The following is a 57671-nucleotide window of genomic DNA, read 5'->3' as shown; positions in this document are numbered from 1 at the left end:
AGTCACATCATCGTCCCTCCCTTCCCCGGCGCTCCCGAAACAACCTTGTATGTAGAAGCAAAAACGGATGGTCGTCCGTTTTTTATTGTGCCATGGTTAGGTATGTATCTGATTGGCACCACCGATCTGCGACATCAAGGTGCCCTAGACTCAATTAAGGCAGACAACGAGGAAATTGATTATTTACTCACCGAAACCAATCGGATTCTGCCCACTGCCCAATTGTCCCGCCAAGATGTTAAATTTACTTACGCGGGAGTACGTCCTTTGCCCAATGCAGAGGGAAAAAAACCGGGCAGCGTCACCCGCAGCCATATTCTCTATGACCATACCCCAGAGGGTGTGAACAATCTAATTTCTCTAATTGGCGGCAAAATCACCACCTATCGCCAAGTGGGTGAAGAGATGGTGGATAAAGTATATCGCAAGCAGGGACGATCTGCCCCCCCTTGTCCTACTTACGACAAACCCTTACCGGGAGCCATTTTACCCAGTGATCCGCGCCTAGAAAAAGCACTGCAAGACTATCGCACCTCATTACCCTTGGCGACAATCCATCACCTGTTTGATATATATGGGGCTAAGGCGTTGGATATTTTAGCGCTAACGGACGAGGAACCGGAATTAGCACAAGGGATTACACCGAACTTGCCCGATATTAAAGCCCAAATTATCTATGCGGTGCAGTCGGAATTTGCGCGGACGTTGGTGGATATTGCCCGTCGCCGTACTAGCTTAGCCATGCATACCAACTATGGCTTTGATATTCTGCCCGTGCTAACCGACACCCTGTCTCAATATGGGGGCTGGAGTTCGGCACAGTGCGATCGCCAAGTTGAGGAGTATCGTGCTTATATGGAAGCCAATTGTATTCCAGATTACGTGATGGCGACTCAGAAACAAACACAAACAGTGAGTTGATAATCTTTTTAAAGGCAAAAGAATGCATCTGATTCTTTTGCCTTTGACCATTAACTTGACCTATAAATTATTGAGTTCAATACATCAAATCTATGGTGAGCAATCTGACAAATTCTCAATCCAGCTCATCCCAAGCTGATCAGAACCCACAAGCCAGTCAGGCTCATGCACAATCCACGCGCCGACCTGCACCAGAAGCCACCCTCGCCATTCTCGGCGCTGGTGCTTGGGGTCAAGCCTTGGCAACGATTGCTAGACATAAGAATCATCAGGTTCGACTTTGGTCTCGCAGCAGCACCGAATCCCTAGAAGAGGTATTGGCGGATATTGATATGCTAGTCTCTGCGATTCCCATGAAAGGGGTAGTGGCGACGGCGGCGAAGATTCAAGAAATTGGTTTACCGGATTATGTGACAATTATTACCGCCACCAAGGGATTAGACCCAGAAACGACTCGTACCCCTTCTCAAATCTGGGAAGCCGACTTTCCTAACCATCCGATTGTGGTACTTTCAGGTCCAAATCTCTCCAAAGAAATTGAGCAAAAACTCCCCGCCGCCACAGTGGTGTCGAGTACGGATATGGCAGCCGCTGAGGAAGTGCAAACGGTGTTTTCCTCCAGTCTCTTCCGAGTCTACACCAGTCCAGACCCCATTGGTACAGAACTGGGAGGAACTCTGAAAAACGTGATTGCGATCGCGGTTGGGGTTTGTGATGGTCTAAAATTGGGTACCAATGCCAAATCTGCCTTAATTACCCGTGCGTTAACTGAAATAATTCGGATCGGGACTCACTTAGGAGGACAAACAGAAACTTTCTTCGGATTATCGGGCTTGGGCGATATGCTAGCTACTTGTAGTAGTATACTCAGCCGTAATTATCGGGTCGGCTACGGTTTAGCCCAGGGGAAAAAATTGGAGCAAATTCTCGAAGAATTGCAAAGTACAGCCGAAGGGGTAAATACAGCCAACGTATTGGTTAAAATTGCTAATCGAGAGCAGATCCCCATACCCATCTGTCGGCAAGTTTATCGCCTACTCAACCATAAAATTACGCCCCAAGAAGCAGTAGAAGCATTAATGGATCGGGATTTAAAGCCAGAATTTTGCGATGATCTGTTCTAAACATATAAAGATGTTTCTATCGATCGCGAAGCGAGTAGAGCTTGCAACAGATTACCATTTTTTTAAGTAAACGTTTAATCGGGGGAGGATAACTATGATTTTTATTAATCCCAAAACGGATTTTGCCTTTAAGAAAATATTTGGTTCAGAGCAAAACCCAGAAATCCTAATTAGTTTCCTGAATTCCCTCCTCTACGGCGGACAAACCCGCATCACCGAGTTAGAAATAATTAACCCTTATCTCGCACCGAAGATTCAGGGAATTAAAGATACGTTCCTGGATGTAAAAGCCAAACTAACCGATGAGACAACGGTGATTATAGAGATGCAAGTCCTGAATTTATCAGGGTTTGAGAAGCGGATATTGTATAACGCAGCTAAAGCCTATTCCATTCAGTTGGAACCCGGAGAGGATTATACCTTATTGAATCCGGTGATAGCCTTGACGCTGACGGACTTTGAAATGTTTGAGGATTTGCCCCAGGTGATTTCTAACTTTGTTATCAAAGAAAAGAAGGTGTTAACGGATTACCCGATTAATGACTTGGAGTTAGTATTTGTCGAATTACCTAAATTTACCAAAGAGTTAGATGAATTAGAAACCCTAGCGGATAAATGGATATACTTTATCAAACGTGCCAGAGGATTAGAGGCGATACCGGAAACAATGGCACAAGTTCCCGAAATCCGCAAGGCGTTTGAAGTAGCCAATCAAGCGAATATGACTCGTGAAGAGTTAGAAGCGCTAGAACAGAGGGAAATGTATATTCATGACCAACGGAATGCGATTAAACTGGCGTTGAGACGGGGCATTGAACAGGGAATGGAAAAGGGTATTCAGGTGGGAAGAGAACAGGGGATTCAGGAAGGAAGAGAACAGGGGATTCAGGCATCTAAAGTAGAGATAGCTAGGAAAATGTTAGGGATTGTAGATGAAAATACGATTAGTCAAATCACTGGCTTGAGTTTAGAAGAGGTGCGACGGTTGAGGTAAAACCTGTTATTCCTGAATGCGAGCGCCTGTTGATTCATGGTATACTTTTCATCATGGGAAAATGTGCCTGCCTATAGACTCGATACATAAGCTTGCAGACAAGAACATAGAAAGAGCGATCGCACCAAAAACTCGGTTGGCACAAAGGAATGCGATCGCGTGTTTTTTAGGTCTACTTTTAATCGGGGAAAAACGAGGATGATTTTCATTAATCCCAAAACGGATTTTGCCTTTAAAAAGATATTTGGCTCTGAGCAAAACCCAGAAATCCTAATTAGTTTCCTGAATTCCCTCCTCTACGGTGGACATCCCTGCATCACTGAGTTAAAAATTATTAACCCTTATCTAGCGCCGAAGATTCAGGGAATTAAAGATACTTTCCTGGATGTTAAAGCTAAACTAACCGATGAGACAACGGTGATTATAGAGATGCAAGTCCTGAATTTATCGGGGTTTGAGAAGCGGATATTGTATAACGCCGCTAAAGCCTATTCGATTCAATTGCAACCCGGAGAGGATTATACTCTATTGAATCCGGTTATAGCGTTGACGCTGACGGACTTTGAAATGTTTGAGGATTTGCCTCAGGTGATTTCTAATTTTATTCTCAAAGAAAAGAAGGTGTTAACGGATTACCCGATTAATGACTTGGAGTTAGTGTTTGTTGAATTACCAAAATTTACCAAAGAGTTAGACGAATTAGAAACCTTAGCCGATAAATGGATATACTTTATCAAAAGTGCTAGAGGATTAGAGTCGATACCGGAAGCAATGGCACAAGTTCCCGAAATCCGCAAGGCGTTTGAAGTAGCGAATCAAGCGAATCTGACTCGTGAAGAGTTAGAAGCGCTAGAACAGAGGGAAATGTATATTCATGACCAACGGAATGCGATTAAACTGGCATTGAGACAGGGAATGGAACAGGGAATTCAGCTTGGAAGAGAACAGGGGATTCAGGCATCTAAAGTAGAAATAGCTAGGAAAATGTTAGGGGTTGTCGATGAAGATACGATTAGTCAAATCACTGGCTTGAGTTTAGAAGAGGTGCGACGGTTGAGGTAGAAATTGTTATTAGTGAATGCGATCGCGTGCTGGTTTATGGTATACTTTTCATCATGGGAAAATGTGCCTACCTATAAACTCGATACATAAGCTTGCAGACGAGGACACAAAAAGAGCGATCGCACGTCCTGGTTTGGTACATCTAATCGGTTATAGGAGAGAGTGCGATCGCATCGACGCGATAAAATGATAGAGGTGGATTGCTCAAGGGTGACGTTAAATGAAACAAGTCGAACAGATTCAATCGGAAATTGAAGCGCTCTCCCAGGAGGATTTCCGGCGATTGAGAGAGTGGTTTGCTCAAAAAGATTGGGAAATTTGGGATAAGCAAATTGAGGCGGATAGTACTAATGGTAAACTGGACTTTTTGCTGGAAGAGGCAATGACAGCCAAGTCTCAAGGAAAACTAGGAAACTTGTAAGTGCATCGAACAACCCCGAAATTCTGGCAACGTTTTTACGCCTTACCAGAGACAGTTCAGCGTCAGGCAAGAAAAAGCTATGATTTACTTAAAGCTAATCCTAGTCATCCATCTTTAAATTTCAAAAAGGTGGGAAAGTATTGGTCAGCAAGGATTGGATTAAGTTATAGAGCCTTAGCCGTAGAAGATGGTTCTGACTTTATTTGGGTATGGATAGGAGATCATGATGAGTACGACAGACTGATTCATCGTAATTAGGTATTCGGGTTGTAGCTTTAAGGTGGAAGCGTGATCGCCTGTTGGTTTATGGTATACTTTTCATCGTGGGAAAATGTGCTTGCCTATAGATCTCATCAACCGTAAACCGTAGTGCCATGACCCAGCTAAAATTGTGCAATAGATTTTACTGTTAGAATGGGCGCACGCCGTGCGCCCCTACAATTCTAATTCACCATTTTAGGTGGGTCAGCCCAGTAGGGGGGCTCTTGCGGTATTCAATTGAGAGAACAAATCATTTAATTACCTATCCGCTGTAACCCACCAAGTTATCGTTTCTAACCAGTGAACAAAAGATTCGGGCTTTTTCGAGTACATTAAAGGATTTCCCCTAACAATAGTGCAGCGACTCGCCCCTACATTCTCTACATTCTCAAATGCACCTGACGGATGCAGCAAGCCCATGCGATCGCTCTTTCGTTGATACAGATAATTTGTGATAACACAAGTGACACAGATTGAATCACATTCTGTCGTTGACTCACGATTATAGCCTTACCAAGGCAGGTTAGGACATTTTTCCTGTTGCCTGTTGCCTGTTGCCTGTTGCCTTTTGGGATAAACTTATGGGGGGCTAGGGGGGATGGGGGTTAGGGGGGATGGAGAGGGGCTTCTGGAGAGGGGTTGAACTTAAGTTGACACCAATGAATTGGATCGTGCCCCTACCATAAATGGCTTGTGTGCTTAATGACTCAAGACGAATAAAATACAATGAAATTAGTTGTTGCTCCCTGACCCACTCATGCTAGAGTACAAGCCATCCGATTGCTTACCCTGTGCTGAAGAGCTGCCTGATTCTGACGATACACCAGTGGACAATGAACTTCAAGATTTGATTCCCTCATTACTTAAAGCTGTTATGGCGCTGTTGTGGGAGAAGCGCTGGGATTGGTTTTTTGGAGTAGATATGGCGATATATTATCACGCCAAAGAACCGGCAATTGTACCCGATGGGTTTTTGAGTCTGGGAGTACAACGGTTTATTGAGGAAGACTTGCGCCTGTCTTATGTGGTGTGGGAAGAACAAGTTGTACCCATGTTGGTGCTGGAGGTAGTATCCCATAAGCGTCGCGGGGAATATAGCAGTAAGAAAGAAATTTATCGGGACATGGGGGTACTCTATTATTTGGTGTACAATCCTCTGCGACGTCGTAAAGCGCCATTGGAAGTGTATAAATTAGTGGATGGGGAGTATAAGTTACAGTTTGGTAATCCGGTGTGGTTAGCAGAAATAGGATTAGGGATAGGAAGAGAAAGGGGAACCTATCAGGGAATAAATCGAGAGTGGTTGTACTGGTACGATGAGCAAGGACGAAGAATCTTGACGCCAGAGGAGCAGATTGACAAGGAAAGGCAAAGAGTTCAATTGTTAGAAGAGCGGCTGCGATCGCTTGGAGTTGATCCAGACTCTTTGTGATAACACAAGTGACACCGATTGAATCACACTCTGCTGTAGACTCACGATTAAGTAACACAGATTGACACAAAAAGAGGTTTCACGCGATCGCACCCAATACACAATGATCGCCTGTTGGTTTATGGTATACTTTTCACCATGGGGAAATGTGCTTGCCTATAGATCTCATCAACCGTAAAACGTAAGGGGGCTCTTGCGGTATTCAATTGAGAGAACAAATCATTTAATTACCTATCCGCTGTAACCCACCAAGTTATCGTTTCTAACCTACATTCCCGACATTCAAGGAATGCACCTGACGGATGTAGCAAGCCCATGCGATCGCTCTTTCGTTGATCCAGACTCTTTGTTCTAACACAGATAACACAGATTGAGTCGCACTTTGCCGCTAACTCACGATTAAATGACACAGATTGACACAGAAAACCGAATAATTCCTACCTTAATCTAATAATCCTGTCATCCTTTGCCCATTGAGAACTAACGCTTCAGTGTAATCAGTGCTACTAAAATCTCCAATCCACCCCTATCGTTTCTATAAATCCGTGTAATCAGTGTTACGATTGCAACCCTAACTCCTGTTGAATTTTGTTGATTTGTTGTTTTGCCTTGGCGTAGTTGGCGTTAAAGGAGAGGGCTAGTTGAAAGGCGGCTAAGGCGTCTTGATTCTGTTTCAGTTCCAAGTAAGCACAGCCTAACTCGTAGGCGGGATAGGTTGTGATATAGTTAACCTCAAAGGGTTGACCGTGGGTGTAGCTGGCTTCTTTACCCAGCCGCAGGCAGGTTTGAAAGTAGGCAATTGCTCCTAGGGGGAATCCTAATGCTTTTAGGGTTAAACCGGCGAGAAAGTTTAGGGGGGGATAATTCGGACACCACTCTAGTCCTCGCGGGCAAAGTAATCTGACGGTTTCGTAGTCGGTTTGATCGAGTGAGTTCATGCCTAATGTAAATAATATAACCGGAACAAACCCCAAGTCGTCTGGGGGAGTCCCCTCGATTAAGTTGGGTAACAAGCGGTCAAAGACTTCAGCATAGCAGTTTTGGGCTTTTTCGGGTTGTTGGGTATCCGCATACATTCCTGCAAGGCAAAATAAGAGTTTGAGGCTAAGACCTTCCTGTTGGCGAATGCGTTCTAAGATGGGTATGTTACGGTTGAGATCTTTGTAGTGGACGTTTTCTTTGCTGTATCCATGATGTAGGACTTTTAAACTGTCTAGGTGACTAATCTGTGTTAATTTTTTATCTGGATTCAAATATCTCAGGAGTTCGTGAAATCGACCGACATAGCGTAAGTCAGGAAGATTGCGGAATAAGCTCAACCGATGCAGGGGGGTCATTGTGGTCTGATCATCTACTTCTATGTAGGTTAATGAATAGGCAATGGTTTCTGGGTTTTTGGTCATTTCTTCCTTGAAGTTGTCCGATTCAACCACTAATTCATCATCGGCATCCAGCATGAGAATCCAATCTCCAGAGGCTTGGGAAATCGCATAGTTACGGGCGGCGGCGAAGTCATCACACCATTCAAAATAGGAGACTATTGCGCCATATTCAGTTGCGAGTTCAGGTGTTCGGTCATTAGATCCTGTATCGACGACGATTATCTCATCGACATAGGGTTTAGCGCTGGATAAACAGCGAGGTAAGTTGTCTATTTCATTTTTGACAATCATGCAGAGGGATAGTTGAGGCAAGGATTTCAAATATTTGCTCATCTCAATTATCGTTAGAATTAGCAGATTTGATTAGCTATCTAAGGTTTGGGAATCATCAAAGTCAGCTTGTTTTTGTTCATCTACAATTTTTCAGCATTTCCAGATGTTCTTGAGCAGGGGTATACTCTGGATCGAAAGAGAGGGTGAGTTTAAAGGACTCTATCGCTTGGTTAAACTGTTTTAATTGAAGATAAGTCAGACCCAAGTCATAGGCTGACCACACCGTAATGAAACGGCGATCAAAGGGTTCGCGCTTATCGTAACTCCTATCTTGACCCATTTGGAGACATTTCTCAAAGTAAGCAGTTGCTCCCAGGGGAAATCCTAACTCTCTGAGCAAAATACCCGTGAGATGATTCAAAGGCGGATAATTTGGAAACCACTCTAAGCCTTTCTGACAGATGAGTAGGGTCGTTTCGTAGTCTTGGTGTGCGTGTAAAAAATTCGCACCTATGGTAAACAGCAAAGCCCGGAGGTGAACTGTGTCTTCCGGTAAGGTTCCGGTGATTAAGTTGGCACTTAAGCGCTCAAAGGCTTCTGTCCAGCACTCTTGAGCTTTTTCGAGTTGGTCAGTACGGAGATAGGCATCAGCCAGAGTTCCCAGCAGCAATAAACTCAGTGTTTCTTGCTGTCGAACACGTTCGAGTAGGGGAATGTCGCGAGTTAAATTTTTTTCCAGCAGTTGCTCATTGCTATAGCCGTAATGCAGAATCTTAATTCCAGGTAATGTTTTGATGGCACTGTCACGGATGAGCTGGTGCTGATATTTAAGCTGTTCGTGATACCGCCCTTCAAACCTCAAGTCTGGTACATTGCGAAAGAGTCTGAGGGTAGGTAGGGCGGTTATGGGTTGATGGATATCCGTTAAAAATAACCAGTATGCTAGCACATCTGGAGCTAGGGTGAGTTGGTTGCGCCAATCTTGGGCTTCAACGACTAACTCTTCATCACCATCGAGCATGAGAATCCAATCCCCAGCAGCTTGGGTAATCGCGTAGTTACGAGCGGTAGCAAAGTCGTCACACCAGGTAAAATGTTTAACCTGCGCTCCGTACTGGTGAGCTACTTCAACCGTCTTGTCCTCAGAGCCAGTATCGACGACAATGATTTCATCGACATAAGGTTGAATGCTGGATAGACATCGAGGCAGGTTGTGCTGTTCGTTTTTAACAATTGTGCAAAATGATACAATCATTTCGGGTAAAGACTCCCAGGTACTAAACATCTAGCGGGGCGGTTGAAACCGCAGCTACACAGACCAAACCCGCCTTCGCGGGTTAAAAAACCCCTAATTTTGCGGTTAGTCCGCGTAGGCGGACTTTGTTTGTATAGCTGCGATTAAAATCGCCAAGGCTTAAGTTAACTAAATTAATTTTTTCTTGAGAGAGGCTACATAAATCATTTTACATGACTCCACCAGAAGTTAGTATTAAAGAGTATATCAATGGATAATCAAAACCCTGATTTATTAGAAAAAATTCGTCAGCAATTTGAAGATAGTCCTTATCCCATCAATCCTCTAGATCATTCTCCAAAAATTGATTACTTATGGCTGTATATCCAAAATTTAATCACTCCCTATTATCTGAGAAATCAAAGAGTCATTGAAACACCAGGAAAAATTATTTTAGACGCAGGCTGTGGCACAGGATACTCATCCTTAGTCTTGGCTGAAGCGAATCCGGGCGCACAGATTATTGGCATTGACTTATCTGAAAAATCAGTGGCAATTGCCCAACAGAGATTACAGGTTCATGGATTTGATAAGGCTGAGTTCTATCCTATATCCATAGAAGAATTACCAAAACTCGGCAAAGAATTTGATTACATAAACTGCGATGAAGTTCTTTATCTCTTGCCTAACCCTGTGAGCGCCTTGCAGATAATGCGGTCAATTTTAAAACCTGAGGGAATCATTCGCAGCAATCTTCATAGCTCCGTTAATCGCTTCCCCTATTTTCGTGCCCAGGAATTATTTAAAATGATGGGTTTGATGGATGATACTCCCCAAGACATGGCGATGGAACTGGTTTGTGAGACAATGAAAGCCTTAAAAGACCAAGTGCTGCTCAAGAGGCAAACCTGGGATGCGTCGTTTGAAGAGAACAGAAATAATATCTTAACCAATTATTTGCTTCAGGGGGATAAAGGCTTTACTATTCCGGAAATGTTCTCTATCTTAGAGGCGTCTGGGTTAGAATTCATTAGCATGGTCAATTGGCGGCAATGGGACTTAATCAGCCTATTCAAAGAGCCAGACGATTTACCTATGTTTTTGGGAATGAGCTTACCAGAGACTTCTCTACAAGAGCGGCTGCATCTGTTTGAACTGTTACATCCGGTTCACCGACTGCTGGACTTTTGGTGTGGGCATCCCAATCAAGCTCACCCCCGGATACCTGTTACCGAATGGGCGAATACGGATTGGCAGGAAGTCCGGGTGCATTTACATCCTCAGCTCAGCACCCCAGCCGTTAGGGATGAAATGCTCAGGTGTATCATCCAACTCAGCCCCTTTGAAATTAGCAACCATCTACCATTGACAGGAGTGCAATCCTTGGTAGATAGTACCATCGCCGCTTGCCTATTGCCCCTGTTGGAATCGGCTCAGCCGATGTCATCTCTGGTAGAACGATGGCAGCAATTGCGCCCTGTGCATCCCATCACCTTGGAAGCGACTACGCCAGAGGAGGCTTTTGAGCTGGTGAAACAAGCCCTGACTGGGTTAGAGGAGAATGGCTATGTGCTGCTAGAACGCCAATCCTGAGGGATTGGGAATCCTGAAAAAGTTTTTCTGAGGCAGATGATAAGAAACTCGTCGGAAGTGGGTAAGCTATGTCCAGGAGATAAACCTTAAGCATCCCGCACCTCAAGGAGAAACCACTCATGAAAACTGAACTGAAAGCCAAGTTCCTGCAACACCTGAACCATAAAAAACAAGATGATGGGGGATTCACCCTAATTGAACTGCTCGTCGTCATCATCATTATCGGTATTCTGTCTGCTATTGCCCTTCCCTCATTCCTCAACCAAGCCAACAAAGCTAAACAGTCGGAAGCGAAGCAATATGCTGGCTCCATGAATAGAGCGCAGCAAGCTTATTATTTGGAAAAGAGTGCATTTACAACTGAAATTGGTAGTCTAGGTCTTGGTATTCCTACCCAAAGTGCCAACTACCAGTACAAGATTGTTGAAACGCCAGCCCAGACGGGGGTCAGCAATGAAGCAATATCGTTGAAATCAGCTCTCAAGTCTTATGTAGGAGGTGTGAAGCTTGGTACAGTTGCAGCCACAAGTGAGGCAACAACTCTAGCCATCTTGTGTGAAAGCACTGGTGTTGGTATAGCGTCAAGTCCATTGGGTGGTGCGGATTTTAATAGTTCTGTGCCAAGTTGTTCAACCAACTACAAACTCCTTGAATGATAAGATAAAATCTGTGATTGTGATTAGCCATTTAAATCTGGTCTAACGTTTTCTGAGAGTGGGTAGAAGAATCTACCCACTTCCTGTATCCACCGTACAGTAGGCAAATCCCCACCCTATCAGTTGATTGTTTAGTAAGACTCGTTCAATGAGTTAAATCATGACTGCTAATGCTTTTTCGTCTGATCATGCTGATTTGCAACAACAAGCCAATCAATATTTAACGGCTGGCAACTATACCAAAGCGGCACAGCTATATGAGCAAGCAATCGCCGCAGAGCCTACCGTCCAATCGAACTACTGGTATTTGGGATTAACGTTCTTGCTTCAAGGTCAAGAACTAGAAGCTCAAACCACTTGGATGCTAGCGATGGGGGAGGGTGAAGCTGAGGAAATAGATTTATGGACGGGGGAACTGGTTCAGGTCTTGGGGACAGAAGCAGAACGACGGCAGGCTATGAAAGATTATCCAGTTGCCTGGGCAATTCGCCAACATATCCGGGAGATTAGTCCAGCCGATATTAATAATCTGTTGCGTTTGATTGAGCTGTCGATCCAGCTAGAGACATTTACACCAGATGAATTAGCTGATTTCGGAATCCTTGAACTTCTACAGAACCAGCAAGCTGTAGAGATGGATTCTGATTTACTCTTGCAAGTGTTACAGCGTGTTTTAGATTACGCGCCCTTAGTTCCGTCAACGTTTGAATTAGCTCAGAATTGCTTATCTTATATTCCTGATTCTGAGGCTTTAATTAAAGTCTTACTATCCGCTGCTTACCACATCGCTTTTACTCGACTCCAGTATGCTATAGCCGCACGTTTTATAGAATTGTGTCTGCGGTTAAATGAGCATCACCTGAACGCTTTATGGCTTTTAGTGACGTGTTACCAAAAATCGGGTCAGCATGAGCAGGGGAGCAAAACGGCTAAATTAGCCTATTCCATCTGCAAAACTTTACCTGATAAGATTTTTTCTAATTTCCAGATCCTCCGCTGTTTGATGGAAGCTGGGGGAAAGTGGGAAGAAGCGGTTTGTGTCTGTCAGCGACAGGAATCGTTGCTGGAATCGCTGCTTGAGGAAAAGCCTCAAAATCTGGATAAGTGGAGGACATTGCGACTCGTTAACTCCACCTTCTTTTTCCCTTACTTTCGCGATACTCCCCAAGTCAATCAACAGCTGAAAAACCAGATATCTCAGCTCTGCCAGTCTAATATTGAAGCTTATGCTGATCGATCATTCTCTCGACCAAAAGTTACGGCAGCGTCTAAACCTTTGAAGATTGGGTACCTATCGGATTACCTAAGATCTCATTCTGTTGGCTGGCTGACACGATGGCTGTTTAACTATCACAACCGCAATAATTTTCAAGTTTATACTTATTTCGTTAATATAAAGCAAGTCAATGACCCGCTCCAAAATTTGTATATCGAAAAGTCTAACCAATCTTATGATGGAGGCTTTGATGGCTTGAAGATAGCGGAGAAAGTCTTTCAGGATGAAATCGATATCTTAGTTGACCTAGATAGCCTAACTTTGGATATATCCTGTGAAGTGATGGCACTAAAACCTGCTCCTATTCAAGTCACTTGGTTGGGTTGGGATGCGTCGGGGCTACCTGCCATCGACTATTATATGGCTGATCCCTATGTCTTGCCAGAGTCCGCCCAAGATTACTATAGAGAAAAAATCTGGCGCTTACCCCAAACCTATATTGCTGTTGATGGTTTTGAGGTGGCTGTACCGACTTTGCGCCGCGATGAGCTAGATATTCCTAATGATGCGGTGGTATATCTCAGCGCTCAGACAGGGTGCAAGCGGCATGTGGATACGGTACGATTGCAGATGCAGATTATTAAAGCGGTTCCGAATAGCTACTTTTTGATTAAAGGGTTAGGAGATCAAGAATCACTCAAAAACTTCTTTATCCAAATCGCCGAAGCAGAAGGACTCAGTTCGGATCGCCTGCGTTTCTTGCCGATGGTTGCGTCTGAGGCGATTCACCGAGCAAATTTGGGTATTGCGGATGTGGTATTGGATACTTATCCCTACAACGGTGCTACTACAACTCTAGAAACGCTGTGGATGGGAATTCCCTTAGTGACGCGGGTGGGGCAACAATTTGCTGCTCGCAACAGCTATACCATGATGATGAATGTAGGTGTTACAGAAGGCATTGCTTGGACTGATGAAGAGTATGTGGAGTGGGGTGTTCGCCTCGGAACAGATTCGTTACTACGGCAACAAATATCTTGGCGACTATGGCAATCTAGAAAAACATCACCACTATGGAACGGGAAGCAGTTTACCTGCGAGATAGAAAAGGCGTATGAACAAATGTGGCAAAGATATGTTGAAGCCAATCAATAGTCAAAGTTCAAGGTTGTCTCTATTGAAAATCCCAACATCCTGTTTCTAGCTGAACAGCTCGCTTATCCGGCAACCTATTCAGTTCATAGGCTGGAATAGTTTGTACTCCTCGCTGAGTCATTGCCTGTTTATTTTCATTCTTCAAAACAATCCGAGCTTGGATACAAGATAGCAAGGCTTCACTATGCACTGGATCGAGTGTGCTAATCAAGGCAATTTCTGGTGTATTAGCCACCTCCCTATCCTCTTGGAAGAGAAGATTCATCGTAACACTAGATAGTAAGAGGTTGGCATCCTCCTCAGCAATATCGCTGATGTCTATCAGTAAAGTCATACGACTACAATCAGGGTGGTGCAAAAGAGTTCTGACTACTCTTTCCAACTCTAAACAGAGAAATTCTTCTGGCTCACACCAGTCTGGAAAAACAATGAAGTTAATATCTCTTAAAGGTATCGGTAGTGAGTTTATTGCAGATGTTACCGAGTGGAGAGTCACTTGATTGTCTACAGGTGACTGACAGGAACAAATGATATTAAGAAAACGCAGAGCTGTGGGAACGGGACTGTAATTGTCAATTGCCCACATCCGACCCTCTTGAGAGATTCGTTCTAAAATGTCTGGGTCACTAGCAATGCGCTCAACTGTGCTTTGAATATTGTCGAGGTCGATTCCAATATAATGCCGCCAGTTTTCTGGCATCACGGGTAATTTAATGCCATATTTCTCAAAATCTACCTGAAAGGTAACGCATCCAGCAGCTAATGATTCCCAAAACCGCCAGCTATCCCACCATTCTACACGGGTTTCTCCTGAACCAAAGTCAGGAACCCTCCAACCGGCGAAGCTAGCACAAGCAACCGATTCTTTCAGGTGTTTGTAGTAAGTTGGATAGTGACGCTTACCCGTTTGAATCCACTGTAAGTACTGATAATCATCAACTGGATGATGGTTGAAACTATCAACAATTTCCTCAACTGGCAAAACTGTTTGAATCTGAGGAAAAAACAAGTCACGAACTATTCGCCTCAAGGGATAATCAGCATGTATAACCCCTTGATCAACCCTCAGCCACCCTTGTTCAACTCTGATTTTGCACCAGTTAGATACTCTTAAAGTTTCTTGGTTAAGACGAAAGTTAACCAGCAAATGCCTATTTCTTTCCTGAAATTTTGGTAAGTTACTGGTTGCTTGTAGGATTCGGTTAGAAAGCCCAAATGCCCAAGGTACAAACTTTTTCGGATATTGTATCCCCCAATTGCAATGGGTTCTAAAGATGAAGTCAAAATCTTCAGTCCAAGATGCTTTCGGTCCATCCAAATCATCTAAATAGACGGTGACATAGGTTCGATCTGGAGAAAATAGATGTTCAGGAAAAGTTTGATGGCTGAATGTCCAGTTTTTATCTAGCACCACAACGTCACAATCGTTATGAGTGATGCTGGGATGATGCCGAAATAGATAATTATCTCGCTCTGGTGTTATTTTCCAATAGTTGATATTTGAATAAAATGGAATATCGAGTTTTTTTAAGCCTTCAGCTAGACAAATACTTAAATGAGAATAAGCGGTATCACATAAATAGAAAAAAACTTGCCCAGTCCATGATATTTCATTTACAGTAGTTTTACTGTTCATAATAAAAAGGCAGACTTATTTAATCTTGCTGAAAAAAGATTTGCTCATTAAGCTTATCATGAACGATCTGTCTGTAGAACCACTCTAGACCCACCACGCAAGCTTGGTCATCAAAGAGTCGATCATGACTTTCGTTCATTCGTTCTGCAATATGACGCCGCCAAGCTGGGTCTAATCCTAACTTTACAGCAATCTCAATATAATCCGTTTCACTTTCAGCAATAGTGTCTGTCACTCCTAGCATTTTGAGGAAGCTGTAAGAGTGACGACCGCGCATAAACTCCCCCGGACAGGTGACAATGGGTAGATTACACGCGATCGCTTCTAAGCTCGTATTCCCACCTGACCAGTCAAATGTATCTAGGTAGACATCAGAAAGCAAGTTAATCATCAGATAGTCAAGCCGTTCTGGAATAGTAAGGAACACACAATACTCTTTATACTTGAGACCAACGGCGGCAAATGCACGCTCAAGACGTTCTTGAAGTAACTCACCCCGCAAAAACAGGAACTGAGCGTTTGGCATCCGACGGGCAATTTCAGCAAAGATATAATCATATTGAGGTAAATATTTGAAAGGGGCTTGGCAACATAAATATATTACCGCATCCTCTTGTAGCTGATAATCTGAGCGAGTCTTTATTCGTGGCGGAATATAGGGTTTGGGATAAGAAACACCAATGTTAGGCAAGCAAATCAGCGTCTCTGTATAATGTTCTTGAGCATCTTCTGGTTCCATTAACTCGCTGGATAAGAAGTAATCAATCGTTGGCAAACCCGATGTAACTGGATGTCCCCAAGCCGTACATTGTACTGGTGCAAGTCGCAGAGCCGCCATTTGCAATGTTGGCGCGTCCATACCAATCTCTGGAAAGACAAGAATGTGGAGTTTATCAGCAAGTATTTGTTCACAGACGGCTTCTAGATTATCAGGAATATGGTAAAACCTATCACTATAATCTTGGAATTGCTGTGTAATCGGGTCTGGGGTATTTCCGGTGTAGTAACAGTAAATCTCAAACTTTTCTCTATCGCTGTAACGCAGCCAACCTGTTAACCACAGTGTTCCACTATAAGAGTGGAGATAGGCTGAGGCATAGCCAATCCGAATCTTATGATTCTGCTTTAGTGCAGGCATTGCTATCGGTACAACCCAGTTGGGGTAGTTCATTACCATAGTTTGATGCACGAATTCACCATACTGGCGCTGCAACTGTCGATCATTGTGAGCCTGATAGGACAGATAAAAATTGGTAAGCCGACCTATACCCGCTAGAGCGTTCTTCTGTTGTGCAATCGTCTCTAATGATGTCTGATGAATTAGCTTTTGCAGTCCTCTGATAAATCGCTGACGATAAAAAGTAATCTGATCTTGGTTATCGTAGATTACTGGTACTAATAAATTTTTCAACAGTTTAAATGTATAGTCATTGGGCATCAAACGTGATGCCGTCTCCGCCCTGGATATAGCTTCTTGAATATATCCGTTTACTGGCAAATTGACGATTAGTGAAAAATGAAGTCTAGCATCTGTTGGGTAACGTCGAATTCCTTCTTGGAGTATGCTCAACACTTGGTTGAAGCGCTTCAGATGTCTATAACACTCACTTAAGCACCAATAAAGCTCTGGAGTACCTGTTTGACGGGCAATAATTCCTTGATACTGCTCAATCGCGTCTTGCCATCGTCCTGCCTGGAAGAATTTCTGGCTCAATTCAAAAAAAAACTGCCAACTTCTTTCTCGCTGAACCTGTTGAGTTCATAAGATTGCAGAGTTTCTGCTTGGGCTTGGGCGATCGCTTGCTTATTTTCATGCTCTAAAACAAGCCGAGCTTTGAGGCGAGGTAAAAGGGTTTCCCATTGAATTTGACTCAACCTTCCCACTAGCGAAATATTTACACTGTCACTAATATCCAAATCTTCTTGCATGAGAAGATTCATCGCGACACCGGACAAAAAGAGATTAGCATTCTCCTCAGAAATGCCACTGGTGTCTATGAGGAGTGTCATATAACTTCTTTGGGAATGTGTAGCTACTGATCTCACCGCTTTTTCTAAGTCTCTTCCCATTAGCTCTTCCGGTTGAGACCAATCTGGAAAGATAATTAAATTAATATCATTCAAATTCAATGGCAAGAGAGTAGCATCAACCAAGGCAGAACTTACTATTTCTGCCATTTTTGTCCAAGAGAACTTTTTTGCTTGTTCTAAACCAGCAGCAATTAGCGAGTTGCGAACATCGGGTTTTTGCACATCACAAAGCGCATTAACCATTCCATCAACATCATCATCATTCACATATAGGGCGGCTTCTCCTCCCACTTCAGGAATCGGACCATTTGGGCAAGTTATCGCTGGGCAACCACAAGCCATTGCTTCAAGTACAGGGAGTCCAAAACCTTCATACTTCGACGGATAAACCAAGGCAACAGCACCAGAATAGGCTGCTCTGAACTCCTCATCACTAAGGTATAGGGTATGGACAGTACTACCCGACGTATAGACTCTAAATTCTTCTGATACGAAAACACTACTACCTGTACAAACAAGATCAAAGCCTTGCCGGGTACAAAGTCGAGCAAATGCTCTCAAAAACAAAATAGTATTTTTATAGCCTCCCCCAGCACCAACCAGAATAAAGTAAGGTTTTGAGATACCATATTTTGTTTTAAACTCAATAATTTCTTCTTGACTAGCTGGAGAAAAAATATTTTTCACTCCGTTATAAGCGACTGTTATTGATTCCTGCGAAATACTGGGAAAAAACGTAATTAAATCACGAGCTGTATTTTCCGAAACGGCAATATAGGAAGATGCATGTTGGATACCATAATGTTTTTCTCGCCACATCGGCTGGTTAAGATCCCAGCCGAGTAGTTCCGGAATCATGTCATGTGCCATAAATACCGATGGCGTTGATAGAGGTGTAGTATAGTAAGTAGAAACAAATAAATCAGCACCTTCCTCATCACAGATTTGCTGTAGCATTTCGCGATCAGCATCTGTTTGACTATAGTCATAGGGGGCTATTAAACGATACCTAACACCGGAAATTGGAGGAGCTGTTCCAGCTCTATCCAGTACAAGAAGATACTGAGAAAAGCCGTTGCTTACCCACTCTTGTAACAAAGATATCCAAACCCTAGCTATTCCTGTTTTGTAGAGCTGAAAAAATACACCATCAATGACAATTAGCATCTTTTTATTTAACTAATTCAATCGATTTATTGGCTTATTGACCAAAATAATATAAATAAACTAATAACAGCAAAAAAAATTACTGGAGTTTATAAAAATCTGTTTTCAAACGACAAATTCGCTTACCAGGTAAACTATCAACTTCACATAAAGGAATTTTTTCTACACTAATATTTTCAACTTTAGGTTGATATTTGTTCAAAACAAGACGATATTGGATATTGTTAGAGAGCGCTTCCCACTGGACACGAGTCATTTGTCCAATAAGAGCTACGTCTTCATCAGTCACATCATTTATATCTTCTTCCATCAATAAACTCATCGTGACACTCGATAAAAATAGAGCGGCTTCTTCTTCAGAGATACCACCATATTCTAGTAGCAAAAGAATATGCTTTTGATCAGGATGATGAAAAATAGTTTTTAAGACAAGTTCTAACTCAGTCGCTAATTCCTCTTCAGACTGCTCCCAATCCAAAAAGAAAATCAAATTAATATCTCTAGTTTTTTTGAGAAGGGCTAAAAATTCATCTTCAATTAAGCTAGAATAAATTACTGGCTTTTTGTAAACAGTTTTTCGATAAGGCAAACTTGTAGGAGGCAGGTATAATTTTAGGGAAAATGGTTCAATTTTATTCAGTTCAATTACGGCAATGCCATTGGCACAGGGCCAAGGACAATTATAATTAACCTGAATCAATTGCTTTTCTTCCACTTCCAACCAAATTTGAAAAGGGTTATGAACAGGGGGTTCAAGAAAAAAGCGTTTAAAGAAACTTTTCAATATGGCTTTTTGAGGAATTCCATACTTGCATTCCAGAAGTCCTAAATATTCTTCGCTAAATTGAATGTACCATTCTCCATTTATTAACTTTCCAAAAGGGACTGTGATTAAAGCTTGACCACCAACTACCAATAAATCGTAAATTTTAGCAATCGCCTTTAGAGGAGCTTCCAGATCACCAACTTCATCGTCTTCTCCATAGTACCCGGAAGGTTCAACACCTTGTCCAATATGTTCAACAGTGGAAATTGAGACTATTGCCTCATATTTTTCCTCAGATGGCAAATCCATCAAATCCACGTTATTTACACCTGGGCATCGTTCAAATTTATCTACTATGCGTCTAGATCTAATACCGATATATTCGCTTAATGAATTTTCATAGAAATGGAGAACATTGCCAACTTCGAGAATTTTATTTTTCTCCTTTAAATTAGCAAGAAAGTCAAAAGCTATTGGAATCTCAATCGAGCGTTCAGCACTGTTATTGACAGGTATTCGATTGTAGTACAGCGGTTTAGCTTTATATATGAAAGTACTTTTCCATTGCATTATTATATTCCTTTTTTTACTAAACTATTATATAAACTTACAAATAGGCTGGCTTTATAGATCATACTCCCTAATGTAATCTCGAATTTTTTTAACAACAGGTAGAGATTCTAGTCCTGACTCAAGCAATTCTGGAATTTGAGCCAAGCCTTCAATTATACTATCAGCAAAATTATAGCTCGGATCATTGCCATACCTCAGAGTTAGATACTCTAGAAGTTCCAAGGCATAATCAGTAAAATTCAAAACATCAGCGAGACAAGCCAGTTTAAAAATTCGCTCAGGTGTCTTTAGCTTAGTTTTTAGGTCTTCTCGAATTAGATCGCGGAAATAATAAGCATCTGCCCAGATTAGTGATCCTGTATGAGGTTGGGATACAACAGGTGAACTTACCCTACGCCCTCTTCCTGTAGTTACGACTAAATCCAAAAGTGTAAACTCTTGTTCTCTGATATATCGGTCGATATCGCTAAAGAGAGGTTGGTCAACATATACAGGCGTAAATTCCACTTCAGTGACGATAGCAAGAACGCTAGAGCTTAAAATTTTACCAGCTCCTTCTAAAACAGCCAACTCTCCCCCTTGAACATCTAATTGTATAAAATCTATTTCATTAATATCTTCTGATAAACAGAACTCATCTAGCGTGGTTGTATCAATTTCCACCGTAGACTGTAGAGAAATTAGTTCTTTATATCCAGCAAATCGTTCCATATAGAGTTCATTAGGAGGATATAATGAACTGCAACCTGGAAATTTAGTTAAATATAATTTAGCTTTTCCTACCGAATTACTTAAAGCAAGAGGAATATGCTTTTCAGCCCAATTTACTTGTCGAGATTGAATCTCAGCATTCATCTGCTTACAAGCATCTGGATCGGCATCAAAGCCATAAATAGTTAGATGAGGAGCAAAAATATCCCAGCCTTGAACGCCATAGTCATCTTGTGTGACTAATTTACGAGAACCAACAACAGCGATGGTTATTTGAAGCCGATTTAAGTGACCACGTTTTTTAAAATTAGGGAGAAATAATACCACACTAAGATTCTCAAATTATTCACAATTTCATCTAGATCCAATTGAATCAATCAGGCTTCAGCAGTAATCATAGGGGATTGGTAAAATGTAGAATACATAATTAACTAAGAGTTGGAAGTATGATTCATTGAAAATTGCGGCATTCATAATTTATCCACCTGCTGCTTTAGCTCAGCCAATTTTACCTTATACCCTGCCTCCTGAGGATGCAACTCAACCAACCTTTCCAACGGCGCGATCGCACCTTGAGTATCCTGCATCTGTAACCGTATATCCACCAAGCCTTCCAGCGCCACCCGATTCTCCGGTTCCCGTTCTAAAACCAACTCATACCCCCGTTCCTTAGCCGCTAGCTGTTGATCAACCGACGCCTCTTCCGGGGTAGCCGTCGTTGGCGGTTGCTGTAAGGCGTTACTATATAGACCAAATAGCCCATAGCCCGTAGACCCTAGAAAGGCTACCATTGAGAATACAAGAAGAATTCGTTTCAGGGGATTTTCCTTGGGTTTCTTATCCGACATACCTACCTAAAGGTAAATGAATTTGCCAGCCAATCAAGTCCTGGCTAATCGCTCAAGTCAGCTAAAGCGAGCGAGAACGACCGAATTTAAGCAGCTTGAGCATTGAGCGGTGAACCTTAGTTCACAGCTTCGCCCTATCCTTAACCTACCCACATCTCGACCCAGAGCGATCACCTAACCTTAATAATGCCTCAAACCAATTGTATCGGGCGCACGGGGCGTGAAGGGCGCAAGCCTTGCGCCCCTACGTGCGGGCGACAAACGGTGCGATCGCCTGTTCTATTCTGGTCAATTGAATCGTGCGATCGCCTGTTTCCTTCCGGTTCATTCAATTGTGCGATCGCAGGTTCCCTTCAGGTCAATTGAATCATGCGCTCGCTCTCTTATTCCCAGCCAGCGCCAAGTTTGTTCCCTCCCCTTCAAGGGGAGGGTTAGGGAGGGGTCGCGTCAAGGTATTGCTTTGTTGATTAAGTAAAGGGCGACCCATGCGATCGCGCCAAGCTTATCAGCCAGTCATGCTACCCAGTTTTCCCAAGTCAAGCCAGGAATTCGGGAAAATTCTCTCACGTTATTGGTAACTAAAGTGATATTATGAGCAAGAGCTTGCGAGGCAATAAGTAAATCCATTGCACCAATCACAATGCCCATTTTTTCTAATTTTGCTCGCATTTTTCCATAAGTTTGTGTTGTTTGGGCATCAAAAGGTAAAATTTCCAGCATTATTAGAAACTGACTCAACGCCGTCCTGTTTTGTTCTTGACGCTGACTTTTGTAAGCTCCATACTCCAGTTCAGCCACTGTAATAGATGATACGCCAACATCAGATGGACTGAGGCTTTGAAACTTTTCGAGTACGTTTGCGGGTTTTTGTCTGATAATGTAGATGCAAATATTAGTATCCAGCAAAAATCTTATTGCCATATTTCTCTAGTTTCCAGGCTAGGCTGTTCCCGATTCTCCATAAAGTCCTCCGAAAAGAGATTTAAGCTTTCTCTTAAAGTTTGCCAAGGATTAGCTTTAGGAATCAAAATCAGGACATTACCAATTTTTTTAATATAAACTTCGTTATCCTGAAATTGAAACTCTTTGGGTAATATAACCGTCTGATTATCATCATTAATTAATAATTTGGCTGTCTTCATCTATTTTTCGCGGCTGCATACCTACTCTATGTGTCTTCTGCGGGGAGGAAAGCTGCGCCTCCTAATAATAATTACAACGATAACACAAGCATTGAACTTATCTTACCTGTTCCATTGCAGAGGTCGGGCGACCCGATAATCTGTAGGGGCGGGTTTTACCAATAACCTGTAAGCCAAAACGGGTAATTTATGTAAAAGAGCCCTGTTTCTGGCGTTGTTAATGAATTCATGCGGGTCGCCCCTACAAGACCAGGGATTTCATCAAACCGCTTGGTGCGATCGCAGCCTGATTCCCAGCAAGCGCCAATTTTGTTCCCTCCCCTTGAAGGGGAGGGTTAGGGAGGGGTTAAATCTAGCCCCGACAAGGTGCGATCGCGAATTTTCTCCAAAACTCGACGCCGCGCTGCAACGAGGCATTGAAGAAGGATTGCAACAAGGCATACAACAAGGACAACGGCTGATTATCGAAAACCTCCTCCAGACTCGTCTGGGACAATTGACTCCCACCCTGAGTGCTTTAATTACTCCTTTATCGGCATTACCCCCTCAGCAATTAACCCCATTTCTCCTGCAACTATCTCAACTCGAGAACAGTGAATCAGGAATCGCCCAAGCACAGCATTTTATTGTCGGTTCTGGTTGGGTCAATTCAATTATGCGATCGCAGCCTGATTCCCAGCAAGCGCCAATTTTGTTCCCTCCCCTTCAAGGGGAGGGTTAGGGAGGGGTAAAATCAAGGTATTGGTATTGTTGATTGAGTAAAGGGCGACCCGACCCAATTAAATGGATTGGAGTTGTTCATTGATGAGGTGCATCTCGCCCTTACAAGACCAGGGGTTTCATGACATAGCTTGGTACGATCGCCTGTTTCCTTCCGGTTCATTCAATTGTGCGATCGCAGGTTCCCTTCATGTCAATTCAATCGTGCGATCGCTCTCTTATTCCCAGCAAGCGCCAATGTTGTTCCCTCCCCTTCAAGGGGAGGGTTAGGGAGGGGTAAAATCAAGGTATTGCTTTGTTGATTAAGTAAAGGGCGACCCGATGCTAGGCTAGTTTTGTTTGTGTAGCTGTGCTTCAACCCTCTAACTAATAATCAATACATTTACCAAAAATGCTGACCCAATCTTCTCAACCCTTACGTCAATCTCTCATTCCTTCCCTGATTGCCCTCCTCTGTATCATCGCCATAGGGGGGTTGCAAATTCCCCAACTCAATCAGCTCCAAGGCAGGGGCAAAACGCCCTCTCCCACAGAACTGCAACGCCAAATTGAAGCCGAAAAGGTGCGCCTAAATCTCCTCCAAAAAGTACCAACATTCGGATTTGATAACCTCTTAGCCGATTGGGTTTTTCTCAATTTCCTGCAATACTTTGGGGATGATGAAGCTCGCGATGTCACCGGCTATCAACTGAGTCCCGAATACTTTGAAGTGATTCTAGCCCGTGACCCCCGCTTTTTAGAAGCCTACTTTTTCCTCTCAGGTAGCACATCCCTCTATGCGGGTATGCCAGATCGATCAGTAGAACTGATGGAAGAAGGACTCCAGCAGCTTTCCCCCCAAGTTCCCCCCAAATCCTATTACATCTGGCGCTATAAGGCAATTGACGAACTGTTATTCCTGGGTGACGCTCAAGCCGCCCGCCAATCCTTTGAGAAAGCCGCAGAATGGGCAAGCACCTATGAAGACGAAGAAAGTCAGTATGTTGCCTCAATTTCCCGCCAAACCGCCCAATTTCTTGCCCGCAATCCCTTAAGCAAATCAGCCCAAGTCAGTGCTTGGTCAATGGTGCTACAAAATGCCCTAGACGATGGCACTCGTCAGCGTGCCATTAATCAGATTGAAGCACTCGGCGGTAAAGTTGTCACCACCCCAGAAGGTGCTGTGAAAATTCAACTCCCAAGCAGTGATTAAAGTTTGCAGGGAAAGCAATGTTCCAGACATAAGGCGTGGAACTATGGCGAGGGAGCAAACAAAGGACACTTCAGAACATACTGCTCACGATCTGCTGTGCGATTATGCCTAACCCATAGCCAACCAGAGAAAAGACAACCAACACACTGAAAGCTTGCCATTCGCCAAAGTTGGCAACTTGCAAATCTAACCGCACTAACGCCCCGGCTGATAGCAGCACCAGAATCCGGACAAAAACATGTATCCAGCACAGAATCAGCACTGCCAAAAAAGCGCCCACAATCACGGAGATAAAAGCGCGGGTATCTGACTTGAGCCAACTGCTATAAACGCTCTGAATCAGCGTAAGTGGAGCAGTTAGGGCTAAATCGATAAACACGATATATATTGCCCCCATCAGCCACAACACCCAAGGTCTATCTGCATCTGCGATTAACTTTGAAGCCGCGATCAACCAGCCAAAGACGCAATGGGTGGCGAACAAGATCGATAAGGAAGTCCAAGGCAGTTTTTTGACAAACAACATAGCCCTAGTGGCGTGGCACACCGAATTTAGTGGATGACGCTTACGCCTGAAAACTTTAGGGGCGCAAAGGATGGTGCCCAATTTAACCGTAAATCTATTCCACCATTTTAGCTGAACCGCGCCACCAGAGCCTCGGTTGGCGTAATCGCCGTTAGTGTTGGGGAAGACGCCAATTTATTCTCCTCATCTCGCCTCACAAGCAAACAGGACAATTGGCTACGATCAAGTTCACAACCAATCGCTGATCGAGATCGCAATCCTCAGGCGGGTTAATTTTGCATACTAGCTAATGACTGAACTCTAGCCGAGTCATCAATAGGGAACACACAAACAGCCGACAGATTCTCCCCATAGAGACTGTCGGTTTTTTATACTTGATCATCAAGTATTTGTCAATACATTATTGAGGATTGGTGAGATGAGGCGGTGATTGGGACAATTGGGAATCTTATGATCAAAACGCTTCCCCATCCCGAATCCCGAATCCCGAATCACCAATCCTGAGGTAACCTGATGACCAAGAACCTTGTCAAGAGTCAGGACATCGATTGAATGATGTAATCAAAATAAGGAGCCGCTTCCATAGCATCTTCCTGACTCAGCAATTCCAAGGAAGCATTTTTGAGGCAACGAATCGATTCAACCATTCCGGCGACAGGGACGCCGAGAGAGTTATACATCTCCTTGACCCCAATCAAACCAATTTTTTCAATCGGTTCCTTGTTTCCAGCCAGAACACCGTAGGTAATCAATCGCAAATACCAGCCGTAGTCCCGTAGGCATAGCGATCGCTGGCGCTCCCCATAAGCATTGCCTCCTGGTGAAATGAAGTCAGGACGCTTTTGCCATAGCTGCTTACTCGCTTCCTGAACAATTTTCTTTTCATTTTCTGCTAGGGTGGAAGCGATACGCATCCGCTGCTCACCCGTCTGCAAAAAGGTTTTAATACCCATCAGTTCACCGGAGCTGGGGTATCGCAGCTCGTCGTCGGCTTTGAGGATAACTTGGCTAACTACGCTCATCTTATTTGGTTAACTTAGATAACATTTGTAGTTTAGCGACTCTAGACCCCACAAATAAAGTCAGTTGATCGAAAAGTATTCACAAATCTACATTTTATGGATCACTCTGTCTCCCTGTCCCCCCATCCTCCCGTCTCCCCGGATCAGTGGCAACAAGGTCAATTGGTGGAAGTGACGATCAAAGACCTAAATGATAGTGGCGATGGTGTCGGACGGTTGGGGAATCGAGTCGTTTTTGTCCCTGATACGGTAACCGGGGATCATGTCCGAGTCAGACTTGTGCGCGTCAAACCCAATTACGCGATCGCGAAACTCCATCAACTTCTCGAACCCTCTCCCCATCGTATCCGCCCCCACTGCATCGTGGCGGATAAATGTGGCGGTTGTCAGTGGCAGCATATTGATCCCCAGTATCAGCGATCAGTCAAAGAAAATCTGATAGAGCAAGCGTTAACCCGTATCGGCGGCTTCACCTCAATCGAGATCGCCCCGATTTTAAGCACTGATTCTCCCTTAGCTTACCGGAACAAAGCCACCTATCCGATGCAGCGATCGCCAACGGGTCAAGTTCAAGCTGGGTATTACCAGAAAGGAACCCATCAACTGATTAACCTGAATCAATGCCCCGTTCAAGATGCTCGCTTAAATCCCCTATTAGCCCAAATCAAGCAGGATATTCAGCAACAAGGTTGGTCAATCTATAACGAAAGCCGTCATCAAGGACGATTACGTCACCTGTCACTCCGGATTGGACGCCGAACCGGGGAAATGCTTTTAACTCTAGTCACAACCGATGCCAACTTAACCAATCTGGAAACTCAAGCCCAAACCTGGCTCAATCGCTATCCTAAGCTGGTGGGTGTTTGTGTGAATGTGAATCCCCACCGTACCAATGCCATTTTCGGCACTCAAACCCATTGTGTCCTAGGTCAACCGTATCTGCGGGAGATATTCGCGGATTTAGAGTTCCAATTAAGACCTGATACCTTTTTCCAGGTCAACACCGAAGCAGCAGAAGCCTTGTTTAATGTCATTCGGCAAAAGCTGGCACTCCAAGGAACTGAATATCTGGTCGATGCCTACTGTGGCATTGGTACATTCACCCTACCCTTAGCCAAACAGGTGCAGCAAGCATTGGGGATCGAAGCGCAAGGGACAGCCGTGGAGCAAGCCCAACTTAATGCCCAGACTAATGGTATTACCAATGTCACGTTTAAGACAGGAACTGTGGAAACCGTGCTGCCGCAACTGGGGATCGCTCCAGATATCGTATTACTTGACCCACCACGCCAGGGCTGCAATCCCCAAGTCATTGAAACCCTGCTTTCAGTTCTCCCTCAACGCCTTGTCTACATTAGCTGCAAGCCAGCCACCCTAGCACGGGATCTTAAACGTCTCTGTCAGTCGGGCGGCTACCAATTAACCTACATTCAACCGGCGGACTTGTTTACCCAAACCCCTCACGTTGAGTGCGCGGCTTTCCTGGAAAAACAGGAGGGATGAGGGAGGCAACGGTGTAGAGACGTAGAATGCTACGTCTGGAATCTGGGGGAGCAAAGGAGGAATGACAAATGACGAATGACGAATCCCCTATCTGTCCTCATTTAAGACACAGCTCTGGTATTTGAATGAGAGTTTGGATACAATAGTAGATAAAGTACATTGTCATTACTAATTCAGAGAAAAACTACCCCCTGAGAGGCAAATTTGACCTATAATACCACAATCTACCAATCAATCAATGGGCAGTAGTTGAAATTATTCACCACAACCATAAGAAGCTCACCAACCTGCTGACGTAGCAAGAAACTCAAGATTGAGCATGAGGATTCGACAAAATTTAGATCAGCGAATTCAACGATTAGGGTGTCAGTATACAAAATCTGGACGAACCTTTATGATAACTCATACCTGAGTGTGGAGAGTCTGGTTTGAGAAAAATGAGATCGACAAACGCGGCTATAGACCGTGTCATGTATCCAGTCCACCAACGAAAAGCTAGGGGTTTTTTAAGTGATTGCTGTATCATCTTTGCGCCCAGTTGAACGCAACTGGGGAACAATTAGCTTTGCTTCTACCCTTTACCTTTGCCCAATTCTCGACATACTTGTGGAACAAATTCCGCGCAAGTGGCGACCGGAGATCCGACTCGGACTCCAAGAGGCATTAGTAAATGCGGCAAAGCACGGCAATAATTTAGACCCAAGTAAGACCGTAATGGTTCACTTTAGTGTCATCAATGACGAATATTGGTGGATCATCTCAGATCAAGGCTCCGGCTTTTCTCCGCCTTGTCGTCAAGGGGATGCTGACGAGAGTTTGCCCCATGATGAATCAGAAAATGGTAGAGGGTTATGCCTGCTCTACCACATTTTTGATCAAGTTCACTGGAATCCTCAGGGAACTGAACTGCGACTGTGCAAACACATGAAGAGTCGATCAAGGTTACCCTTGATTCCCTAGCGATCGCGATTTCCATGGGTCGGGCAAGGGGGGGCACAGATCGAGCGATCCAGCCATCCTGACGCCTGACGCAACCGCGCTAGAGCTTCCTCTGGCTGTTCTTTGAGCAAAAAGACTAAAGCCGCCGCCGCTTGCTCCTTGGCTCTAGCTGGGCGGTTTGACTTTAATCGATGCCAATCTTGGGGTGTAATCCCTAAACGTTCTGCCAAGGCTTGGGCAAGTTCCAGGGTACTGGCGTCCTTGAGACTATCGGTTTTAGTATATTGCATCGGTCTAGGTATAAGTTTGTTAAGCTAATCCCACGGCTGAAGCGCCTGGGGTCTTGTGTTTGATTGTATCTATTTTTTTTCACCCATTGATTGATCCGGTCCCTATTCTCTTATGAGTGCTGATTCTGATCCCAATCAGCAAAATCCAGATGCTGAAGAGTTTGAGCAAGCGTTATCTGAGGTTGAGCGATCGCTTTTGGCTCTCAAAGAGCGCTATGCACAAGTCCAACGGGATCAGCAGCGACAAGCCCAGCTTCAGCACCGTCGCGAGCAAATTAGAGGCTCTGGGCGTCAAATCCGTAACCAACCCGCCTTGAAAGCTGAACTCCGGCAAATTCAAGAGCAGCTTGAAACCATTGAACTGAATTTAGAGAGCCAACTTTTTTCCTGGAGTGCTTTTCAAGAACCCTTTTGGCAAGCCGTTCGCTTCGGGGGACTGGGTATTGTGATCGGCTGGTTGCTCAAATCTTGTGCAGGTTAATCGGTAGGGGCGACCCGCCCGCATCAATTAACAACCCCATCCGCTCACTTGTCTCGGGTCGCCCTTGGCTCATCAATTGTCTCGGGTCGCCCTTTTTTCCTTGCCAATTGACGCCCAAACCCTTCAAAATAGTTAACAGACCGCCAAATCTGCCCGGATTTATCATTGCAGAGCCTGAAGGATTGATCCACACCAAGGCAGTGGAGATATCTATTTCCCAGTCATGACCAATCCCCCGTTCATTCGCAAAAATAATTGCTCCTATATTGTTTTACATTGATCCCCAACTGTATTCTCCATTCAACTGACGCTAAAAAAAGCTGAATTAATTGTCCAGGTATGGGCAAGCCCGGAGTGACTGATTTTGGTAAACTGGCAAAATTATGCAAAAAAAACCGATCGCACAACTTTTACGCACAGGTCAGCCGGATGAAAATGTAACCATCCAGGGCTGGGTACGCACGAAACGAGAACTCAAAGAGTTTGCCTTTATGGAGGTTAACGATGGCTCCTGCTTGGCAAATTTGCAAGTCATCCTCAATCCTGACGTACCGGATTATCAAGCGATTCTCCAGCAGATCAACACTGGGGCGTCTGTAGAAGTTGCTGGCGTATTGGTGCCATCTCCAGGAAAAGGACAACGGATTGAGTTGAGGGCAAATTCGGTTCAGGTTTATGGTGAAGCCGATCCCGCCACCTATCCGCTACAGAAAAAACGCCATTCCTTTGAGTTCTTGCGAACCATTGGACATTTGCGATCGCGTACCAATACCATCGGTGCTGTACTACGGGTGCGTAACGCCTGTGCTAATGCGATCCACCAATTCTTTCAGGAACGAGGCTTTTTGTGGATTCACAGTCCAATTATCACCGCGAGTGATTGTGAAGGGGCGGGGGAACTGTTTACAGTAACCAACCTAAACCTCAACAATATTCCCAAAACCGAAGACCAATTGGTCGATTTTAGTCAAGACTTCTTTGGACGCCAAGCCTACCTTACCGTCAGTGGGCAACTGCAAGCTGAGGTGATGGCGATGACGTTTGGCAATGTGTATACCTTTGGTCCGACATTCCGGGCAGAAAATTCCAATACCTCCCGCCATTTAGCCGAGTTTTGGATGGTGGAACCGGAAATGGCGTTCTGTGATTTACAGGGCGATATGGATTTGGCGGAGGAGTTTCTCAAGTATGTATTCTCCTCGGTACTAGAGAACTGTCCTGAAGACATGGAATTTTTCAATAAGCGGATTGATAATAGCGTTCTAGCCACGGCGGAAAATATTATCAACAATCAGTTTGAACGAATTACCTATACGGATGCGATCGCGCAATTAGAAAAAGCTGACCGCAAGTTCGAGTATCCTGTTGAGTGGGGGACAGACTTACAGTCGGAACACGAACGCTATCTGGCAGAGGAACTATTTCAGAAACCTGTTATAGTCAGCGATTACCCCATCGGGATCAAGGCATTCTATATGCGTTTGAACGATGACGGCAAAACCGTCGCCGCCATGGATGTGCTAGCACCCAAGATTGGGGAGATTATCGGCGGTTCCCAACGGGAGGAACGTTTGGATGTCCTCGAGCAGCGCATCAAGAATCAGGGGATGAATCCAGAGGAGTTGTGGTGGTATCTAGACTTGCGGCGCTATGGTACCGTTGCCCATGCGGGGTTTGGTTTAGGATTTGAGCGATTAGTGCAGTTTATGACGGGGATGGGAAATATACGAGACGTGATTCCCTTCCCCCGCACACCCTTGAGCGCTGAATTTTAAGTTGACTAAACCCGCCCTTGAGAAAACAGGGGTGTAGGGGCGGGTTTTACAAAGGCTTTTCACCCAACCCGGAAACGTTGTATAGTGGAAATTTATTCATGAAGGCTGTAATTAGAACCAAAGCCAAACCTTATTGCTCACGGAAATAGCCAGCCAGAACTATGCCCAAAAAACCTGAAACTGACAAGCTCCAGGATCACTGTGTTCATCAGTGGTTTGAGAAGCAGGTGCTGCAGACTCCTGATGCTGTCGCGATCGCGTTTGCTAATGAACAACTCACCTACGCCCAGTTAAATGCTCGCAGTAATCAAGTCGCCGATTATTTGCTCTCTCTCGGTGTCGGCGCTGATGTGCTGGTGGGTATCTGCATGGAGCGATCGCTAGATATAGTTGTGGGAATTTTGGGCATTCTTAAGGCTGGTGGCGCCTATCTCCCCCTCGATCCGGCTTATCCCCAGCCACGTCTGGCTTTTATGGTACAAGATGCTAAACCATCGGTACTGCTCACCCAACAGAAATGGGTAAACCGGATTCCCCAGGGTAAGGTACGTTTAGTTTGTTTCGATAGGGATGGGGAAACCCTTTCCCAGGCAAGTAATCGCAATCCCAGCCATCGGGCAAAACCCGATAACTTAGCTTATGTTATTTACACCTCTGGCTCAACTGGGCAACCCAAAGGGGTGTTAGTTACCCACCAAAATCTGGTTCATTCAACTTCGGCTCGCCTTGACTATTACCGGGAACCCTTAACGGCTTATTTATTACTTTCATCCTTTGCTTTTGATAGCTCTGTGGCGGGGATATTTTGGACTTTGTGTACGGGGGGAACTCTGGTGATTCCGCCGCCTAATTTTCACCAGGAGCCGAGGGAATTAACGGAATTAATTCAACAGCAGCGGATTTCTCATTTACTTTGTTTACCTTCGTTATATCGTTTACTTTTAGAGCAATCAGCACCGGAAAAATTGGCGTCTTTGCGTGCAGTTATTGTTGCCGGAGAAGCCTGTCCGCCGAACTTGATTCCCCGGCATTATCAACAGTTAACTCATACGTCTCTTTATAACGAATATGGTCCGACTGAGGCAACGGTGTGGGCGAGTGTCTATAAATGCGAACCCCAAGTAACGCTAACCCAAGTGCCAATTGGTCGTCCAATCAGGACTACTCAAATTTATTTACTTGATCCCGATCTTAACCCTGTGCCGATGGGGCAGCCGGGAGAAATTTATATTGGTGGAGCGGGTATCACTAAAGGCTATTTGCATCGTCCGGATTTAACTGAGGAGAAATTTATTCCGAATCCGTTTGGGGATGATCAATTCCCCCGACTTTACAAAACCGGGGATGTAGGTAGATATTTACCGGATCATACCCTGGAATTTTTGGGTCGAACCGATGAGCAGGTAAAAATTCGGGGGTTTCGGATTGAATTGGGGGAAATTGAGGCAGTTTTAAGTCATCATCCCCAGGTTAAAGAAACGGTGGTTATGGCGAGGGAAGATACGCCGGGAGATAAACGGTTGGTGGCGTATGTTGTCGGTGATCAGGAGGCGGATTTAGCGGCGCAAGCGGAACAGATTGCTCAATGGCAGGAGGTGGATAATGCGATTTACAGCCAAGGGGATGGGGCGCCGGATCAGGATGATCCAACGTTTAATATTATCGGTTGGAATGATAGTTATACGGGGCAACCAATTCCCGCTCAACAGATGCACGAATGGGTAGAAACTACGGTTGAACGCATTCGTTCGTATGAGCCAAAGAGTGTTTTAGAGATTGGTTGCGGCACGGGGATGCTTTTGTTTAGAATTGCGCCAAACTGTGCTAAGTATTTGGGGACGGATATTTCCCAAAAAGCCCTGGATTATGTGGCGCGGCAAATGGCAAGGTTGCCAGGAAATTGGCAGCAGGTGGAGTTATGTCAGAGAGCGGCGGATAATTTTGCCGGGATAGAACCTCAGTCGTTTGATGCCGTTATTATTAATTCGGTGATTCAGCTTTTTCCCAGTGCGGATTATTTAATTGATGTGCTGGAGAAGGCGACAAGGGTGGTTAAACCGGGGGGGTTTATTTTTGTTGGGGATATCCGGAGTTTGCCGTTATTAGCCGCGTTTCATGCTTCGGTACAATTGGCGCGATCGCTGGATAATCTCTCGAAAGAACAGTTGCGCCAACGTGTGCAAAAAAGTATCGATAATGAAGAGGAATTGGTGATTGATCCAGACTTGTTCTGGGCGCTAGGAGAACAGTTAGAGCGCATCAGTCACGTCGAAATTCAACTCAAGCGGGGGCGCTCTCATAACGAATTAACCCGATTTCGTTACGATGTGATTCTGCATATTGAAAACCCGACGGGTTCTCCTCTAGACATTACTGGGTTGGATTGGCAAAAAGAGGGGTTGAGTTTGCCCCAAATTCGGCAGATTCTCCAGGAGAATCTGCCAGAAGGATTAAGCATTAACAGGATTCCCAATCCTCGGTTAGGAGCAGAGATCAAACTGGTAGAATGGCTCAGGGAAAATAACCCAGAAACGGTGACGGTGGGTGAGATGCGATCGCGCCTACAGAGTTGGCAAGGAAAGGGTATTGAACCGGAAGCGTGGTGGGAGTTGAGTCAGGCGTTTCCCTATACCGTTTATGTGAATCAGTCAAACGCTCAGGCAGATTGCTATGATGTGTTCCTGCTACGACAAACAGACATCGTACAGAAACAACTACCTGACTTTTCACGGGTTCGGGAAAACCTCTCTCCAAACCTCTCTCCTGCGAGGAGAGAGGCTTTGAATTTTATCCCTTCCGTTTGGAGAGATTACACCAATAATCCCCTGAAGGGAAAACTAGCTCGTAAATTAGAACCGGAATTGCGTCGCTATTTACAACAGCAGTTGCCGGATTATATGATCCCCTCGGCTTTTGTCATCCTGGAGACAATGCCCCTGAATGCCAATGGGAAAATAGATAAAAAAGCATTAAGAGCACCAGAGCGATCGCGCCCAGCATTAGCCACGGATTTAGTGTTACCGGGAACCGAGATTGAGCAAGAGATTGCTCAGGTTTGGCAAGGGGTGTTGCAGTTAGATCAAGTGGGGGTTAACGATAACTTTTTTGACTTGGGTGGCAATTCCTTACTCCTGATTCAGGTGCATAAACAATTAGTCGAACGCTTGGGTTCAGAGTTATCTGTGGTTGCCCTATTTCAGTATCCCACGATTCGCCGTTTAGCCCAGCATTTGAGCCAAACGCCGTCAGCAGAAAACCCATTCCATCGCCGTCAAGGGATGAGGCGAAGGGTAGAACATCAGGAGATTGCAATTATTGGCATGGCGGGGCGGTTTCCAGGGGCAAAGGATATTCCCACATTTTGGCAGAATTTGCTGGATGGGGTGGAATCTATTTCTCAGTTGTCTGATCAGGAATTAGTGCCGGCTGATCCGACGTGGCGACAAAATCCCAACTATGTGAAAGCTGGGGCAATTTTAGCCGAGATTGACCAATTTGATGCCGACTTTTTCGGCTATTCTCCCAGAGAAGCCGAAATCATTGATCCACAACAACGGATTTTTTTAGAATGTGCGGTGACAGCCTTAGAAGATGCGGGCTATAATCCGGAAACATATCCCGGCGCGATCGGGGTTTATGCAGGTAGCGGGATTAATACTTACTTCACTAATAATGTTTGTTCCAGTCGAGAGTATGGTAATAATCGCTCCTTCTTAGAAACCATGAGCGATGTGCAGATGACAATCGGACAAGCGCCAGATTTTCTGCCGACGCGGGTGTCTTATAAACTGAATTTAACTGGACCGAGTGTAACTATTCAAACCGCTTGTTCTACAGCATTGGTGGCGGTGCATAGTGCCTGTCAGAGTTTACTGAGTGGGGAATGTGATCTGGCATTAGCTGGGGGAGTGGCGATTCGTTTGCCCCAAAAGACGGGATATGTTTATGAACCAGGGGCTGTATTTTCCCCCGATGGGCATTGTCGCGCCTTTGATGCTGAGGCACAAGGCACCGTGTTTGGGAATGGTGTAGGCATCGTGGTGCTGAAACGATTGGCGGATGCGATCGCGGATGGGGATAAAATTGATGCGGTGATTAAAGGTTCGGCAATTAATAATGATGGGGCGTTAAAGGTGAGTTATGCCGCCCCTTCGGTAGCAGGGCAAGCCGCGGTGATTGCGGATGCTCTAGCGGTGGCGGGAATTGAAGCAAGTACGATTAGTTATGTGGAATCCCATGGTACGGGTACTCCCTTGGGTGATCCGATTGAAATTGCCGCCCTGACTCAGGCGTTTCGGGAAACTACTTCAGAAAAAGGGTTTTGTGCCATTGGTTCGGTGAAAACTAATATCGGACATTTGGCGAATGCGGCGGGAATTGCCGGGTTAATTAAAACAGTTTTGGCACTGAAACATCGGGTAATTCCGGCGAGTTTGCACTTTGAAACAGCGAATCCCCGGATTGATTTTGCTAATAGTCCATTTTGGGTGAATAATAAATGCCGGGAATGGGAAACTAATGGGGTGCCACGCCGCGCTGGGGTAAGTTCTTTTGGCATGGGGGGAACCAATGTTCATGTCGTGTTAGAAGAAGCGCCGGGGATGGGGAATCGGGAATCGGGAATCGGGAATCGGCAACAGGAAATAGGAAATAAAGAGCGTCCCTTCCATATATTTACCCTATCCGCCAAGACAAAAAAAGCCTTGTCGGAGTTAAAGGAAGCCTATATCACCTATCTGGATACTCATCCAGAGGTAGAACTAGCCGATATATGTTTTACCGCCAACGTAGGGCGGAAACAATTTCCCCATCGGTGGGCGGTTGTGGTAGCATCAAAAGCCGAACTTCGAGAACAATTGGTTCAGGCTTCTGGGGAGATGATCCGACAGGAGACTCCTGGGGAAAAAATCGGCAAAATCGCCTTTTTATTTACCGGACAAGGTTCTCAATACCCGAATATGGGGCGCCAACTCTACGATACCCAACCGACATTTCGGGAAGCGCTGGCACAGTGTGATCAAATTCTGCGTTCTCAACTCGAAATCCCCTTACTTGAGGTACTCTATGGGGACAATTCATCAGCCACCCAGTTAAATCAAACCGCTTATACTCAACCTGCCTTATTTGCCCTAGACTATGCCCTATTCCAATTATGGAAATCTTGGGGCATAGAACCTGATATTGTCATGGGACATAGTGTCGGGGAATATGTCGCCGCTTGTGTGGCTGGGGTGTTTAGTTTGGCAGAGGGGTTGAACTTAATTGCTCACCGGGGGAAGTTAATGCAAGCTTTACCCGATGATGGGGCGATGGTGTCGCTGATGGCATCTGAGAAACGGGTGCAAGGGGCGATTGAAGGATATGAAAACGATGTCTCGATTGCCGCGATTAATGGCAGCGAAAGTGTGGTAATTTCTGGGAAACGGGATGTAATTAATCAGATTTGTGAAACTTTAGCGGTTGAGGGGATTAAAATGAAACCCTTAACCGTTTCCCATGGGTTTCATTCGCCATTAATGACGCCTATGTTGGCAGAATTTGAGCGGATTGCTCGACAGGTTAACTATTGTTCCCCCCAGATTACTCTCATTAGTAATGTTACTGGAGCCATGGCGCAAAATGAGATAACTACTGCCGAGTATTGGGTGCGTCATATCCGAGAACCGGTGCAATTTGCCCCCAGTATGCAGAGTTTAGAACAGCAGGGGGTAGAAATATTCGTCGAACTTGGACCCAAACCCGTTTTACTAGGCATGGGGCGTCAGTGTTTACCCGAAAATGAGGGGTTGTGGTTGCCTTCTTTGCGCCCTGAATTTTCACGTCATCTAGAAAAATCGAGATCAAACCTAACCCCCCAGCCCCCTTCCCACCCCTCTCGTTCTCCCCTACCCCCCTCGTTCCCCCCTGCGAGGGGGGAGGACAGAGGATGCTTCGCTTCTTTTGCACGGGAGATGGCAAAGGATGCTTCGCTTTTTTTTGCAGGGAAGGAGGAGAATTCAAAGCCTCTCTCTAACCCCCCTTGCCCCCCTTTCAAAGGGGGGCAAGGGGGGATGGAGAGAGGTTTTCCCGATTCCGTGAAAAGTCAGAGTTGGCGCCCACCCCAAGCCGATTGGCAGCCCCTGTTAACCAGTTTGGTACAACTGTATCTGAATGGGATATCAGTGAATTGGGCGGGGTTTGATCGCGACTACCCGCGTCGCCGTGAACATCTGCCGACTTATCCGTTTCAGCGACAACGCTATTGGCTTGAACCCAAGAAAGGGGGCGGTGGTACGAAAGCACCTGCGACGAGCCATCCCTTACTGGGTGAACGATTGGATTTAGCGGGAACATCAGAGATTCGCTTCCAATCCCAAATTAGTCAAGATGGAGAGAATTTGACCTATTTGGCAGATCATCGCATTTTGGGGCAGGCGATTCTACCCCTAACTGCCTATTTAGAAATGGCGTTAGCCGCAGGGAAAACAATGTTCCCCGGTAAAGCTATTACCTTGCAAGAGGTGGTTATTGAGCAACCCCTGGTGCTGGCGGAATCAAACACCCTACAACTGGTGTTAACGCCGAAAGGAAATAATATAGCAGTAGATACATCTGTTAGGACAAACACATTTCTGAAGACGTTCCATCGGAACGTCTCTACAAATCCATCCTGTTTTAATCCTATTGGCGGTTGCTGTATTTATTCATTCCAAATTTATAGTCGGATGGCGGCTGGGGAAACGTCGCTAAACCCGACGTGGATACGTCATGGTTTTGGGGATATTTTAGTCGGGAAGTCGGGAGAGGGAAATCCCAGAGTAGGGCAACCGATACCTTTTAATTTAGCCGCTTGGCAGGCGCAATGTCCCGAAGAGATAGTTCCTGAACAATTTTACCAAGAGCGGCGATCGCAGGATATCGACTTTGGTCCGAGTTTTCAAGGATTAGAACAACTCTGGAAAGGGGAGGGAGTGGCTCTGGGTAGAATTCGGGTGCCAGACAGGGTTTGGCAGGCAATCGATGAGTATACCTTACACCCAGCTTTATTAGATGCGAGTCTGCATCTATTGGGCGCTATTTTACCCGAGGGCACCTATTTACCCGTCATTGTAGAGCATCTACAGGTTTACCGTCCCCCGAGTCGCCAGTTGTGGAGTTATGCCACCCTGGATGTCGGAAATGTCGGGAATTTCGGGAATGTCGGGAATTTCGGGGGTGTAGGGGCGAAGCATTCGGGCAGATCAATCTTGCCTCATAACCAAAAATTGACAACCCGAATGCTTCGCCCAGGGGAAATCCTGAATGCAGAAGTTAACCTCTTTGATAATCAGGGAAATTTGGTAGCATTCATTTCTGGGTTATGCCTACGACGTGCCAATCAACAGAATATCACTCACCGCTCCGAGTTAGAGAAACACCTATACGAAGTGATTTGGCAACCGAATCAGGATATTTCTCGCCCTCAAGAGAGTGAACCCGGAAATTGGTTAATCTTTGCCGATGGGAAGGGTATGGGTGAAGCCTTAGCCCAGAGTCTGTTGGCAAAAGGATATCGCTGTACCCTGGTGATTCCTGGTGATAAATATCAACAATTAGAAGCAAAATCAGATAGTGTCGCTGGATACTATCAAATTAATCCCGCCGCGCCACAAGAATTTCAACGCCTGCTCAAAGATAACCCCTTTTCCTGGCAAGGAGTGGTGCATTTGTGGAGTATGGAAGGGGAAGCGGAGGCGCTAAAGCACTCACTACAAACGTCTCAACTCCTAGGTGTAGGTAGCGCCTTACATCTGGTGCAAGCCCTATCAAATGCGAAACTATCCCCCCGTTTATGGCTCGTTACTCAAGGGGCAAAACCGATTGATTCGACTCCTGTGCAAGTCTCCCAGGCGCCGTTATGGGGTTTAGGTCAAGCTATTTCCCTAGAATATCCTGAACTACAGTGTAAGCGTTTAGACTTAGATCCATTGGCGGCAGACAGGGCATCATCAGTAGAAGTGCTGCTCGATGAACTGTTTACTGAGGATGATAATGAAGACCAAATCGGCTATCGTCAAGGGGTGCGTTATGTCCCCCGACTCAAGCGTTTCCACATTCAAAAAACAGCTATCAAAGTTCCCCTTTTTAAGGGGGATTTAGGGGGATCTCCGACTCCAGTACGGGTAAAACTTGAGAGTTACGGTATCTTAGACAATCTAGAGTTAGCCCCCCTAACGCGCCGTCAACCCAAAGCTGATGAAGTAGAAATTCAAGTGCGGGCGGCGGGGTTAAACTTCCGAGACGTACTCAATGCCCTGGGAATGCTGCGGGAGTATTATGAAAACGAATTAGGAATTAGTCATCCTGGGGAGGTTCCCTTTGGGTTTGAATGTGCTGGGGAAATTGTTGCAGTTGGGGAAAATGTTTCTAATTTCCAGATAGGCGCTCGCGTGATGGCGTTGGCGACAGGTAGTCTGGCAAGTTTTGTCACCGTTGCGGCGACTCAGGTTACCCTCAAACCGGAAGGGTTCAGTTTTGAAGAAGCCGCCACGATTCCCGCTGCCTTTCTCACCGCTGACTATGCCCTGCACGAGTTAGCCAAGATTCAAGCCGGTGAGAGTATCTTAATTCATTCTGCCGCCGGCGGTGTTGGTCAAGCGGCTGTACAACTGGCGCAACGGGTGGGAGCCGAAATTTTTGCCACGGCGAGCCCGAAAAAATGGGAGTTTCTCCAGGCAATGGGGATTAATCATGTCATGAACTCCCGCACCTTAGATTTTGCTGAGGAGATTAAACAACTTACCCAGGGGCAAGGGGTGACTATTGTTCTGAATAGCTTTAATAAAGAGTTTATCGATAAAAGCTTTGAAATCCTGGCTCACAATGGACGATTTATCGAACTCGGCAAAATCGATATCTGGGATAATCAGAAAGTTCAGCAACAGCGCCCCGATGCGGCTTATTTTCCCTTTGACTTAGGAGAAGCCTACCAGCAAAACCCAGATTTACTCCCTTCCCTCTTTGCTCACCTCTTATCCGGGTTTGCCGAGGGTAGCCTCAAACCCTTACCGATGAAAGTTTTCTCCCTAGAAAATGTTGTTGAGGCTTTCCGATATATGGCAGGCGCCAAACATATTGGCAAAGTTGTCATTTCTCTGTCAGAATCGCCATCTTCAACCGTAATCCGAGGTGAGGGTAGTTATTTGATTACGGGCGGGTTAGGCGGTTTAGGGATTAAAGCCGCTCAATGGCTCATTGAGGAAGGCGCCAAACATATCGTTTTAGCCAGTCGCCGAGGCATCCCCTCACCAGACGTTAGCGCCGAAATCCGCCAATTGGAGCAACAGGGAGCAGAGATTTTAGTAGTGAAAGCCGATGTCGCCCAATATGAGGAGGTGGCTCACTTAATCGCCGCTTGTCCCCAACCCCTACGGGGGATTATTCACGCCGCTGGCGTGTTAGATGATGGGGTGCTGCCAAACCAATCTTGGGCAAGATTTGAGAAGGTAATGGCGCCAAAAGTGGCAGGTTCCTGGAATTTACATCAATTAACCAAAGATCTACCCTTAGACTTGTTTATTTGTTTCTCCTCAGCAGCATCCATTACCGGAATGGTGGGGCAAGGAAACTATATCGCTGCCAATACATTCCTGGATACACTGGCTCATTACCGTCGCGCCTTAAATCTACCCGCTCTATGTGTAAACTGGGGCGCTTGGGGTGACGTGGGGATGGCGGCTAAACTCAGCCAAGAGCAACAGTTGCGATTAGCGGCTCAAGGGATTGATTTGATTACCAATTCAGACGGGTTTCAAGTGCTGGGTAGGTTAATCGCCGAAAATGCCACCCAAGTGACTGTACTACCGATGACCGATTGGTCAAAATGGCTTAGTGGATTTCAACAACCGCCGCCTTTCTATGAGTATTTGATGTCAAATGTTGCGGCGACACCGGAGGAATCAACGCCATCATTCAGGTTAGAGTTAGAGCGAATCCCGGCATCAGCGCGTCGAGATTGGCTGATGTCTCATGTTCGAGGATTGGTGGGGAAAACTCTAGGCTTAAAGGAACCGGAAAACATTGAGTTAGGGCAACGGTTATTTGATTTAGGGTTAGACTCGTTGATGGCAATTGAGTTAAGAAGTTATCTACAAACAAATTTGGGCTGTAATTTACGATCGACTCTACTGTTTGACTATCCAACCTTAGAAGCCCTGGTTGATTATCTCGCGATAGCGGTTCTGGATTTAGCCGAGTCAACCCCAACCCTATCCCATACCTCTACCCTAGTGGCGATTCAACCCCAGGGTAATAAACCTCCCTTGTTTTGTCTGCCGGGAATTTTAGGTAATGTGTTTCAACTCGAACCCCTAGCCCGTTATCTGGGAAATGAGCAACCGTTTTATGGGTTGCGATCGCTGGGTTTGGATGAAGACATTGAACCCTATACCAATATGGCTGATATTGCCGCTCACCAGATCAAATCCATCCAAGAGATACAACCCCATGGTCCTTATTTTATCGCTGGGCATTCCTTTGGGGGTAAAGTGGCGTTTGAAATCGCCAACCAGTTACAGGCTCAAGGGCAGGAAGTTTCTCTCCTGGCAATTATGGATATTCAAGTACCTGTTGTCGAACAGGAAAAAGATGCCATTCATTGGCATGACAGCAAATATACAAGGGGACTCGCGAGGATGTTTGAACGCTCCCTAGAGCAAGACTTAAACCTACCATCATCCCTTGACTCTTTGAGTTTGGATGAGCAAATCAACCTGCTCCGATTAACCTTGAAAAAAGTGGGACAGGTATTTAGCGAAACTGAATTGAGGCGACTGTTTCAGGTTTATAAAGCCAATATGCAAGCCATGACTCAATATGTCCCCTCGCAGGTTTATCCCAACCCAATTACCCTGTTGCGAGGGAGTGAAGTTCACCCAGGAGATGATTTTCTACCCGATGAAGTGATGACTCAACAAGATCCAACTTGGGGCTGGAGTCAGCTTTCTGCCCAATCGTTAGATGTTCAAATTGTTCCAGGAAATCATTTCACGATGATGATGGAACCCCAGGTTCAGAGTTTAGCCCAACGACTCAAAACTTTTCTATGAAAAAACAATAAAGACTAAAATATGCTGGAAACACCAAATTTAATAATTAATAAACAATTTCTAACTATTCAGGGGAAACGCTTCCATTACGTCTGGTTACGCGATCATTGCTTATGCCCCAAGTGCTACGATCCGAGTTCTCGCCAAAAAATGTCCGACTTGAGCGATTTTGTCCTCGATCCTCAACCTTTTTCCGTAAACCTACAGGACGATCGCCTAGTCATTAACTGGGACGAATACTCTAGCCATCAGAGCGTCTTTCCGCTTTCCTGGCTACTGGAGCGTGCCTACGATCCGAAGCCTAAACCAGAGTCTCTCTGCCAACAGATCCTGTGGGATCGAGCCTGGTTTGATACACATAAAATAGAATGGTCAGAGTATTGTGGAGACAGTCAGAAGACACGTAAGATTTTGACCGAACACCTTTCTAAATTAGGCTTGGCAGTTTTGCGGAATGTAGCGATTGAAGACCTCGAAGCTTTACTGTTGTCCATTGGTCCCATTTACGAATTTGCTAAATTTGGAAATTTCTCTACAGTAAAGCCAGTACCGAGTTCATCGAATCTATCTTCAGATCTATCTATGTCATCGGAGGGTTCTGCTTTGTCACTGCATACAGATTTTACTTATCTAAATGCTCCTCCCTTGGTACAAGCCTTATATTGTGTCAAAAATGATGCATCTGGAGGTGAGTCAATAGTTGTAGATGGGTTTAAATTGGTCGCAGATTTTGGCAAAAAATATCCTGATTATTTTCATGTATTGGCTAATATTCCTGTAAAATTTAAACAGTTTATAGAGAGGTGGAATTACTTATTCTCTCGGACAAGTCCTATTGTCAAGTTAAATGACCAAAGTCAAGTAGCAGCTATTTGTTTTTCTCATAAAAATATTCATATAGACTTACCCTATAAAAAAATAGATATTTTCTATCAAGCCTATGATTCATTTTTAAAGTATTTAAATAATCCAGGCTATCGATATTATTATCGTCTGCAAAAAGGAGATTGTCTACTTGTAAACAACTTCCGGGTATTACATGGACGTAAAGCCTTTGATTCTCGTTCAGGAACTAGACACTTAGAAATAACATTTATTGAGTGGGATTACTTTCAGGGACAGAAAAGATTTGATGCCGCATCAAACTATTGATTAAATCGGAATTAAATTCAATGAACAAAATCGTCAATTTTACCAGAGCTGATCTCGCAACTGAAAAAGAACTAAAAATTATAGATAATTGTTTTGAAGAACACATCAAATGCTTGACGAAGAGAATTATTGAAGCACTTCTAGGTTTACGTGGCAATCAAATGGGATATCGTGTGGATCAACTCGAACACTCGCTGCAGACAGCAACACGAGCATTGCGTGATGGCAGTGATCAAGAAACAATTGTTTGTGCCTTACTACATGACATCGGTGAACACCTAGCTCCTGTCAACCACGGTGAATTAGCCGCAGCAATATTACGACCCTATGTATCCCCAGAAAATGCCTGGATAGTACAGTATCACGGAATCGTGCAGAGCGACAGCTACTTACATCAATTGGTATTAGATGGCAATGAATATAAGCGATTGCAAGAGCATCCAGCTTTCGAGCAGACAATTCGGTTCTGCCATAAGTGGGATCAAATTTCCTTCGACCCCAATTATGACACCTTACCCTTATCCGTTTTTGTGCCAATGCTGGAAAATGTTTTCAGCCAAAAGGTCAAATGTCTCAGTTGAGTAAACGTTGATAATCAAGATAACTATGTCAGATAAAATCCAGTGGGTTTATAGTTCGCAAGATAATCGCCAACTCCGCGATCGCTATAACCAATGGGCAAAGGACTACGAACGCGATTTAGCTGAAACCTTTGGTCGTCCTAACCGCGAACCTATCGTCGATCTCACTCTTAAATACGTCCCCAAAAATGCCCTAATCTTAGATGCGGGAGCCGGCACCGGTACAATGGGTCAATGGCTGCACCAGGAAGGCTATGACAACCTAGTCGGAATTGACCTTTCCCCAGGGATGATGGCTGAGGCACAAAAGAAGAATGTCTACACCCAGTTACGCCAAATGATATTAGGCGAACCCTTAGACTTTCCCACAGCTACCTTTGACGCCGTTACCGCTTGTGGCGTATTTACTTATGGACATGCTCCGAGCCATTCGTTTGATGAATTAATTCGTGTCACTAAACCCCAAGGATACATTATATTTACCCTACGCCCCGACTTCTACGAAAGCAGTGACTTTAAAGACAAAATGAGAGACTTAGAAACACAAGGAAAGTGGACATTAACCGAACGGGGAGCTCAATATCAAGCGGAACCCAAAGGACAACCCGATCTGTATTTACAAACCTGGGTATATCAGATTTGTCGGGGGGGTTTGTAGGGGCTTGGTTCCCAAGCCCTTCCGTCATATCATGTCCGGTTGAATACTAATTAGGGTAAGGGGAAGATGGGGTTGTAGAGACTCCTCCGGTGGAACGTCTGGAAGATGGGGAAGATAGGGAGACGTTTTGATTATTTATGGATGAGAAAGCCGGATATCATTTCACCTGCCGCAACCTGATAACTAAAGCTTATAATTTTTGGGTTTAAGTTTTAATAGTCTAAAGATAAGAAGACTTCGGGCGGGCAAAATAGCTCCCTAGCAAAACCCCACTTGATCGGGCTTTGAGGGTGTAGTATGATATTTTTTTAATAGTGTAATATAGGCTAATTATGGTCAAAATTTAATCTATAACGCTTAAAAGCCTTAATGCTGCGTCATTTTCGCCGCGATCGCGTCCCCAAAAGCCAAATACTACAAACATACTTAATTACCCAATTTCCGGGACAGACTCCGGGGCAGATTTGACAAAAAAGCCATTCTATGCGTATAGCCCCCCGGACAACCCAATTCTCGTTTCCCAAGGTGTCACTAAACAGCAATCTTTATTATCCTTACTAATCATAATGTTAATCACCCATCCTAATTCTCCAACCTCAAACCAGCCATCCTTATCCGCCTACTACCAACAAATCCGCCAACTCAGCGAACAAATTTGTCAACCCTTAGAAATTGAAGACTATGTGGTTCAAAGTATGGCAGATGCTAGCCCAATTAAATGGCATCTCGCCCATACGGCTTGGTTTTTTGAAGCCTTTATATTAGTCCCTCACCTCAAAGGCTACAGAATTTTTCACCCCAACTATGATTACCTCTTCAACTCCTACTACGAATCATTAGGAAAACGAGTTCCAGCCGCCCAACGCGGCACCTTATCGCGCCCCACCGTCGCCGAAATTTATCGCTATCGTGCATCTGTCGATGAAGCCATCCAGTCATTAATCGCAGCAAATTCCGGAAACTCAGAATTAGAAGCCCTAATTATCCTTGGACTCAACCACGAACAACAACATCAAGAATTTCTATTGACCAACATTAAACATATCTTTGGCAATAATCCCCTACGTCCCATCTACAACCCTAATTTACCCATTCCACCTGCTCCATCTGTCGTCAAACCACTAGAGTGGCTAAACTATCCCGCCCAATTATATGAAATAGGTCACAACGGTAAAGGATTTGCCTTTGATAACGAACAGCCCCGCCATCAGGTTTACCTGCAAGACTATCAACTTGCCTCGCGATTAATCACCAACGGCGAATACCTGGAATTTATCCAAGCAGGCGGTTACAACAACCCTGATTATTGGCTATCAGAAGGGTGGAAAACAGCACAATCTCAACAATGGCAAGCCCCCTTATATTGGGAACAAATCGATGGCGATTGGTGGTTAATGACACTAGGAGGAATGCGTCGCTTAAATGAAAACGAACCCGTTTGTCATCTAAGCTTTTATGAAACCGATGCCTATGCACGTTGGGCAGGGAAACGGTTACCCACGGAAGCCGAATGGGAAATAGCCACCGCCAATCTTCCCGTCAAAGGTAACCTCTTAGAAACCGGACTATTGCACCCTAAACCCGCCACAGGAAGCGATTCCCCTCAGCAACTATTCGGCGATGTTTGGGAATGGACAACTAGCACCCATCAACCTTATCCCGGCTGTCGCCTAGAAGCCGGAATCATCGGTGAATATAATGGCAAATTAATGTGTAATCGTTTAGTTTTACGGGGTGGCTCCTGTGTAACGTCTTTGTCTCATATTCGTCCCACCTATCGCAACTTTTACCCCCCGGCTACTCGGTGGCAATTCACCGGCATTCGCTTAGCCGATACCGATTAAATTCGCTCACGTCATCCAATTAAAATAGTGTAGGAGTGTTTCATGATACCCAAACCCATTCCCCCTAGTCCCGGTCAAGAATCCGTCTGGGATTATCCCCGCCCTCCCCGCATTGAAGATGTAACGAAGCCGATTAAAATTATATTCAATGGTGAAGTCATTGCCGAAACCCGCCGTGCCAAAAGAGTAATAGAAACCAGCCATCCACCTAACTACTTTATTCCCGTAGACGATATCAAGATGGAGTATTTAACTCCAAGTTCTCACTCCACTTACTGCGAGTGGAAAGGACGGGCATCTTACTATACCTTGAGAGTAGGCGATCGCGAAGCCAAAAACGTGGCTTGGTACTATACTAAAATATTCCCTGCCTACGAAGAACTCATCGGTTATGTCGGCTTTTATCCCAGACCAATGGATGCTTGCTATGTGGATGATGAGAAAGTACAACCCCAACCCGGCGATTATTATGCCGGCTGGATCACCCAGGATATTGTTGGTCCGTTCAAAGGCGAACCGGGAACCTGGGGGTGGTAGGGGGAGCAATGTAGAGACGTAGCATGCTACGTCTCTTAGCTGGGGCAGATGGAGATGCTGTAGGGGCGGGTTTTACAGATAACGTTATGTTGATGTCGGATAGCTTAACTAAACCCGCCCTCCTAAAAGGATTTTGCTGGCGAATGTTACTGGCATAGCGCGAAAAATGACCAATGACCAATGATTTAAATTATGTGTCGATTACTGGCTTACCTCGGTTGTCCCATTCAACCCAATCGCCTAATATACCAACCCGAACATTCCCTGGAAATCCAAAGTTACAAACCAAAGGAAACAATAACCACCTCCGTCAATGCCGACGGAGTAGGGTTAGGGTGGTATGACAATCAACAAGATAGCGAACCCTTTATCTATAAAAATATCCTGCCGATATGGGGCGATATTAACTTACCCCATCTGAGCCGTTATATTAATTCTGGATGTTGCTTAGCTTACGTCCGCAGTGCTACCCCCGGACAAGCCTCAAACTTGAGTAACTGCCAACCATTCAGTTGCGATCGCGTCTTATTCATTCACAACGGCTTCATCGAAAACTTCCGAGACACCCTCTATCACCCGATTCGCAAGCATCTCAGAGAGGACATTTATCGAAAAATCGAAGGAACGACGGATTCGGAACATATCTTTGCCCTACTCGCCAACGAGTTAGCCGTCAGAGGAACGTCTTTACCTGTCGCTTTAACAGAAAGCTTAAAGACACTCACCAAATTAGCCCAATTGGATACAATCAGCTTCAGTGCCAATATTGTCGTCAGCGATGGACAGCAGCTCGTTGCATCTCGTTTTGCTAGGGGGACATCAGCACCATCTCTTTATTGGCTGCTAAAGGATACCGCTTTCCCCAACTCAATTATTATTGCATCTGAACCCTTGTTTCCAGGCAAATGGAATCCTTTCCCTGACGATAGCATTCTCTGGGTGGGGAAAGATCTCGCACCGACGATGCATCAAATTGATTAACATCTAAGGACTGAAAAAGTATCATGAAAGACGTTCCTGTTTTAGTGTATTTTCAAGGGAAAGGTAGAGCCGAACTTTCACGTCTTATTTTCACCTGTGGTGAGGTTTCATTTGACGATCAAAGACTCTCCTTTGAAGAATACGGGCAAATGCGCTCCACTGGGGAGCTTCCCTTTGGTCAACTACCGATTCTGAAGCTAGGGGATACAGTAATCAGCCAGTCATGCGCGATCGCTCGTTATGCAGCTAAACAAGCAGGACTTTATCCCATAGACCATTTACAGGCAGCCCTATCCGATATGATCGTTGATGCCTGGAGAGATCTCCAGGATTTGCTGTATGGGTGTTATGTTGACCGGGTGGTGGAACAAGGTCAGTTCATTATGACATTTAGAGAACCATCAGTTAAAGTGAAGCGGTTAAACGAGTATTTCGCCACATCCGTACCCATGCACTTAGAGCAGTTTGAGCAAATAATTACTCAAAATCAAGCCTCTTCATTTCTAGTTGGCTCATCCTTAACCTGGGCAGATATCGCGGTATTTGACCTTCTGTGTATATATGATCATACCGGGAAATTCTGGAATGATCCTTCTGGATTTTCCTACATCCCAGAACCCGATGGACCTTATCAGCCGCCCAAGGATTTGTTGCAGCCTTATCCAAACCTGGAAACGCTGAAAAATACAGTGAGTCAAATCCCACAGATTACCACTTGGCTGCAAGCTCATCCATATTAAACTAAGACGGATTTAATTAATCTGTCTGATTCCGGGATTTCCCCGTGCTAGGGCAAAACGACGATAAAATTTAAGCAACAAGAATCGAACGCCAAGGAGGGAAATTTATGCCAAACCCGTTTCCGGGGATGAACCCTTACCTAGAACATCCGGAAATCTGGCCCGGAGTCCATCACTGGCTAATTGTTGAATTAGCTAGGTCACTTTCTCCTCAACTGCGCCCAAAATACAGAGCAGCGGTTGAGGTTCGTCTGTATGAAACAGTTGGCGAACAATCCCTACTGATTGGTGTTCCTGATTTAACGGTCAAACGTTCACAGGCGACAACGAAACAACCGATGAGTAATGTTGCTGTCGCCCCATCTCCAACTCAACCCAAAATCGTAGAAGTTCCTGTACCGGAAACAATTAAGCAAGGGTATTTAGAAGTCCGAGAAGTCGCCACAGGTGAAGTTGTCACCGTTATTGAGATACTCTCTCCGATTAATAAACGTTCCGGAGAAGGACGCGATAAATATGAAACTAAACGCCATAAAATCTTCGGCAGTTCAACTCATTTAGTGGAAATTGATTTACTGCGGAAGGGGCAACCTATGCCAGTATATCATAGCAATGGTCAAACTCATTATCGAATTTTAGTCAGTCGAGGAGAGCGTCGTCCTCAAGCTGATTTATATGCCTTTAATTTACCCAATGCGATTCCCTCATTTCCCTTACCCTTGAAGTCTGGAGATCAGGAACCCGTCGTTGATTTACAGGTATTGTTGAATAATATGTACGAGCAAGCCAGTTATGATTTAGCAATCGATTATACGCAAGAACCTTTACCGCCATTGTTTGCAGATGATCGGGTTTGGGTTAATACATTGTTAACCGAGCAACAACTGCGATAATGCTAGCAGGTAAAACTGTAAGCTGTCATGCCACTACGGGCGTGGCACACTTAATTTGATAGATTAGATGCGGCTTGTATAGCAGTAGACACATCGATTAGGACTTTCCTTTCCTGTGGTAGAGACGTTGTATGCAACGTCTCTACCTAATCCTTCTATCGATTCAGCTTTTGCATCAACTTACGGATTCCCCAAACACCCATAGCGAATAAACCTAATCCTGTAGAGGCTTCTGGAATATCGACGGGTTCTGAATCGGTGGGAATCCGAGTAATAGCAACCGCATCAAGATAGGAGCGATTTTGGCGGAACCGAAAACTGAGGGATTCAAAATAGTCTCGACCTTCCAGGTTATCTTGGATACTAACGCTCATGGGTAGCGTTGAACCGTCTTGAGCGGAAAACACTTGCCAATTATCATTCAGCCAATAGTAAGGCGTGACTTCAACAGTATCCATTCCCGTTTTACTCAATGTGAGTCGGAAACTCTCGTAAGTTTCAGTATCAGGAAATTGATCGGGAACAACCAGCTCTTGTTCAACCTCATGGGGAATATTAAAGCCGGGATCAACGTAAAGTAAATAGGGTAAGTTGCGGAAATTGCCATCACGGGGAGAAACAGGACGGATATTCCAGTTAATTTGGCGCGGTTCCTGGGTATCTGTTGGTGCAACATTCAGTTCCACAAAGAACTTACCCAGTTCGGGCTTACTTCGATCTGTGCGAGCGCTCCAGTAAATAGCGATATCACCATCATCTAAATCCAATTGATTCAACGATGAGAGATCGTAGTAGGCTGATGCCCAATTCGCCTCAGGATTAGCCTGAAGTTCACCCTGAGCGACAGTAGTATTGTTTAGCTGCCAATCATTTGCGTTATCAAATGTGCTGTGATAAATTTCTTGTTCATTCGGATTATAGGTAAAAAAATTCGCCGCTTGCGCTTTTGCCGCTACACCAGCGACGAAGGCGACCGATAGTAAAAATGTTAATTTGAGTTTCACGGAATTACCTCTACGCACGAGTTTTGTCTACTCGCCATCATAATTAACCTTCACCAGCGAATAGGAAAAATCCGTATAAAATTACCCACTAAATCTATGAATTTTTAGTGAACTAATTTTATTTTTTTGAATAAATTTATTTTTGTTAACTTATATCAAAATTCATGGTCTTAACCTTGACAAATCAGGGGCAAATACTAAAATTTAAAGCTCTATTTTTCTCTAAAAATAAATTAATCAACAGGACGAATCCTGTTGATCCAGCTTGGTTGTATCGGATTTCAAAGAAGCCGGGGGAATCACCACTTCAAAAATGCGGCATCCGATCCCTGTTCATGGCGAATCTTGCTGTCTTTTTCAAACCAATCAATCACCTGCTGAGGCGTCAATTCTTCAACGGCTACTCCTGTGTCTTGGGCGATATGGGTTAAAAGGCGCAGGGATGAAATAGTTAATCGGGTTAAAAACTTATAATGGGATGCGAGTAACGCTTTATCGACCGCAGCAGATTCCTCTGGACTTAAAAATTGTGTTGTCGGTTGTTGGGACATGAGAAATTGGGGGTGCAGGGAGAGTCAATCTGTAGGGGCGGGTTTTACCCATAACGTTGTGGCACAAAACCGATAACTTGACTAAACCCGCCCTTGTTGGGGAGATGGGGGAGATGGGGGAAGGGATTACCAATGAACCATGACAAACTATTTCGCCTTAATCAAATAACCACACTGATGTTCTCCATGATTAATCCAGTGAGTGCGCTCGACTTGGCAATCGGGTAGAATGGCGGCAAACATTTCTAATTCATGTCCGCAGACGCTAGGAAAGGATTCAGCGACGTTGGAAATAGCACAGTTGTGTTCTTTCAAAATAAACTGGTTACGGGTCTGTTGACTCACGTCACTGGATTCAACTGGATACCATTCAGCCATATACCCTTCACTTTGGCGCAGTTCTACCAATTTGGCGACTCGTTCTGCTAATGAACCTTTACCCAAGCGCTGGCGGTATTCCAGGGCTTTGCGTTTCCACTGCTTCTGGAGAATGGTACTCACCTGATCCCGACCTACTGTTTCTTCCAAGGTGTCTAGCAAAGACACAGCAAACTCGCCATAATGGTTAGGGAAGCGATCGCGTCCTTTCTTGCTCAAGCGGTAAACATGCTGAGGACGCCCCATTCCCATCGATACCGACTCATACTCTATCAGTCCCTCGGTTTCCAAATCCTTCAGGTGACGCCGAATGGCTTGGGGACTAATATCCAGAGCTTCCGCTAATGCCTGCGCGATCGCTCGCTCCTGTTTGAGTAAATACTGCAAAATGTCTTGCTTGGTAGAAGATTGCTGAGTGGTGGTCATCGGCTTTTGGGGTAAAATCACGCTTGTGTTAGGGCAACAGAAGAAATGCAGTTGACTTTGACAACATCTTAGTTGTTAATATAACCTACAATAGAGTTAAACAACAAAAGTGTTGTTTAACCCTATTGCTAGTGCAACGTGACCCAATTAGCCTGAACTCGGGAAAACTGGTGACGGGTCCATTGATACAGAAACGCTCCCGCCCACTTCCCATCCTTAGTAGAAGAGAGAACCCTTAATCCAATGACTGCTACCGTCAAGAAATTAGTCAACCAGCCCTACAAGTACGGCTTTGTCACCGATATCGAAGCCGACACCATTCCCCGTGGCTTGAATGAAGACGTAGTCCGCCTGATCTCCGCCAAGAAGAACGAACCGGAGTTCATGCTGGAGTTTCGCCTCAAAGCCTATCGCCAATGGTTAAAGATGGAGGAACCAACGTGGCCCCACGTTAACTATCCGCCCATCGACTACCAGAATATCATTTACTACTCCGCCCCGAAAAAGAAAACCGAAAAGCTCAACAGCCTGGAAGAGGTTGACCCAGCCCTCCTAGAAACCTTTGAAAAGCTGGGGATTCCCCTGTCTGAACAGAAGCGACTGTCCAACGTCGCTGTAGATGCTATTTTTGACAGCGTTTCCGTCGCCACCACATTTAAAGAAAAATTAGCCGAAGTCGGCGTTATCTTCTGTTCCATCTCCGAAGCGCTGCAAGAACACCCAGAATTGGTGCAGAAATATCTGGGTACTGTTGTCCCCGTAGGCGATAATTACTTTGCTGCCCTCAACTCGGCTGTGTTTAGTGACGGTTCCTTTGTATTTATTCCCAAAGGCGTCAAATGTCCCATGGAACTATCCACCTATTTCCGGATTAATACCGGGGACACAGGACAGTTTGAACGCACCCTGATTGTCGCCGAAGAAGGTAGTTCGGTGAGCTACTTAGAAGGGTGTACAGCGCCTATGTACGACACCAACCAACTTCACGCCGCTGTTGTGGAACTCGTCACCCTAGATAACGCCGATATTAAATACTCCACCGTACAAAACTGGTTTGCAGGTGACGAAAAGGGTAAAGGAGGAATCTATAACTTTGTCACCAAGCGCGGCTTGTGCAAAGGAGTTAACTCCAAGATTTCCTGGACGCAGGTAGAAACCGGTTCAGCGATTACCTGGAAGTATCCCAGTTGTGTCCTCGTGGGGGATAACTCCGTGGGTGAATTTTACTCCGTGGCGTTAACCAATAACATGCAGCAAGCCGACACCGGCACTAAAATGGTGCATATTGGCAAAAATACCCGTAGCACTATTATTTCTAAAGGAATTTCCGCTGGTAATTCTAAGAATAGCTATCGGGGTTTAGTGAAAGTGAGTCCCAAAGCAAAAGGGGCGCGGAATTATTCCCAGTGCGATTCCATGTTGATTGGCGATAGGGCTGAGGCGAATACTTTCCCCTATATTCAAGTTGAAAATAATACGGCTAAAGTCGAACACGAAGCCTCAACCTCGAAAATTGGCGAGGATCAGCTTTTCTACTTTACTCAACGCGGAATCTCAGAAGAAGATGCTGTCTCCATGATGGTTAGTGGGTTCTGTCAGGATGTCTTCAATAAATTGCCGATGGAATTCGCCGCTGAAGCCGATAAATTATTGAGTCTGAAATTAGAAGGAGCCGTGGGTTAGGTTGAGTGTTGAGTGTTGACACGTACCATGGCGCGTCTTTCCGGGGCGGGTTTTACTACTCTTGTTCCGTTGCACCCAGATGTGACTCGCGCCCGCCCCGACCAGCTACGTCTGGAACACCCTATCTCCCTTATCCCGAAGAATCATTGATCTGAATTGGTGAAAACGTGTAATGATTAGAGAAAATAGCGACGTAATCTTATCCGTCCACAATTTGACGGCAAATGTTGAAGGACAACAAATCCTCAAAGGCTTAAACCTAGAGGTGAAGGCGGGAGAAATTCACGCCATCATGGGGCAAAATGGCTCAGGTAAAAGCACCTTTTCCAAGCTTTTAGCGGGACATCCCGCCTACGAAGTCACCGGAGGCGAGGTGACATTTCTGGGGCAAAATCTGCTGGAACTCGAACCCGAAGAACGGGCATTGGCTGGCATTTTTCTAGCGTTTCAGTATCCATTAGAAATTCCTGGGGTGAGTAATTTAGACTTCTTGCGCGTCGCTTATAATTCCCGCCGTAAGCATCAGGGATTAGAGGAAATTGATACGTTTGACTTTGAAGACCTAATCGAGGAAAAACTGGAAATTGTCAAGATGAATCCCAGCTTCCTGGAGCGCAGTTTAAATGAAGGCTTCTCTGGCGGCGAGAAGAAGCGGAATGAGATTCTGCAAATGGCGTTGTTAGAACCAAAACTGGCGATTCTGGATGAGACGGATTCCGGTTTGGATATTGACGCCCTAAAGATTGTCGCCAACGGGGTGAATCAGTTAGCAAGTCCTGACAATGCCATGATTCTGATTACCCACTACCAACGGATGCTCAATTATATTGAACCCGATTATGTCCATGTCATGGCAGCAGGGCGCATTCTCAAAACCGGGGGTAAGGAATTGGCATTAGAATTAGAATCCCGTGGTTATGATTGGGTGATAGAAGAAGCGGCGGCTGAGGTGATTGCCTAATGAGTATACAACTATCTGCGAAACCGGAAATTTCCTATTTAAAGGCGCTATTAGACGAATGTCGCCAAGATGAACCCGTTGTCGGGGGACAATTAAACGCCACTCTCCAGCAACTGCGCGACCAAGCGGCGGCGATTGTGCAAGAATTAGCAATTCCAACTCGTCGCGATGAAGAATGGCGGTTTACGGATTTGTCGCCGTTATTGGCGGTGAATTTTCAAGGGGTGGAGACGTTTTTTGAGCAATTCCTGCAACACTTAGACTTGACTTCCCTCACCCTACCCGAAACCCCGAATAGTCGATTAGTCTTCGTCAATGGGGTGTATGCGCCGGTTTTATCGTCGGTAAGTGGATTACCCGAAGGCGTATATGTGGGGAATTTGGCGGGTTTACCTGGGGCGTATGCAGGGAAAATCCAAAATTATTTGGGGAAGCAACAGGGCGCTTGTGATGTCTTCACCGCCCTAAATACATCGGGACTCACGGATGCGGCGGTGGTGTGGGTTCCCCAAAATAGAATAGTCGAGACACCGATTCATCTGCTGTTTATTTCCACGACTGACGACGTACCTGTAATATGCCAACCGCGCTGTCTGGTGGTTGCTGAAGCGGGTTCGGTGGTGAATCTGATTGAACATTACGCGGCGAATGTAGAAGGATGTCCAGATATTCCGGTCAATTGTCCTTATTTCAATAACCCAGTGACGGAGATTTGGCTTGAGGAAGGTTCCCAAGTTATCCATACCCGGAATCAGCGAGAAGCGATTGATGGGTTCCACATTGGTAAAACAGCGGTAAGTCAAGCCCGGAATAGCCGCTATACTTGTAACGCGATTAGTTTAGGGGCGAAACTATCTCGGCATAATTTAGAAATCGTGCAAACGGGTGAGGCGACAGAAACTACGCTCAACGGTTTAACTATGATTGGTGGGGAACAGGTGGCAGATACCCATAGTGCGGTGCGGTTAAATCATCCTCATGGCATAACCAACCAGTTGCACAAATGTATCATAGATGACCGGGCGCACGGAGTATTCAATGGTAAGGTTTTCGTGCCCCAAGGGGCTCAATTCACCAATGCGGCTCAATTGAATCGCAATTTATTGCTTTCAGCTAAAGCCCGTGTGGATACCAAACCGCAACTGGAAATTACGGCTGACCAAGTTAAATGTTCTCACGGTGCGACAGTGAGTCAATTAGACCCAGAAGACGTATTCTATTTACAAAGTCGAGGATTGAATGAAACTAATGCCCGGAATTTGTTAATTGATGCCTTTGTCGCGGAGATTCTCCAGGGAATTCCTGTGGAATCCCTGGGGCAAAGACTTGCCCAATGTGCGATGTGTAGGACAATGTAGTCCCCAAATATGTAGAGAGGTGCTATGGCACGTCTTTCCGGGGCGGGTTTAGGGATTAAGGTGAATGTCACGCTCCTGGTATGCTGGTGGGCAATGCCCACCCTACGGTATATCAAAGGTTTTGGTGATCTCACACTGTTTATTTCAGTGCCATTCGGATTAAGGTTGATTGTTTTATCTAGTTTTTAGGCAAAACCCGCCCTGAATCTGAGTCTTGATTTCTATAATTGTTTGACAAATGACCAATGACATAAGACAAATGACGAATAACCAATGACCATCACCCAAGAAAAAACCTTAGCTGCTATCGTCCGTTCTGACTTTCCCATTTTGCAGGAGAAAGTTCACGAGAAACCGTTGATTTATCTTGACAGTGCTGCTACCTCTCAGAAGCCGTTGGCGGTGCTGAAGGCGCTGCAAAATTACTATGAAAGGGATAACGCCAATGTCCATCGAGGCGCTCATGCGCTGAGTGTGAGGGCGACAGAAGCCTATGAGTCGGCGCGGGATAAGGTGGCGGCGTTTGTGAATGCGGCGTCGCGGAATGAGATTGTTTTTACCCGGAATGCCTCAGAATCGATTAATCTGGTGGCGTATAGCTGGGGATTAAATCGTTTGCAGCGAGGGGATGAGATCATTCTCTCGGTGATGGAACATCACAGCAACATTGTTCCCTGGCAAATCATTGCCCAGAAGACGGGGGCGGTGTTGAAGTATGTGGAACTGACACAAAGCCAGGAGTTTGATTTAGAACAGTTCAAGTCTCTGATTTCTGAGAAGACGAAGTTAGTTAGTGTGGTGCATGTCTCGAATACGTTGGGATGTATTAACCCAGTCCAAGAGATTATTGCGATCGCACATCAGTATGGCGCTAAGGTATTGATTGATGCTTGTCAATCTGTCCCTCATATGCCGATTGATGTGCAGGGGATGGGTTGTGACTGGTTAGTGGCATCGGGTCACAAAATGTGTGCGCCTACAGGGATTGGTTTCTTGTATGGGAAATTAGATTTGCTGCTGGAAATGCCGCCGTTTATGGGTGGGGGTGAGATGATTTCGGAAGTCTTTCTCGACTATTCCACCTACGCCGAATTGCCCCACAAATTTGAAGCGGGAACACCTGCGATTGGGGAAGCGATCGCGCTGGGTGCGGCGGTAGACTATTTAATGGGGATTGGTATGGATAAAATCCATGCTTATGAGGAGGAACTTACGGCGTATTTGTTCCAGCAGTTACGGGATGTTCCTGATTTGACTCTGTATGGTCCAAAACCGACAGCAGAGGGGAAAGGAAGGGCTGCTTTGGCATCGTTTAATGTTGAGGGATTGGCGTCGAGTGATGTGTCTACGTTATTAGACCATGAAGGGGTGGCGATTCGTTCGGGTCATCATTGTACTCAGCCGTTACACCGTATTTTAGAGGTAATGGGTTCGGCGCGGGCGAGTTTGTATTTCTACAATACGCGGGAAGAGATTGATGTTTTTGTTCAGGCGTTGAAAGAGACGATTGATTTTTTTAAAAGTGTTATGGAGTAGAGTAAGATTTAGGATATCCTACCAATATAATACATCTGTCACATCTAGGATGCGATCGGGGCGGGTTTATATAGGTAAATAGTGAGTCCCATCAGTTTGCCGTAAAACCCGCCCCTACAAAAGACGCGATCGCACGTTCTCAGGATGGATTTGATTAAAATTTAGCATACCCTACCCATCAAATAAACCGCGAACAATTTCTGACAATCTGTAATTTTTTGGGGGTTGATGGCTGGATTTTGCCGACGTAGTAGATGCTGTAGGGGCGGGTTTTAC

Annotated in this window: 49 protein-coding genes and 1 pseudogene (1 of these 50 running past the window's edge); 33 read left to right on the top strand and 17 right to left on the bottom strand. The window is 45.1% G+C overall.

Translation table 11 applies throughout. The features are described 5' to 3' along the window. From glpD to RLO19_RS26060, 3 genes are all read left to right on the top strand, one after another. Positions 1-921, top strand: the 3' portion of a protein-coding gene (gene glpD / locus RLO19_RS26070; RefSeq protein WP_446360302.1) for a glycerol-3-phosphate dehydrogenase. The gene continues 768 nt to the left of window position 1, outside the view; the window shows 921 of its 1689 coding nt (coding positions 769-1689); its start codon lies off the left edge, out of view; its stop codon occupies positions 919-921. A gap of 92 nt (positions 922-1013) precedes the next feature. Further along, entirely contained in the window at positions 1014-2045 is a 1032-nt protein-coding gene (locus RLO19_RS26065; protein ID WP_446360301.1) for an NAD(P)H-dependent glycerol-3-phosphate dehydrogenase, read from the top strand. A 94-nt stretch (positions 2046-2139) separates the two neighbouring features. Further along, a complete protein-coding gene (locus RLO19_RS26060; RefSeq protein WP_446360300.1) occupies positions 2140-3039 on the top strand; it encodes an Rpn family recombination-promoting nuclease/putative transposase in 900 nt (299 codons plus the stop codon). A 71-nt stretch (positions 3040-3110) separates the two neighbouring features. Here the strand turns inward: RLO19_RS26060 and RLO19_RS26055 are convergent, their stop codons facing one another. Then, entirely contained in the window at positions 3111-3248 is a 138-nt protein-coding gene (locus RLO19_RS26055) for a hypothetical protein (protein ID WP_446360299.1), read from the bottom strand. Here RLO19_RS26055 and RLO19_RS26050 point away from each other — a divergent pair. From RLO19_RS26050 to RLO19_RS26035, 4 genes are all read left to right on the top strand, one after another. After that, positions 3238-4101: an Rpn family recombination-promoting nuclease/putative transposase gene (locus RLO19_RS26050; protein ID WP_446360298.1), complete on the top strand. Its 864-nt coding sequence runs from the start codon at positions 3238-3240 to the stop codon at positions 4099-4101. The two genes, RLO19_RS26055 and RLO19_RS26050, sit on opposite strands and share 11 nt — an antisense overlap. Before the next feature lie 220 nt (positions 4102-4321). After that, positions 4322-4522, top strand: coding sequence for a hypothetical protein (locus RLO19_RS26045; RefSeq protein ID WP_446360297.1), 201 nt, complete (start codon positions 4322-4324; stop codon positions 4520-4522). Beyond that, a complete protein-coding gene (locus RLO19_RS26040; RefSeq protein WP_446360296.1) occupies positions 4523-4780 on the top strand; it encodes a ParE family toxin-like protein in 258 nt (85 codons plus the stop codon). Between the two features lie 760 nt (positions 4781-5540). Continuing rightward, positions 5541-6215, top strand: coding sequence for a Uma2 family endonuclease (locus tag RLO19_RS26035; RefSeq protein ID WP_446360295.1), 675 nt, complete (start codon positions 5541-5543; stop codon positions 6213-6215). A 557-nt stretch (positions 6216-6772) separates the two neighbouring features. Here the strand turns inward: RLO19_RS26035 and RLO19_RS26030 are convergent. Both RLO19_RS26030 and RLO19_RS26025 read right to left on the bottom strand, forming a co-directional pair. Continuing rightward, positions 6773-7930 (bottom strand): glycosyltransferase, encoded by a 1158-nt coding sequence (locus tag RLO19_RS26030; protein WP_446360294.1) that lies wholly within the window; start codon positions 7928-7930, stop codon positions 6773-6775. Positions 7931-8006: 76 nt separating this feature from the next. Then, positions 8007-9155 (bottom strand): glycosyltransferase, encoded by a 1149-nt coding sequence (locus RLO19_RS26025; RefSeq protein ID WP_446360293.1) that lies wholly within the window; start codon positions 9153-9155, stop codon positions 8007-8009. A 219-nt stretch (positions 9156-9374) separates the two neighbouring features. Between RLO19_RS26025 and RLO19_RS26020 the strand changes: the two genes are divergently transcribed. The 3 genes from RLO19_RS26020 to RLO19_RS26010 all read left to right on the top strand — a co-directional run bounded on the left by RLO19_RS26020 (position 9375) and on the right by RLO19_RS26010 (position 13724). Next, positions 9375-10697, top strand: coding sequence for a class I SAM-dependent methyltransferase (locus RLO19_RS26020; RefSeq protein ID WP_446360292.1), 1323 nt, complete (start codon positions 9375-9377; stop codon positions 10695-10697). Positions 10698-10816: 119 nt separating this feature from the next. After that, positions 10817-11353 (top strand): type IV pilin-like G/H family protein, encoded by a 537-nt coding sequence (locus RLO19_RS26015; RefSeq protein ID WP_446360291.1) that lies wholly within the window; start codon positions 10817-10819, stop codon positions 11351-11353. Positions 11354-11513: 160 nt separating this feature from the next. Next, entirely contained in the window at positions 11514-13724 is a 2211-nt protein-coding gene (locus RLO19_RS26010) for an O-linked N-acetylglucosamine transferase, SPINDLY family protein (RefSeq protein ID WP_446360290.1), read from the top strand. A 19-nt stretch (positions 13725-13743) separates the two neighbouring features. On the opposite strand, the gene RLO19_RS26005 is transcribed toward RLO19_RS26010, so the two are convergent. The 6 genes and pseudogenes from RLO19_RS26005 to RLO19_RS25980 form a co-directional block, all read right to left on the bottom strand. Further along, positions 13744-15360, bottom strand: a complete 1617-nt coding sequence (locus RLO19_RS26005) for a hypothetical protein (protein ID WP_446360289.1) — start codon at positions 15358-15360, stop codon at positions 13744-13746. A 19-nt stretch (positions 15361-15379) separates the two neighbouring features. Further along, positions 15380-17074: an O-linked N-acetylglucosamine transferase, SPINDLY family protein gene (locus tag RLO19_RS26000; RefSeq protein WP_446360288.1), complete on the bottom strand. Its 1695-nt coding sequence runs from the start codon at positions 17072-17074 to the stop codon at positions 15380-15382. Then, positions 17071-18555 (bottom strand): annotated as a pseudogene (locus tag RLO19_RS25995) (glycosyltransferase family 4 protein); the annotation flags it as partial. The pseudogene RLO19_RS25995 and the gene RLO19_RS26000, both read right to left, overlap by 4 nt. Positions 18556-18637: 82 nt before the next feature. Beyond that, positions 18638-19894 (bottom strand): hypothetical protein, encoded by a 1257-nt coding sequence (locus tag RLO19_RS25990; RefSeq protein WP_446360287.1) that lies wholly within the window; start codon positions 19892-19894, stop codon positions 18638-18640. Positions 19895-19948: 54 nt separating this feature from the next. Continuing rightward, positions 19949-20935 carry an FkbM family methyltransferase gene (locus RLO19_RS25985; RefSeq protein ID WP_446360286.1) on the bottom strand — a complete coding sequence of 329 codons (987 nt, stop codon included), beginning with the start codon at positions 20933-20935 and terminating at the stop codon, positions 19949-19951. Positions 20936-21078: 143 nt separating this feature from the next. Then, positions 21079-21399 carry a tetratricopeptide repeat protein gene (locus RLO19_RS25980; protein WP_446360285.1) on the bottom strand — a complete coding sequence of 107 codons (321 nt, stop codon included), beginning with the start codon at positions 21397-21399 and terminating at the stop codon, positions 21079-21081. Between the two features lie 243 nt (positions 21400-21642). Here RLO19_RS25980 and RLO19_RS25975 point away from each other — a divergent pair, with 243 nt between their 5' ends. Next, entirely contained in the window at positions 21643-21822 is a 180-nt protein-coding gene (locus RLO19_RS25975) for a hypothetical protein (protein WP_446360284.1), read from the top strand. Between the two features lie 147 nt (positions 21823-21969). Here RLO19_RS25975 and vapC read toward each other — a convergent pair whose 3' ends face one another. Beyond that, positions 21970-22371: a type II toxin-antitoxin system tRNA(fMet)-specific endonuclease VapC gene (gene vapC / locus RLO19_RS25970; RefSeq protein ID WP_446360312.1), complete on the bottom strand. Its 402-nt coding sequence runs from the start codon at positions 22369-22371 to the stop codon at positions 21970-21972. Then, complete coding sequence (locus RLO19_RS25965; RefSeq protein WP_446360283.1) at positions 22368-22598, bottom strand: antitoxin; 231 nt, start codon at positions 22596-22598, stop codon at positions 22368-22370. Before RLO19_RS25965 ends, vapC begins: the two co-directional genes overlap by 4 nt. Before the next feature lie 220 nt (positions 22599-22818). On the opposite strand from RLO19_RS25965, the gene RLO19_RS25960 reads away from it, so the two are divergent. From RLO19_RS25960 to RLO19_RS25950, 3 genes are all read left to right on the top strand, one after another. Further along, the gene (locus tag RLO19_RS25960) at positions 22819-23319 is read left to right on the top strand and encodes a hypothetical protein (RefSeq protein ID WP_446360282.1); all 501 of its coding nucleotides are present in this window, start codon (positions 22819-22821) and stop codon (positions 23317-23319) included. Positions 23320-23402: 83 nt separating this feature from the next. After that, complete coding sequence (locus tag RLO19_RS25955) at positions 23403-23588, top strand: hypothetical protein (RefSeq protein WP_446360281.1); 186 nt, start codon at positions 23403-23405, stop codon at positions 23586-23588. A gap of 121 nt (positions 23589-23709) precedes the next feature. Further along, positions 23710-24510: a hypothetical protein gene (locus tag RLO19_RS25950; protein ID WP_446360280.1), complete on the top strand. Its 801-nt coding sequence runs from the start codon at positions 23710-23712 to the stop codon at positions 24508-24510. Positions 24511-24580: 70 nt separating this feature from the next. Here RLO19_RS25950 and RLO19_RS25945 read toward each other — a convergent pair whose 3' ends face one another. After that, positions 24581-24994, bottom strand: coding sequence for a hypothetical protein (locus RLO19_RS25945; protein WP_446360279.1), 414 nt, complete (start codon positions 24992-24994; stop codon positions 24581-24583). Between the two features lie 578 nt (positions 24995-25572). After that, complete coding sequence (locus RLO19_RS25940; RefSeq protein WP_446360278.1) at positions 25573-26058, bottom strand: allophycocyanin; 486 nt, start codon at positions 26056-26058, stop codon at positions 25573-25575. A 96-nt stretch (positions 26059-26154) separates the two neighbouring features. Between RLO19_RS25940 and rlmD the strand changes: the two genes are divergently transcribed. Together rlmD and RLO19_RS25930 are read left to right on the top strand one after the other, a co-directional pair. After that, positions 26155-27561, top strand: a complete 1407-nt coding sequence (gene rlmD, locus RLO19_RS25935; RefSeq protein ID WP_446360277.1) for a 23S rRNA (uracil(1939)-C(5))-methyltransferase RlmD — start codon at positions 26155-26157, stop codon at positions 27559-27561. A gap of 513 nt (positions 27562-28074) precedes the next feature. Further along, positions 28075-28521 (top strand): ATP-binding protein, encoded by a 447-nt coding sequence (locus RLO19_RS25930; protein ID WP_446360311.1) that lies wholly within the window; start codon positions 28075-28077, stop codon positions 28519-28521. Here the strand turns inward: RLO19_RS25930 and RLO19_RS25925 are convergent. After that, entirely contained in the window at positions 28518-28790 is a 273-nt protein-coding gene (locus tag RLO19_RS25925) for a DUF6439 family protein (RefSeq protein WP_446360276.1), read from the bottom strand. The two genes, RLO19_RS25930 and RLO19_RS25925, sit on opposite strands and share 4 nt — an antisense overlap. A gap of 112 nt (positions 28791-28902) precedes the next feature. On the opposite strand from RLO19_RS25925, the gene RLO19_RS25920 reads away from it, so the two are divergent. The 12 genes from RLO19_RS25920 (at position 28903) to RLO19_RS25865 (ending at position 49498) form a co-directional block, all read left to right on the top strand. Then, positions 28903-29271 carry a DUF2203 domain-containing protein gene (locus RLO19_RS25920; RefSeq protein ID WP_446360275.1) on the top strand — a complete coding sequence of 123 codons (369 nt, stop codon included), beginning with the start codon at positions 28903-28905 and terminating at the stop codon, positions 29269-29271. 383 nt (positions 29272-29654) lie between these two features. Further along, a complete protein-coding gene (gene asnS / locus RLO19_RS25915) occupies positions 29655-31046 on the top strand; it encodes an asparagine--tRNA ligase (RefSeq protein ID WP_446360274.1) in 1392 nt (463 codons plus the stop codon). A gap of 161 nt (positions 31047-31207) precedes the next feature. Beyond that, a complete protein-coding gene (locus RLO19_RS25910) occupies positions 31208-42112 on the top strand; it encodes an amino acid adenylation domain-containing protein (RefSeq protein ID WP_446360273.1) in 10905 nt (3634 codons plus the stop codon). Between the two features lie 21 nt (positions 42113-42133). Continuing rightward, a complete protein-coding gene (locus tag RLO19_RS25905; protein WP_446360272.1) occupies positions 42134-43264 on the top strand; it encodes a TauD/TfdA family dioxygenase in 1131 nt (376 codons plus the stop codon). A gap of 20 nt (positions 43265-43284) precedes the next feature. Next, positions 43285-43845: an HD domain-containing protein gene (locus RLO19_RS25900; protein WP_446360271.1), complete on the top strand. Its 561-nt coding sequence runs from the start codon at positions 43285-43287 to the stop codon at positions 43843-43845. A gap of 25 nt (positions 43846-43870) precedes the next feature. Beyond that, positions 43871-44503, top strand: a complete 633-nt coding sequence (locus RLO19_RS25895) for a class I SAM-dependent DNA methyltransferase (RefSeq protein WP_446360270.1) — start codon at positions 43871-43873, stop codon at positions 44501-44503. A gap of 566 nt (positions 44504-45069) precedes the next feature. Further along, positions 45070-46347, top strand: a complete 1278-nt coding sequence (gene egtB / locus RLO19_RS25890; RefSeq protein ID WP_446360269.1) for an ergothioneine biosynthesis protein EgtB — start codon at positions 45070-45072, stop codon at positions 46345-46347. A 42-nt stretch (positions 46348-46389) separates the two neighbouring features. Next, positions 46390-46884, top strand: coding sequence for a DUF427 domain-containing protein (locus RLO19_RS25885; protein WP_446360268.1), 495 nt, complete (start codon positions 46390-46392; stop codon positions 46882-46884). A gap of 23 nt (positions 46885-46907) precedes the next feature. Continuing rightward, positions 46908-47042, top strand: coding sequence for a hypothetical protein (locus RLO19_RS25880; protein ID WP_446360267.1), 135 nt, complete (start codon positions 46908-46910; stop codon positions 47040-47042). Between the two features lie 34 nt (positions 47043-47076). After that, positions 47077-47865, top strand: a complete 789-nt coding sequence (gene egtC / locus RLO19_RS25875; RefSeq protein ID WP_446360266.1) for an ergothioneine biosynthesis protein EgtC — start codon at positions 47077-47079, stop codon at positions 47863-47865. A 23-nt stretch (positions 47866-47888) separates the two neighbouring features. Beyond that, positions 47889-48605: a glutathione S-transferase family protein gene (locus RLO19_RS25870; protein ID WP_446360265.1), complete on the top strand. Its 717-nt coding sequence runs from the start codon at positions 47889-47891 to the stop codon at positions 48603-48605. A gap of 107 nt (positions 48606-48712) precedes the next feature. Continuing rightward, a complete protein-coding gene (locus tag RLO19_RS25865; RefSeq protein WP_446360264.1) occupies positions 48713-49498 on the top strand; it encodes a DUF4058 family protein in 786 nt (261 codons plus the stop codon). Positions 49499-49653: 155 nt separating this feature from the next. Here RLO19_RS25865 and RLO19_RS25860 read toward each other — a convergent pair whose 3' ends face one another. From RLO19_RS25860 to sufR, 3 genes are all read right to left on the bottom strand, one after another. Further along, positions 49654-50502 (bottom strand): hypothetical protein, encoded by an 849-nt coding sequence (locus RLO19_RS25860; protein ID WP_446360263.1) that lies wholly within the window; start codon positions 50500-50502, stop codon positions 49654-49656. Between the two features lie 299 nt (positions 50503-50801). Beyond that, positions 50802-51053, bottom strand: a complete 252-nt coding sequence (locus RLO19_RS25855) for a hypothetical protein (RefSeq protein WP_446360262.1) — start codon at positions 51051-51053, stop codon at positions 50802-50804. A gap of 147 nt (positions 51054-51200) precedes the next feature. Continuing rightward, complete coding sequence (gene sufR / locus RLO19_RS25850; protein WP_446360261.1) at positions 51201-51857, bottom strand: iron-sulfur cluster biosynthesis transcriptional regulator SufR; 657 nt, start codon at positions 51855-51857, stop codon at positions 51201-51203. Positions 51858-52100: 243 nt separating this feature from the next. Between sufR and sufB the strand changes: the two genes are divergently transcribed. The 5 genes from sufB (at position 52101) to RLO19_RS25825 (ending at position 57395) form a co-directional block, all read left to right on the top strand. Beyond that, positions 52101-53540, top strand: a complete 1440-nt coding sequence (sufB, locus tag RLO19_RS25845) for a Fe-S cluster assembly protein SufB (protein ID WP_446360260.1) — start codon at positions 52101-52103, stop codon at positions 53538-53540. Between the two features lie 172 nt (positions 53541-53712). Then, positions 53713-54501 carry a Fe-S cluster assembly ATPase SufC gene (gene sufC / locus RLO19_RS25840; protein WP_446360259.1) on the top strand — a complete coding sequence of 263 codons (789 nt, stop codon included), beginning with the start codon at positions 53713-53715 and terminating at the stop codon, positions 54499-54501. Next, a complete protein-coding gene (gene sufD / locus RLO19_RS25835) occupies positions 54501-55859 on the top strand; it encodes a Fe-S cluster assembly protein SufD (protein ID WP_446360258.1) in 1359 nt (452 codons plus the stop codon). The genes sufC and sufD overlap by 1 nt, the downstream gene beginning before the upstream one ends. A 24-nt stretch (positions 55860-55883) precedes the next feature. Then, positions 55884-56048, top strand: coding sequence for a hypothetical protein (locus RLO19_RS25830; RefSeq protein ID WP_446360257.1), 165 nt, complete (start codon positions 55884-55886; stop codon positions 56046-56048). Between the two features lie 84 nt (positions 56049-56132). Further along, complete coding sequence (locus RLO19_RS25825) at positions 56133-57395, top strand: SufS family cysteine desulfurase (RefSeq protein WP_446360256.1); 1263 nt, start codon at positions 56133-56135, stop codon at positions 57393-57395. Positions 57396-57671 lie beyond the last annotated feature (276 nt).

Source organism: Coleofasciculus sp. G2-EDA-02 (genome assembly GCF_040226375.1).
GTDB lineage: Bacteria > Cyanobacteriota > Cyanobacteriia > Cyanobacteriales > Coleofasciculaceae > Coleofasciculus.
Note: the sequence above shows the minus strand (reverse complement) of the source record. Positions and strands in the feature narration are given on the sequence as shown.

What these genes read in the sequence shown, in the direction of transcription:
- RLO19_RS26065 (WP_446360301.1), top strand. Translation starts at nt 1,014, where the DNA reads ATGGTGAGCAATCTGACAAATTCTCAATCCAGCTCATCCCAAGCTGAT.
- RLO19_RS26060 (WP_446360300.1), top strand. Translation starts at nt 2,140, where the DNA reads ATGATTTTTATTAATCCCAAAACGGATTTTGCCTTTAAGAAAATATTT.
- RLO19_RS26050 (WP_446360298.1), top strand. Translation starts at nt 3,238, where the DNA reads ATGATTTTCATTAATCCCAAAACGGATTTTGCCTTTAAAAAGATATTT.
- RLO19_RS26055 (WP_446360299.1), bottom strand. Translation starts at nt 3,248, where the DNA reads ATGAAAATCATCCTCGTTTTTCCCCGATTAAAAGTAGACCTAAAAAAC.
- RLO19_RS26045 (WP_446360297.1), top strand. Translation starts at nt 4,322, where the DNA reads ATGAAACAAGTCGAACAGATTCAATCGGAAATTGAAGCGCTCTCCCAG.
- RLO19_RS26035 (WP_446360295.1), top strand. Translation starts at nt 5,541, where the DNA reads ATGCTAGAGTACAAGCCATCCGATTGCTTACCCTGTGCTGAAGAGCTG.
- RLO19_RS26030 (WP_446360294.1), bottom strand. Translation starts at nt 7,930, where the DNA reads ATGAGCAAATATTTGAAATCCTTGCCTCAACTATCCCTCTGCATGATT.
- RLO19_RS26025 (WP_446360293.1), bottom strand. Translation starts at nt 9,155, where the DNA reads ATGTTTAGTACCTGGGAGTCTTTACCCGAAATGATTGTATCATTTTGC.
- RLO19_RS26020 (WP_446360292.1), top strand. Translation starts at nt 9,375, where the DNA reads ATGGATAATCAAAACCCTGATTTATTAGAAAAAATTCGTCAGCAATTT.
- RLO19_RS26015 (WP_446360291.1), top strand. Translation starts at nt 10,817, where the DNA reads ATGAAAACTGAACTGAAAGCCAAGTTCCTGCAACACCTGAACCATAAA.
- RLO19_RS26010 (WP_446360290.1), top strand. Translation starts at nt 11,514, where the DNA reads ATGACTGCTAATGCTTTTTCGTCTGATCATGCTGATTTGCAACAACAA.
- RLO19_RS26005 (WP_446360289.1), bottom strand. Translation starts at nt 15,360, where the DNA reads ATGAACAGTAAAACTACTGTAAATGAAATATCATGGACTGGGCAAGTT.
- RLO19_RS25990 (WP_446360287.1), bottom strand. Translation starts at nt 19,894, where the DNA reads ATGCAATGGAAAAGTACTTTCATATATAAAGCTAAACCGCTGTACTAC.
- RLO19_RS25980 (WP_446360285.1), bottom strand. Translation starts at nt 21,399, where the DNA reads ATGGTAGCCTTTCTAGGGTCTACGGGCTATGGGCTATTTGGTCTATAT.
- RLO19_RS25975 (WP_446360284.1), top strand. Translation starts at nt 21,643, where the DNA reads ATGCCTCAAACCAATTGTATCGGGCGCACGGGGCGTGAAGGGCGCAAG.
- RLO19_RS25965 (WP_446360283.1), bottom strand. Translation starts at nt 22,598, where the DNA reads ATGAAGACAGCCAAATTATTAATTAATGATGATAATCAGACGGTTATA.
- RLO19_RS25960 (WP_446360282.1), top strand. Translation starts at nt 22,819, where the DNA reads ATGAATTCATGCGGGTCGCCCCTACAAGACCAGGGATTTCATCAAACC.
- RLO19_RS25955 (WP_446360281.1), top strand. Translation starts at nt 23,403, where the DNA reads ATGAGGTGCATCTCGCCCTTACAAGACCAGGGGTTTCATGACATAGCT.
- RLO19_RS25950 (WP_446360280.1), top strand. Translation starts at nt 23,710, where the DNA reads ATGCTGACCCAATCTTCTCAACCCTTACGTCAATCTCTCATTCCTTCC.
- RLO19_RS25940 (WP_446360278.1), bottom strand. Translation starts at nt 26,058, where the DNA reads ATGAGCGTAGTTAGCCAAGTTATCCTCAAAGCCGACGACGAGCTGCGA.
- rlmD (WP_446360277.1), top strand. Translation starts at nt 26,155, where the DNA reads ATGGATCACTCTGTCTCCCTGTCCCCCCATCCTCCCGTCTCCCCGGAT.
- RLO19_RS25925 (WP_446360276.1), bottom strand. Translation starts at nt 28,790, where the DNA reads ATGCAATATACTAAAACCGATAGTCTCAAGGACGCCAGTACCCTGGAA.
- RLO19_RS25920 (WP_446360275.1), top strand. Translation starts at nt 28,903, where the DNA reads ATGAGTGCTGATTCTGATCCCAATCAGCAAAATCCAGATGCTGAAGAG.
- asnS (WP_446360274.1), top strand. Translation starts at nt 29,655, where the DNA reads ATGCAAAAAAAACCGATCGCACAACTTTTACGCACAGGTCAGCCGGAT.
- RLO19_RS25910 (WP_446360273.1), top strand. Translation starts at nt 31,208, where the DNA reads ATGCCCAAAAAACCTGAAACTGACAAGCTCCAGGATCACTGTGTTCAT.
- RLO19_RS25905 (WP_446360272.1), top strand. Translation starts at nt 42,134, where the DNA reads ATGCTGGAAACACCAAATTTAATAATTAATAAACAATTTCTAACTATT.
- RLO19_RS25900 (WP_446360271.1), top strand. Translation starts at nt 43,285, where the DNA reads ATGAACAAAATCGTCAATTTTACCAGAGCTGATCTCGCAACTGAAAAA.
- RLO19_RS25895 (WP_446360270.1), top strand. Translation starts at nt 43,871, where the DNA reads ATGTCAGATAAAATCCAGTGGGTTTATAGTTCGCAAGATAATCGCCAA.
- egtB (WP_446360269.1), top strand. Translation starts at nt 45,070, where the DNA reads ATGTTAATCACCCATCCTAATTCTCCAACCTCAAACCAGCCATCCTTA.
- RLO19_RS25885 (WP_446360268.1), top strand. Translation starts at nt 46,390, where the DNA reads ATGATACCCAAACCCATTCCCCCTAGTCCCGGTCAAGAATCCGTCTGG.
- RLO19_RS25880 (WP_446360267.1), top strand. Translation starts at nt 46,908, where the DNA reads ATGCTACGTCTCTTAGCTGGGGCAGATGGAGATGCTGTAGGGGCGGGT.
- egtC (WP_446360266.1), top strand. Translation starts at nt 47,077, where the DNA reads ATGTGTCGATTACTGGCTTACCTCGGTTGTCCCATTCAACCCAATCGC.
- RLO19_RS25870 (WP_446360265.1), top strand. Translation starts at nt 47,889, where the DNA reads ATGAAAGACGTTCCTGTTTTAGTGTATTTTCAAGGGAAAGGTAGAGCC.
- RLO19_RS25865 (WP_446360264.1), top strand. Translation starts at nt 48,713, where the DNA reads ATGCCAAACCCGTTTCCGGGGATGAACCCTTACCTAGAACATCCGGAA.
- RLO19_RS25855 (WP_446360262.1), bottom strand. Translation starts at nt 51,053, where the DNA reads ATGTCCCAACAACCGACAACACAATTTTTAAGTCCAGAGGAATCTGCT.
- sufR (WP_446360261.1), bottom strand. Translation starts at nt 51,857, where the DNA reads ATGACCACCACTCAGCAATCTTCTACCAAGCAAGACATTTTGCAGTAT.
- sufB (WP_446360260.1), top strand. Translation starts at nt 52,101, where the DNA reads ATGACTGCTACCGTCAAGAAATTAGTCAACCAGCCCTACAAGTACGGC.
- sufC (WP_446360259.1), top strand. Translation starts at nt 53,713, where the DNA reads ATGATTAGAGAAAATAGCGACGTAATCTTATCCGTCCACAATTTGACG.
- sufD (WP_446360258.1), top strand. Translation starts at nt 54,501, where the DNA reads ATGAGTATACAACTATCTGCGAAACCGGAAATTTCCTATTTAAAGGCG.
- RLO19_RS25830 (WP_446360257.1), top strand. Translation starts at nt 55,884, where the DNA reads ATGGCACGTCTTTCCGGGGCGGGTTTAGGGATTAAGGTGAATGTCACG.
- RLO19_RS25825 (WP_446360256.1), top strand. Translation starts at nt 56,133, where the DNA reads ATGACCATCACCCAAGAAAAAACCTTAGCTGCTATCGTCCGTTCTGAC.